Annotated in this window: 32 protein-coding genes and 7 pseudogenes (1 of these 39 only partly in view); 13 read left to right on the top strand and 26 right to left on the bottom strand. The window is 65.4% G+C overall.

The genetic code is table 11. The annotated features are described in order from the left end of the window. A pseudogene (locus FHG66_RS01775) lies at positions 1–447 on the bottom strand (IS5 family transposase); the annotation flags it as partial. 277 nt (positions 448–724) lie between these two features. On the opposite strand from FHG66_RS01775, the gene FHG66_RS01770 reads away from it, so the two are divergent. Then, the gene (locus tag FHG66_RS01770; protein WP_139074960.1) at positions 725–1,687 is read left to right on the top strand and encodes an aldo/keto reductase; all 963 of its coding nucleotides are present in this window, start codon (positions 725–727) and stop codon (positions 1,685–1,687) included. Positions 1,688–2,153: 466 nt separating this feature from the next. Here the strand turns inward: FHG66_RS01770 and FHG66_RS01765 are convergent, their stop codons facing one another. The 10 genes and pseudogenes from FHG66_RS01765 to FHG66_RS01745 all read right to left on the bottom strand — a co-directional run bounded on the left by FHG66_RS01765 (position 2,154) and on the right by FHG66_RS01745 (position 8,123). Beyond that, a complete protein-coding gene (locus tag FHG66_RS01765; RefSeq protein WP_176556080.1) occupies positions 2,154–2,783 on the bottom strand; it encodes a VanZ family protein in 630 nt (209 codons plus the stop codon). 803 nt (positions 2,784–3,586) lie between these two features. Beyond that, positions 3,587–3,760, bottom strand: a pseudogene (locus FHG66_RS22115) (FGGY-family carbohydrate kinase); the annotation flags it as partial. 42 nt (positions 3,761–3,802) lie between these two features. Continuing rightward, complete coding sequence (locus FHG66_RS22110) at positions 3,803–4,051, bottom strand: hypothetical protein (protein ID WP_246082417.1); 249 nt, start codon at positions 4,049–4,051, stop codon at positions 3,803–3,805. Between the two features lie 79 nt (positions 4,052–4,130). Continuing rightward, positions 4,131–4,772, bottom strand: coding sequence for an FGGY family carbohydrate kinase (locus tag FHG66_RS22105; RefSeq protein ID WP_246082416.1), 642 nt, complete (start codon positions 4,770–4,772; stop codon positions 4,131–4,133). Beyond that, positions 4,765–5,271, bottom strand: coding sequence for a zinc-binding metallopeptidase family protein (locus FHG66_RS22585; protein ID WP_218013771.1), 507 nt, complete (start codon positions 5,269–5,271; stop codon positions 4,765–4,767). Before FHG66_RS22585 ends, FHG66_RS22105 begins: the two co-directional genes overlap by 8 nt. A 61-nt stretch (positions 5,272–5,332) precedes the next feature. After that, positions 5,333–5,569, bottom strand: a pseudogene (locus tag FHG66_RS22820) (M42 family peptidase); the annotation flags it as partial. Positions 5,570–5,646: 77 nt separating this feature from the next. Then, positions 5,647–5,847 carry a hypothetical protein gene (locus FHG66_RS21835; protein ID WP_218013770.1) on the bottom strand — a complete coding sequence of 67 codons (201 nt, stop codon included), beginning with the start codon at positions 5,845–5,847 and terminating at the stop codon, positions 5,647–5,649. Continuing rightward, a complete protein-coding gene (locus FHG66_RS22740; protein WP_342777471.1) occupies positions 5,844–6,209 on the bottom strand; it encodes a BtpA/SgcQ family protein in 366 nt (121 codons plus the stop codon). The genes FHG66_RS21835 and FHG66_RS22740 overlap by 4 nt, the downstream gene beginning before the upstream one ends. 80 nt (positions 6,210–6,289) lie before the next feature. After that, positions 6,290–6,421 (bottom strand): annotated as a pseudogene (locus FHG66_RS22735) (SgcQ protein); the annotation flags it as partial. A 646-nt stretch (positions 6,422–7,067) separates the two neighbouring features. Further along, positions 7,068–8,123 carry a DUF3616 domain-containing protein gene (locus tag FHG66_RS01745; RefSeq protein ID WP_139074958.1) on the bottom strand — a complete coding sequence of 352 codons (1,056 nt, stop codon included), beginning with the start codon at positions 8,121–8,123 and terminating at the stop codon, positions 7,068–7,070. 139 nt (positions 8,124–8,262) lie between these two features. Here FHG66_RS01745 and FHG66_RS22095 point away from each other — a divergent pair. After that, positions 8,263–8,484: pseudogene (locus FHG66_RS22095) on the top strand (IS6 family transposase); the annotation flags it as partial. A gap of 127 nt (positions 8,485–8,611) precedes the next feature. On the opposite strand, the gene FHG66_RS01735 reads toward FHG66_RS22095, so the two are convergent. From FHG66_RS01735 to FHG66_RS01715, 5 genes are read right to left on the bottom strand one after another with little or no spacing between them, the layout of a single operon-like run. Beyond that, positions 8,612–9,433, bottom strand: a complete 822-nt coding sequence (locus FHG66_RS01735; RefSeq protein ID WP_246082415.1) for a 3-methyl-2-oxobutanoate hydroxymethyltransferase — start codon at positions 9,431–9,433, stop codon at positions 8,612–8,614. Positions 9,434–9,460: 27 nt separating this feature from the next. Next, the gene (locus tag FHG66_RS01730; RefSeq protein ID WP_139074956.1) at positions 9,461–10,606 is read right to left on the bottom strand and encodes a fatty acid desaturase family protein; all 1,146 of its coding nucleotides are present in this window, start codon (positions 10,604–10,606) and stop codon (positions 9,461–9,463) included. After that, a complete protein-coding gene (locus FHG66_RS01725; protein WP_139074955.1) occupies positions 10,603–11,814 on the bottom strand; it encodes an aldose 1-epimerase family protein in 1,212 nt (403 codons plus the stop codon). Before FHG66_RS01725 ends, FHG66_RS01730 begins: the two co-directional genes overlap by 4 nt. Positions 11,815–11,868: 54 nt before the next feature. Then, positions 11,869–12,780 carry a sugar phosphate isomerase/epimerase family protein gene (locus FHG66_RS01720; RefSeq protein ID WP_139074954.1) on the bottom strand — a complete coding sequence of 304 codons (912 nt, stop codon included), beginning with the start codon at positions 12,778–12,780 and terminating at the stop codon, positions 11,869–11,871. Positions 12,781–12,805: 25 nt separating this feature from the next. Further along, positions 12,806–13,897 carry a Gfo/Idh/MocA family protein gene (locus FHG66_RS01715; protein ID WP_139074953.1) on the bottom strand — a complete coding sequence of 364 codons (1,092 nt, stop codon included), beginning with the start codon at positions 13,895–13,897 and terminating at the stop codon, positions 12,806–12,808. A gap of 505 nt (positions 13,898–14,402) precedes the next feature. Here FHG66_RS01715 and FHG66_RS01710 point away from each other — a divergent pair. Next, positions 14,403–15,437, top strand: a complete 1,035-nt coding sequence (locus tag FHG66_RS01710; protein WP_139074952.1) for a LacI family DNA-binding transcriptional regulator — start codon at positions 14,403–14,405, stop codon at positions 15,435–15,437. 70 nt (positions 15,438–15,507) lie between these two features. Continuing rightward, complete coding sequence (locus tag FHG66_RS01705) at positions 15,508–15,822, top strand: MocE family 2Fe-2S type ferredoxin (RefSeq protein WP_139074951.1); 315 nt, start codon at positions 15,508–15,510, stop codon at positions 15,820–15,822. Positions 15,823–16,120: 298 nt separating this feature from the next. Here the strand turns inward: FHG66_RS01705 and FHG66_RS01700 are convergent, their stop codons facing one another. The 3 genes from FHG66_RS01700 to FHG66_RS01690 form a co-directional block, all read right to left on the bottom strand. Beyond that, complete coding sequence (locus FHG66_RS01700) at positions 16,121–16,888, bottom strand: ATP-binding cassette domain-containing protein (RefSeq protein WP_139074950.1); 768 nt, start codon at positions 16,886–16,888, stop codon at positions 16,121–16,123. Between the two features lie 2 nt (positions 16,889–16,890). Continuing rightward, on the bottom strand, positions 16,891–17,934 hold the full coding sequence (locus tag FHG66_RS01695) for an ABC transporter permease (protein ID WP_139074949.1): 1,044 nt from the start codon (positions 17,932–17,934) through the stop codon (positions 16,891–16,893). 63 nt (positions 17,935–17,997) lie between these two features. After that, positions 17,998–18,945 carry a substrate-binding domain-containing protein gene (locus FHG66_RS01690; RefSeq protein ID WP_139074948.1) on the bottom strand — a complete coding sequence of 316 codons (948 nt, stop codon included), beginning with the start codon at positions 18,943–18,945 and terminating at the stop codon, positions 17,998–18,000. 254 nt (positions 18,946–19,199) lie between these two features. Here FHG66_RS01690 and FHG66_RS01685 point away from each other — a divergent pair, with 254 nt between their 5' ends. The 4 genes and pseudogenes from FHG66_RS01685 to FHG66_RS22815 all read left to right on the top strand — a co-directional run. Beyond that, complete coding sequence (locus FHG66_RS01685; RefSeq protein WP_281282895.1) at positions 19,200–19,718, top strand: DDE-type integrase/transposase/recombinase; 519 nt, start codon at positions 19,200–19,202, stop codon at positions 19,716–19,718. A gap of 292 nt (positions 19,719–20,010) precedes the next feature. Then, positions 20,011–20,757: a DUF1194 domain-containing protein gene (locus FHG66_RS01680; protein ID WP_139074947.1), complete on the top strand. Its 747-nt coding sequence runs from the start codon at positions 20,011–20,013 to the stop codon at positions 20,755–20,757. 1,028 nt (positions 20,758–21,785) lie between these two features. After that, positions 21,786–24,254: a glycoside hydrolase family 2 protein gene (locus FHG66_RS01675; RefSeq protein ID WP_139074946.1), complete on the top strand. Its 2,469-nt coding sequence runs from the start codon at positions 21,786–21,788 to the stop codon at positions 24,252–24,254. 210 nt (positions 24,255–24,464) lie between these two features. Then, positions 24,465–25,114 (top strand): annotated as a pseudogene (locus FHG66_RS22815) (IS6 family transposase); the annotation flags it as partial. A 190-nt stretch (positions 25,115–25,304) separates the two neighbouring features. On the opposite strand, the gene FHG66_RS01665 reads toward FHG66_RS22815, so the two are convergent. After that, positions 25,305–26,291, bottom strand: a complete 987-nt coding sequence (locus FHG66_RS01665) for an SDR family oxidoreductase (protein ID WP_139074945.1) — start codon at positions 26,289–26,291, stop codon at positions 25,305–25,307. 222 nt (positions 26,292–26,513) lie between these two features. On the opposite strand from FHG66_RS01665, the gene FHG66_RS21440 reads away from it, so the two are divergent. Then, positions 26,514–26,678 (top strand): hypothetical protein, encoded by a 165-nt coding sequence (locus tag FHG66_RS21440; RefSeq protein WP_176556079.1) that lies wholly within the window; start codon positions 26,514–26,516, stop codon positions 26,676–26,678. A 161-nt stretch (positions 26,679–26,839) separates the two neighbouring features. Here FHG66_RS21440 and FHG66_RS01660 read toward each other — a convergent pair whose 3' ends face one another. Beyond that, positions 26,840–27,640: an SDR family oxidoreductase gene (locus FHG66_RS01660; RefSeq protein WP_218013768.1), complete on the bottom strand. Its 801-nt coding sequence runs from the start codon at positions 27,638–27,640 to the stop codon at positions 26,840–26,842. An 87-nt stretch (positions 27,641–27,727) separates the two neighbouring features. On the opposite strand from FHG66_RS01660, the pseudogene FHG66_RS22810 reads away from it, so the two are divergent. The 3 genes and pseudogenes from FHG66_RS22810 to FHG66_RS01650 form a co-directional block, all read left to right on the top strand. Then, a pseudogene (locus FHG66_RS22810) lies at positions 27,728–28,010 on the top strand (IS6 family transposase); the annotation flags it as partial. Between the two features lie 469 nt (positions 28,011–28,479). Further along, the gene (locus tag FHG66_RS01655) at positions 28,480–29,778 is read left to right on the top strand and encodes a serine hydrolase domain-containing protein (protein WP_139074943.1); all 1,299 of its coding nucleotides are present in this window, start codon (positions 28,480–28,482) and stop codon (positions 29,776–29,778) included. Positions 29,779–30,520: 742 nt separating this feature from the next. Next, complete coding sequence (locus FHG66_RS01650; RefSeq protein WP_176556078.1) at positions 30,521–32,596, top strand: TonB-dependent siderophore receptor; 2,076 nt, start codon at positions 30,521–30,523, stop codon at positions 32,594–32,596. A 179-nt stretch (positions 32,597–32,775) separates the two neighbouring features. On the opposite strand, the gene FHG66_RS01645 is transcribed toward FHG66_RS01650, so the two are convergent. The 5 genes from FHG66_RS01645 to FHG66_RS01625 all read right to left on the bottom strand — a co-directional run bounded on the left by FHG66_RS01645 (position 32,776) and on the right by FHG66_RS01625 (position 39,977). After that, entirely contained in the window at positions 32,776–35,544 is a 2,769-nt protein-coding gene (locus FHG66_RS01645; protein WP_139074941.1) for a glycoside hydrolase family 2 protein, read from the bottom strand. A 176-nt stretch (positions 35,545–35,720) separates the two neighbouring features. Next, a complete protein-coding gene (locus FHG66_RS01640; RefSeq protein WP_139074940.1) occupies positions 35,721–37,046 on the bottom strand; it encodes an extracellular solute-binding protein in 1,326 nt (441 codons plus the stop codon). 59 nt (positions 37,047–37,105) lie between these two features. Continuing rightward, positions 37,106–37,948 (bottom strand): carbohydrate ABC transporter permease, encoded by an 843-nt coding sequence (locus tag FHG66_RS01635; protein WP_139074939.1) that lies wholly within the window; start codon positions 37,946–37,948, stop codon positions 37,106–37,108. Beyond that, complete coding sequence (locus FHG66_RS01630; protein WP_139074938.1) at positions 37,945–38,883, bottom strand: carbohydrate ABC transporter permease; 939 nt, start codon at positions 38,881–38,883, stop codon at positions 37,945–37,947. Before FHG66_RS01630 ends, FHG66_RS01635 begins: the two co-directional genes overlap by 4 nt. Beyond that, a complete protein-coding gene (locus tag FHG66_RS01625; RefSeq protein WP_139074937.1) occupies positions 38,880–39,977 on the bottom strand; it encodes an ABC transporter ATP-binding protein in 1,098 nt (365 codons plus the stop codon). Before FHG66_RS01625 ends, FHG66_RS01630 begins: the two co-directional genes overlap by 4 nt. Positions 39,978–40,115: 138 nt before the next feature. On the opposite strand from FHG66_RS01625, the gene FHG66_RS01620 reads away from it, so the two are divergent. Then, positions 40,116–40,771: the 5' portion of a LacI family DNA-binding transcriptional regulator gene (locus tag FHG66_RS01620; RefSeq protein WP_218013767.1), read on the top strand. 391 nt of this gene lie beyond the right edge of the window; only the first 656 of its 1,047 coding nucleotides appear in the window; its start codon is at positions 40,116–40,118; the stop codon falls past the right edge of the window.

Genomic DNA, 40,771 nt, shown 5'->3' with positions numbered 1-40,771 from the left:
GCCGCCCGCGTCCGTCGCTGACCATGTGCTGCTTGGAGTTCAGGCCGCCCTTGGTGCGCCCGATGGCCCGCGGCCGCGCCTCCCTTTTCGGAGACTGGCCGCCGTGCGGTGCGCCTTCAGGTGCCCTCGCCGGCGGTCCTCGGACCAGTGGCGCACCACCGGCTCGATGTCCATCATCAGGGTCTCGCCGTCCCGGCCAAGCTGGGCCAAGTCGCGGAAGACCCGGGCAAACACGCCCAGCCGCGACCAGCGCACGAAGCGGTTGTAGAGCGTCTTGTGCGGCCCATAGCCGGCCGGCGCATCCTGCCAGCGCAGGCCAGTGCGCAGGATGTGAAGAAGCCCACTCAAGACCCGCCGATCATCGACACGCGGCTTGCCTCGAGCCTTGGGAAAGTGCGGCCGAAGCCGCTCCACCTGCTTACCCGTCAACCAGAACTGTCCGCTAATCCCACCCTCCGAAGTCGGGCCGCATGAATCAGCTAAGCCGCTGAAAGACGAGAGCTGCTACAGGTCCTGACCTTAGTCGCAAAGCTCATTGGCTTTGGAGGTCCTGACCCTAGCCCCCGACACTCCGATGTCCTTGGTGCAATACAGACAGGGATAAGCGCCGGTTCCTCTGTACGTATTCAGGTCTGGCAATCGAGTGCTGGACTTGACCGGCGCACTCAGCCACGGCCATCACGGCCGCAGGACTGTTTTTCTAGCATTCACCAAGGAACTCCCGATGAACCTCCGCCCACTTGGACAGACTGGCTTGCGGGTCACTGAGATCTGCTTTGGCACCTCTGGATTGGGCAACATGCCCCAGACTTACGGCTATGAGGTGGGAGAGGAGCGAGCCCGTGCCACGATCCGGGCGATCTTCGACGGTCCTGCCAATTTTCTCGACACGGCCAACAACTATGGGTCGGGCCGCAGCGAGGAGCGTGTCGGGGCCGTGATCCGAGAACGCGGCGGGCTGCCCGACGGGTTTGTGCTGTCCACCAAGCTCGACCGCGACGAAGAGACGGGGCGCTTCGATGCCGCTCGCGCGCGCCGGTCGCTTGAGGAAAGCCTAGGACGCCTCGGCCTCGACCGGGTGCAAGTGCTTCACCTCCATGATCCCGAGCACGCCCACGACATCGGCGAGATCACCGGACATGGTGGGGCGCTGGACGAGCTCTTTCGTATGAAGGAAGAGGGCCTGGCCCAAGCTGTCGGTCTTGCCATGGGTAAGACCGACATTATGCTGCCACTGCTGCGGGACTGGCCTTTTGACGTTCTCATCAGTCACAACCGCTACACGCTCCTGAACCGGTCGGCGGACGAGATGTTCGACTATGCTTTCGACAAGGGTATCGCGATCCTCAACGCTGCGCCTTATGCGAGCGGCGTACTGGCCAAGGGCAGCGACGTGATGCCCCGGATCGCCTACACCGTGGCTAGCGAGACCCAACTCGAGCCCGTTCGCCGGATCGAAGCCACCTGCGCCCGCTACGGCGTTCCGGTAGGCGCGGCGGCGCTACAGTTCTCGATGCGGGACCCAAGGATCGCCTCAACGATTGTCGGGGTCACCAAGCCCGAACGTGTGGCCGAGACGCTCGGCTGGGCCTCGGTCGAGATCCCGGCGGAGCTGTGGCAGGAGATCGAAACATTCCCGTTCTCGACCGAGGACCCGGAGGCTAACCGGAACTACAAGCTGGGCTAATACTCAGGTGCCGATGTGCTACCTGGGCCAGAAGAGTTAGACGAGCCCTGCTTTGGCGGATGCTGCTTGCGTCGCTGAGGCCATGATCTCGGCTCGGGCCTGTCAGACGAACTTGGTTGGAGCGGGGCAGGAGGTCTGCCTAGGGTGCTTGAATGACCCAGCGCAGCCCGGTCCCGCTACGTCTCCGCGAGCCGCGAAAGCATTCATTTGGCGCTGATGCTCTATCTGCGGTTCGCTCGATTGGTCCAAGAGGTCGAGGACCTCCTCCTTGAGAGGGGCATTGCAATTCCAGTCGCAGAGAACTGTCAACAGTTCAGGACCAGATTGGTCGGCTGGTCCCTTGGCGCCCACCTTGGCTTTGAGCTGAGCGACGCTGGTTGCATGTCGAAGCGGATGGGGGCAGGGCGGAGGGGGATGCCCTCTGGTGAATGGTTTGACACGGCTCGGCAGGAGGCAGGCCAGAGACCTACATTGGTCGCAGCCACCGCCTTGCAACAGCGAACCCGAGCGTCACGCCCAAGGTGTTCAGGACGAGGTCATCCATATCGAACTTGCGGTAAGCGCAAGGATAGTGCCCCCAGGCTGCCGTAAGCTGGGTCAGCTCGATTAGAAGGCTAAGGAAAAAGCCCAGGACCACCGTGTCACGCCAGCGCAGACGCTGGCTGGGCAGAAATGCCCCAATGGGGATGCAAACGAGGTAGTTCATGACAGCCGAAAAGGTCCAAGTGTCGAACAGGAATGCGCCTAGGGTTCGGCTCTGACGCCAAATCTCGACTTCGCCGCTCCCCAGGGAAAGGAGGTGAAGAGGGATCCAGTCAGGATGAGCCAAATACTCTCGCCACTCCGTGACGACCTGTTGGGCCGTGTAGAAGGGCACCCAGTTAGGCTGAGCGCCCAGGAGGGGGCACTGGATTGTCAACAGCGAAGGGTCGGGAAGGGGCAGCTGGGTGAGTGCCAGGAAGAATAGTGTGGCGAAGAGCACAGGCAGGAGGCGCGTGGTCGCGCGTAGGCCGCCAGCATAGCCCAGGGCAGCCAGCACGAGTGTTCCGAGGACCGCCGACAAGGCGACTAGGCCAAGCAAATGAGGTAAGGGCATGGGGTACATGCCGCACCTGTGAAAGGGAACGATGGTCTAGTCCAGCCCTGCCGAAGATCGCACCCCGGGCCCGGTCAGCTTACTTGCCTGGGAGGGCCGTCCACCCGAACAACCGCCCGGGTCCTGATCGGGTCGGAACCCAGCACGCCCGCGACCGGGCCCAGCGCTGTAAACCTTACTGTCGCGAGCAGATCACCAAGGCGGACACAGCCGGCCGCAGCAGGGGAGAGGTTGTACCCTAAGAGCAGAAAGCCCGACGAAGCTCGTAATCAGAGGAAGTATGCATAGTCGCGTCCGGAGGCGCTCGGCCAGTTTGTTTCCGGTAACTCCTATTGGGTACGTGCCAAAAAACCCTGATCCTGTCTCTTGTGCCCGAACGAAAGCAGGGCAGAGCGGTTGAGGCGGCGCCTCGGTCTATGTTCTCTGACACTGCAGCGAGGAGGGGTGGTGCCAGTTCCGATCTCGGCCTACCGCCCTGGAAATGACCAACGCCAAGCACTGCGGCGGGTCGTGGCGCAGGTGGAGCGGCTGGGGAAGGAACGGCCGGACCTCTTTGTCTGACGGTCAGGCCGGTAACTCGTGCATAAGGTCCTTGGTCTGCTCGTAGAGACGTCGGAAGAGGGGATAGCTCTTCGCGTAGGCGGGGACGTCGCGAGGTTCGACGGTCCCTCCGGCGGGTTCCAAATGTCGATGTCCTCAGCCTGCGCCACGCCAAGGGCGAGGGCGGCGAGAAAACCATTCTCATAGGCGGCCCCAAGCGTGACGCAGCGAGGCTCCTGTGGCAGGCCGGTCATGTCGGACGTAGCTTGGAGCCAAGGCGACATCTTGGTACCGCCGCCCACGGCTATGACACGGGTCGGAGCCGCCCCGGCCTCTACGATCTGGCGAGTTGCGGCGGAGATGCTTTCAAGGGCGGGGCGGAAAGGGTTCCCGCGCGTGTGGGTGAGGTTCAGGCCAAAGAACACGCCCCGCGCCATAGGGTCATGGATCGGGGTCCGCTCGCCCGACAAGTAGGGCATTCAGAGAAGGCCGCGCGCGCCGGGTGGTAAGGTCTCGGCCTCTCGGGCAAGGCTCTCGAAGGCAGTGTCGCGATGGAGGCCCGGGGCCACGACCTCGCGGAACCGCTGGGTCAGAGTGCCAGAGATTGCGAGGCCGGCCATGGCAGCATGCTGACCCGGAAAGAGCCAAGGGGCGGTCCAGGGTCGCGGGTCGGTGACGCGGCCTGAGGTGATCTCGATGACGAAGACGGTGGAGCCATACATCAGCATCAGATCGCCCGGGCGGGGGACGCCGACCGAGACCGCCTCAGCGGCCGTGTCGATGGTTCCGGTCGTGGCGGGGAGGCCTTCAGGCAGGCCAGTGGCATGGGCGGCCTCGGCAGTGACGTAGCCGGCGATCTCGGCGGACCAGATCGGGCAGTTGAGGCGGTTCGCGGATACCTAGGAGGTCTGCGGCCCAGGCTTGGCGCGCCATGTCGTAAAGGGGCGCCCAGCTCGCGGCGGTGTAGTGGTCCATCGCGAAGGCACCCGTCAGGCGTTCGAGGATGAAGCTCGTCGAGGTGTGCAGCCGCGCCGTGCAGGACCAAACCCCGGGCTCGTTGCGCTGGAGCCAAAGGATCTTGGGGCCTACGGCCTGGGAGGTGAGGGCGGCACCGGCGAGGGCGAGGATGTATTCCCTGCCGAGCCGCTCATTCAGCTCGGCAATCTCGGCGGTGGCGCGGGTGTCCACGCCGTAGAGGATGCCGGTGCGGAGGGGCGAGCCGGACTCGTCCACGGGCAGGCAGCACGGGCCGATGGCACTGATGGCGAGGGCCTCGACCTGGGCGCCCGGCACCTTGGCAAGGAGAGCGCGGCAGAGGTGGGTGACGGCGTCCCGCCAGTCCTCTTCCGGTCGATGCTCGGCAAGGCCGGGACGCGGCCGTTGTCGACGAGGACTCCCTTCGACTCGAAGGTGCCGATGTCGACGCCCATGGTGATCGCCATCAACCACGCTCCAGCTTCAGGTCCGGTCCGATTCGGTCCAGCGCCGCCACAAGAAGGCGGGAGAGGGACTTGAGGTCGCGGCGGTCGCAAACCTCCAGCGCCGAGTGGGAGTGTCGCATGGGGAAGCCGAGGTCGATGGAGGCGGCGTCCTCGCCGACCATCTGGACCGAGGAGAGGTCCGTGGGGACGCCCACTTGGGCGAAGCGCTGGAGCTGCATCCCCTCGGCCTCGGCGGTGTCCTCGATCAGGCTGACGAGGGCAGGGTGTGGGGTCACGCCGTTCAGGGTGCCGCGCCCATGGAAGGAGTAAAGGCTCGTGCCAGGCCCGCTGCCCACGGCCATCTCGTCCCGGTCGGCCATGTCGGGCGTGTCGGTGGCGAGCATGAGGTCGAACTGGATTGCGGCGTCGGGCTTGAGGGTCTGGGCTGCGACGACGGCGCCGCGCAGGTTGAACTCCTCCTGGACGGACCAGACGAGGTGAACCGTTGGGACGCCCTGCCGGTTCATCAGCGCGGGCCACGTCGAGGAGGACGGCGCAGCCGGCGCGATCGTCCACGGCGGTGCCGGCGAAGCGGTCGTTCGCGAGGGGCGGGACACGGGGATGGTAGACGACCGGGGTGCCGATGCGGGTGCCGGCGGCCTCGACGGCGGTGCGGGATGCGTGGCCGGTGTCGATGCAGATCTCGGAGGCGGTGGGGACCCTGTACCTCTCGCCCGGCTGGGTCGCGTGGTGAGCCTTGGTCATGATGACGCCGGGAACGGGATCGCGGCCGGGCGGGCAGAGGAGGACGGCCCCCGCGAGCATCGCCTTCTCGGCCACGCCGCCCATGCGCTCCACCCGGACAAGTCCATCGGCTCGACCTTGCGCACGAAGAAGCCGAGCTAATCCATGTAGGCAGAAACCATGACGGAAGAACGGTCAGGCTCGCCCGGAAGGGTCAGGATCAGGTTGGCCAGGCGGTCCGTGCGTGAGGACAGTCCAAGGTCCGAGAGACGGTCGCGAAGCCAACCTGCGACGGTCTCATCGTGGGTCGAGAGGGCGGGGAGGAGGCAGCGCGCCGAGAAGTCGTCGCGGAGGCTCATCGGGCGGCCTTGACGCTCTCCGGGTCCACTGCGTTCCAGGTGTGACCATCGACCTTGAGCGCGGAACCCACCATGCAGCCGTCCGCGATGCGCAGAACCTCGTCCACGGTGTCGTGCTCAAGGCCGGTGTTGGCGAGGACAGCCGTGGACGGTAGCACCCGCTTGACGGCTTCGAGATCCTCCATCCGCGCGGCCTCTCCGGTGATCTGGCCCGAGACGAGGACTGCGTCGGGGATCGAGGAGAGAACGGCGGAGCGGGCGCGGTCGGACGGGGGACGGCCGTCGAGGCTGTCCGCGAACTCGGCCGAGATATTGTAGAGCATGGCGAGGTCGCGACGGGCGAGCCGGTTGCGGTAGCGCATAGGCTCGCCCGCGTCAGGGAGCAAATGCCTATGGCGGAGGCGTAGGTGCCGGTGAAGATTTCGCGCACGAAGGCAGCCCCGGTAGCGGCGGTGAGGGCCACGGTTGCCATTGGATTCCACAGGACATTGACCCCGAACGGAGCCGTGATCTCGGGCCGCAGGCAGCCGACGACATAGGCCATCGTGGCGGTCGAGGCGGTATCCACCTCCATCCCGTAGAGGCGGTCGTTCCCGGTGCTGAACATGACGGCGTCGACGCCGGCGGCCTAGAGCGCCTGGAGGTCGGCGCGGGCGCCGTCGATCAGCCCTTCCACCCCTAGTGCCTCATCGCAGAGCGGTGCTCCGGGCAGCGCGCCTAGGTGAACCATGGCAATGACCGGCTTGGCCTATCTGAACACACGGGGAAAGGCGTCGGTCATTTCTCTTCCTGCCTCCTCTGCAACAACTAACATGTCAGCTTGGCGGAACGGGGGATGCAGCGGGCGACGGTGCCATAAAGACGTGCGAACATGCCAAGACGGGACCCTGTCAGCCAAACTTGGCTTGAGCCGGGCAGGTGGCCAGCTGCACTTCGGGGCATGACCAAGCCAAGCCCGTTCCGTTACTTCAAAACTTACCAGAGGTGATCGGCCTGACCGTGACACTTTGAGTAGGCATTGTCAGACTAAACCAGCGTGGCAGTCAGACGGAGCGATCGGTCGGTGGGTCCCCAGTTGATCCCCTTGGATTTGAGCCAAGCTACGTTGATCTGATGCCCAGACGCCCGCAGGGCAGGGCAGGAGGAGCCGGCCTCTACTGATCAGTCTGACAGAGCCTCCCAGCGCCTAGGCTCGTGCGCACCGCTCCGGCCGTTGCCACTCACCGCAGCGTCCAGACTTCCGCGTCCAAGGAGGGCGGCTCATTGCTGACCCGCTTGGGGTCCGGGCTGTCATGGACTACGAGCCAGTCCGTTCCGTCCCACCTCGTGAGCCCTTCGGGATGGTCCACTTCCCCGCGGTCGGGCAGGTCGCAGGCCAGAGTGACCTCTTCGGGTCCGACGACACCGCGCTCGAGCTGACGGGCAAAGCCGGGCAAGCGCCGGATAGAGGTAGGGCCCCTGCCCGAAAGCACCGGGCCGGTGATGAGGAGAAGATCATCGCCGTCCCACTTCATGTCTCGGATGCCCTCGCCGTTGGTGTCGACGAGGTGCTTGCGCAGCCGTGCCTGGCCATCAATGCGGCTGGCCTTCAGGTGGCCCTTCCTGGTCGGCCGTAGCTCCAACTCCAGGATCACGGCTCGGCGCCCCAGGACGGGGCCGCGGAGCCCCAACCAGACCCGGTCGCCGCGCGTGGCAATCCCCTCCACGTCAAGCCCGTTCTCTTTGGAGGGGATCTCTAGGAACGGCGCGAGATGAGGGTCCTTGGCGAGCCAGCGTCGCAGCTGCCCTCGGCCCCTGAACTTCAGGTGCATCGCCCGTCGCTCGCCATCCTGCGCGACCGGCCAGAGGCCGCCCTCGTGCCGCACGAGAGGGAAGCGGCCCAGGAACTGCCGGTTGGGCTGCCAGTCCACCCTGGCGAGCTTGGCCAAAGGGACGTCGGCCTGTCCGCGCGCGTGCAGCTTCTTGCGCTTGAGCGACTGCGAACCCACCACCCACAACCAGTCGCCCTCGATGGACAGGCCCTCGATGTCCATCTCGCTGTCCGACCCGCCCGGCAGATCAATCAGCTCCCCCAGTCGGATGCGGCGATGGCCGGCAAAGCCTTGGCCATGCCGGAGCAGCCGCTCCAGAGTGGCGCCTTCGTCGCAGGCCAGGAACAGCGTGTCGTCAGCGTGGATGACGCAGGAGGCGTTATGCTGCGGACCCTTGACCCCGGGAGTGGAGGCTTGGCTGTCGAACGTCAGGCGGACCGTCGCACTGGGTTCAAACTCTGCCATACTCGCTCCCGTCTCGGTGACGGCCTGCTAACCACCTGAGAGCACCTCAAGTTCCTGGCCTCCTGCGCAGAGGGCCAAACAGAGCGATGTTCTACGTTTCGTAAGCGGGCTGAGTTCCCCTGTGACCGGCTAGAGCATCACCGGACGCTGGCTCAACAACCGGGCCGAGAACCTCCCCCAACCATTTCGACGGCGTGAGCGCGCAATGTTTCGGTTCCGCAGAATGAAAACGCTGCGGAAGTTCGTCTCAGTTCACTCTTCTGTCCTCAACCACTTCGCGGCCGACCGGGACCTTTCCAGCCGAGACACCTACAAGGCCAGTCGGACCGCCGCACTTGCTCAGTGGCGGGCGCGCTGTGCCGCATCAGACAGAGCACACCCGTCGAAAGCGAGACAAAGTTCGCATCCGTCTGACAGCACCCCCGCGAGGCGGCGCAGGGCGGGAAGGGCCCGGGACCCACGGGGTCGGACGCGCGCCCGAGGCCCTCTCAGCCTGCGGCATCTGCATCTACTGTCCTTTCCTCGAGTCCGTTCATGAAGGCCTCGATCTCGTCGTCGGGCAGGCGGACGATATGCCGGTCCTCGGGATAGGCGCCGCTTTCCACGTCAGCGATGAACTCACGGAAGGCGGCAACGCGCTCGGCTTGCAGGCGGGCGTACTCGGCGCGGAAGTCACGGTACGGCTTGGCGTGACGGGGGACGTGGCCCTCGGTGGTGCCCAGGATGTCGTTGGCGAAGAGGTATTGTGCGTCGCAGCCCGGGCCAGCGCCCATCGACCACAGGAGGATCCCTACGCGCTCGCTGATGGCGGTCGCGACCTCGACTGGCACGACCTCGATCTCCACCGCAAAGGTGCCAGCGCTTTCGTAGGCCCTGACCTCATCAAGGAGGCGCAGCGCCGCCTCGGCCGTCTTGCCCACGGCCTTGAAGCCGCCCGTCCAGGTCGCGCGCGAGGGGACGAGGCCCACGTGGCCCACTACGGGGATGTGCTCCCTGGCGAGGTACTCGACCGTCCGCAGGCTGCCCGAGCAATAGATGGCATCTGCGCCTTTCTGGAGCGCGTCGCCCGACCAGCGAAGATAGTCCTCGGGCGTGCCGGCCTCCAGATGCGTGAGACCGGTCATGGTGAAGATGCTGGGTGCCACCTCGCGGTGGCGAGGATCGGCCGCGATCTCGGGCGGGACCGAGGCGATGTCGATCCCCGCCTGTTCGGCGGCCCCGGCCTCCTCCAGGCTGAAGTAGCGCAACATGGTGAGCTGGCGCCGCCCCTTGAGGGCCCGGAGGTCGGCGACGGTCGGCTTTCTTCGCATCATCTGTCCCATGAGGTCCGAGGGGGGTCAGGCCGGTGCGCGCTCGGGCACTGCGCGGGCGTCATGAAGCTCGACCTTGTAAGGCCGCGCGGTGGGCGGCAACTCGCGCTGGAGGTAGTAGCCGGGCTCGCGGCGCTGGCGCATGACGGCCCCGAACATCTCGCGGTAGGCCGCCCAGATCGAGGGGTTCGGCGTGGGCAGGTCGTGCTTGATGATCTCGTGGAGGCGGGGCAGCGCGTGGTAGGGCACCATGGGGAACATGTGGTGCTCCACGTGGTAGTTCATGTTCCAATAAATCCAGCGGCTGATCGGGTTCATATAGACCGTCCGGCTGTTAAGCCGGTGGTCGAGCACGTCCTCGGCCAGCCCGCCGTGCTGGAGGAGGCCGGTCATCACCATGTGCCAGCAGCCGAAAAGGCGCGGCAGGCCGATCACCATGAAGGGGATGATCGACTTCCACCCCATCCCGCCCAGGAGCATCCCCAGGGCCACGAGCGCGGTGAGACCATAGATCGTCATGTGGACGCGCGCCCAGTAGATGACCTTGGGCCATTCGGTTTCGGGGATGTAGTCCTTCTCCTCGCCAGTGATCTCGCCGCGCGCGTTGCGCCAGATGACCTTGAAGGACTGCCAGGCGTCGACGATGCCCACATAGGCCAGCGCCTTGAGGCTTAAGCGGACGGGGTGCATCCAAGCGATCTCGGCGTCGCGGCCGACGATGATGGTGTCGGTGTGGTGGCGCGCGTGGCTCCAGCGCCAGTTCACCGGGTTCCGCATCACCTGGAAGCTGGCGATGTGATAAACCGCGTCGTTCATCCAGCCCGTGCGAAAGGCCGTGCCGTGTCCGCATTCGTGCCAGCGCGAGTCGCAGGCCGAGCCGTAGAGGACGCCGTAGGCGATCCAGAAGGGGACGCACCAGAGGGTGCCCCAGAAGTAGATGCCCCCCGCGGCGGTCAGGATGTGCAGCACGATCCAGATCGCCGTGTCGCGGATCGCCGGGCCGTCGGTGCGGGTCATCAACTCCTTCATGACCTTGCGCGGCACTTCGGTGTGGTACCACTCGGCCGCCGAAAGTCCCATCTCGACCGCCCGGCGGGAGGCGTCCCCCGTCAGGGCATAATCGGACAGCGGGCGGTGAGAGCGGGGCGGGGTGGGGGACGGAATGCTGGTCATGAGGGAACCTCCTCTGTCGTGAGGTCTTGGGGCGTCGTGGGGCGAAGGGGACGGAAGCGCCCCGAGGGCTCGGGGAAGTTGTGGTCGGGCTGGGCGGCGATGGCGGTGATGCGCGCCTCGGTGGCGGCGATGGCCTGCGCGCCGTCGAGGACGCGGAAGCGGGCCTGATAGTCGCGGGCCTCCTGGGGGCCGAGCCAGATCATCTCGCCCCGCTCGCGCGCGGCGTTGTCGCCCAGGACATGGTGCGTGGAGGGCTCGATCCCAAGGGCATAGCTGCCCGCCTGGAAGTTCTGCCACTGGTAGGCGCAGGGAAGCTGGTCCTTGCGCGTCGCGACCTCGATCCCGAACCCGAGGCGGTCGTTGACCAGGGCCACCGGCACCTCGCCAGCGGGGTCGGCCGCCATCTCGTGCTGCCAGACCTGTTCCACGAAATCGAGAATGGGGGCCGGGGCGGTCCTGTAGCCCACGCCCTGGTCGCGGTAGCGAGCGGCATGGGCGGCCCAGACCACGTCGCGGATCGGCGCGAGGTAGCGGCTGCCCTCCTCCAGCACCGGGTGCCCCACGTTGACGTGGTAGAAGAACATGTGCGGCGTCCTGAGGAAGCCTTCGTTCACCACGCGGTCAGAAAGGCGGATCTCGTCACCCCCCAAGTCGGCTTCGATATGGCGATGAAGGTGCAGGTTCTCGCCGAAGACGGCAGACTGCCTCACGACCCCCTCGGCCCAGAGGATGCAGCGATTACCCTCCCACCGCTCGCCGTAGCCGATGAGCCGCGCGGGGATGGCTGTGACGCGCCCGTGGAGGACATGGCGGATGGTCGTCTTGCCGGGGTAGTTGTAGCTGTCGGCCGGGACCTCCTCGGGCCCGAGGATGTGGTCGAGTCCGCAGGTCACGAGGAACCCCGTGAAGGAGCGCGCGAAGGCCAGCCCCTGCTCGCCCTCGGGGTCGTGCAGGCCGGGGTGGCGCAACCCGGCGGGGGAGTGCCAGCCGATGGACCGGCCCTTGTGCTCGACCTCCACGATGTCCATCGCGCGGTCAAGTGCGACGGTGAAGCGCAAGCCCGTCCCCGTCCGGAACTCCAGCATCCGCACGCCCCGCTCGGCCCCGTCGCCCAGCGTGAACAGCCGCACGCCGCCGTAGGCCGACAGTGACCCGGTATAGGCGGCCAGATCGCGTCGGGACAGGGTGCGGCCGTAAAGGTCAGGCATCGGGATCTCGCAGGTGTTGGGGGCGGGCCGCCCGTGGCAGGCGGCCCGGGATCGTCACAGGCCCTGGACCCGCATCTTGTCCTCAAGGAACTTCTTCGACCGGGGCACGTCGGCCTCGTCGAGATGCTCGATGATGATCGGGATGTTCGGGTGTTTCTCGCTCAGCCGCTTCAGGTAGAGGTCGTAGTTCAGGACCCCCATCCCCGGCGCGTCGAGCGCGATGGCGCCCACGCCCCGGAAGGTGTGCGAGGCTAGCGCGTCGTCGTCGCCGATATCGGCGTGCTTTTCGGTCGTGTCCTGCGCGCGGGCCACGTCCTTGGCGTGCGCAATCTTGATCTTGTCGGCCAGCGTGTCGAAGACCTGGTTCAGGACGCGGTCCATCTGGTCGATGTTGTGGTCCTCGAAGTAGTTCGTGGGGTCCATCAGCAGCCCGAGGCCCGGATGGTCCACCTGCGCGAACATCCGCACCGTTTCTTCGACCGAGCCAACTACATTATTCACGTATGTTTCCAGCAGGAACATCGACCCGTGGTCGTAAGCCTCCTGCGCGAGCTCGGCTATCACCTTGCGGCAGGTCTCGAAGCCTTCCTCGGTCCGGTTCTTAGGGTCCGACATCCATTCGGATTCGGTGTTGTAGGTTCCCGTCTCGGAGATGACGTAGGGCGTGCCGAACAGGCGGGCGTTGCGGATGATCTCTTTCAGCCGCTCGACATTCTGGGTCCGATGGCCTTCGTCCGGGTGGATGATGTTCGTGTAGCCCGAGATGCAGGAAATCGGCAGGTCGTTGTCGCGAAAGGTGTCGCGCACGCGCTTGGCCTTGTCGGGCGTGATTTGCCCGTGGCTCAGGTCGATGTCCTTGAAGTGCAGGTCGAGCTGGACGGTGTTGAAGCCGTGGCTGCGGATGCGCTTCGCCGTCTCTTCCAGGCCGTAGGGGAAGTACCCCGTGAAGATCCCGGTCTGCAGCATGGTGACGTTCCTCCCCTGGTCGGTCTTATCGGATGCTGATCTCGTCGAGCCGCACGGTCCGCCCTTCGGCGATGGAGCGATAGCCGGCCTCGATGAGCGCCATGGTCCGGACGTTGTCCTCCACGGACAGCGCGGGCGGCGTGCCGGTAGCGATGGCGTGCTGAAGCTGCTCCATCACCCCTACGAAGGCGTGCGGGAACCACATCGTGTCCCAGCTGGGCGTGACCCATTCGCCGCCGGTGGCCTTGCGCGAGGCGTAGGTGAGCGTCGAGGCCGCGCCCGTGGGCCAGCCGATGCTGCCCTTGGCGACGCCCTCGATCCCTTCCACGCGCCAGGTGATGTGCTGGTCGTCCTTGTAGCCCTTCTCGCGCGGGCCGGACCACACGTCCTCCAGGCTCAGCGCCAGCGCTCCCGACGGGAAGCGCAGCGTCGAGACAGTGATGCCGTCGCCATGCTCGAACCGGGTCCGCGGGTCCTTGCGGGCGACGGTCGTGATCTCGTCGGGGTCGCCGAACAGGAAGCGCAGCGCGTCGAGGTGATGGACGCTCATGTTGGCGAGGGTCAGGCGGTCGTAGTCCTCGAGGAAGGTCTGCCAGTGCGGGATCGCGTGCATGTCGATCTGGGCGAAGACGACCTCGCCCAGGTCGCCCCGGTCGAGGATCTGCTTCAGCACGCGCATCGACTGGTCGTAGCGCATGTTCTGATTGACGCTCAGGATCTTGCCCGCGGCGGCGGCCTCGTCCCGCAGCGCGATGGCTTCGGCCAGCGTCAGCGCCAGCGGCTTCTGAGCGAGAATGCCCCGAATGTGCGGCTGGCGCAGCGCATGGCGGATCAGTGCGGGTTGCTGGTCGGGCGGATAGGCGATGTCGAGGATCTCGACCTCGGGGTCCTCGATCAGGGCCTCGGGCGTGGGCACGACCTTGGGGATGCCCCAGCGATCCGCGACGCCTTGGGCGCGGGCTTCGGTGCGCGAGGCAATCGCCGCGACCGGGAAGCCCGCTTGCCTGTAGGCAGCGAGGTGGCAGTCAGCCATGATCATGCCCGCGCCGATGCAGCCGATGCGGAACTGCCGGCTGCGGACCTCGGGGTCCGGAGCGAAGTCCGTCGCGCTTCTCATGCCTCTCCTCCTCACGTTACCCGGACGGCGGGCCGGCCTGTCCCGTCGAGGGCCGCGGCGCTGGGCCGTCAATGCCGCAGACGATCCTTGGCCCTGCGCAGCGCCGGGGGCTGGTGGCGAACCATGCCGGCCCGGGCCTGCGTCCGCCCAGCGCGACCCGCAGCTGAGATGCCTCCTCATCTCGGATGATGTTTTCTGATGAGCAAAGGCCGCTGTCAATCATTTCCTGCAAGATCGCCGCTTGGGTGGTCTAGACGCCGCTGTAGATGCTGGGCGGCTAAGCCAATGCAGAACGCCACTGCTATTGCTGACATGGGTAGCCTGATCCCCGGCCGCCGAGCCTTGACATCTCGCCGACATAGTCATCAGATTAGATCAGAAGCCATCATGCAGGACTGCAGCCTTCTTGGGGGCCGGCTAGACAGATGATTGTTTTTTCATGTTGGTAGGCCAGGAGCATTTGTTCCCACACCCTGCCCTGAGGCTTTGTTAGGTCGTTTTCGCTATGGCTCCGCTTCGTCCCACCTTGTCGGATCTCGTGCGGGAGACTGGGCTGTCTTCGGCCACCGTTGATCGAGTCATCAACAATCGGCAGGGCGTCCATCCCCGAACACGCGACCTCGTCCTCACCACGGCGAAGCGCCTGGGCTACCTGTCGGAGGTCGAAGCGCCCACTGTGGCGGAGAGCCAGCTAGGCCGTCTTCGCTTCAGCTTCCTGCTGCCTGCAGGCAATAATGCTTTCATCGCCGCGCTAAGACGACAGATCGAGGCGCAGGCCGCCGCACGCCCCGAGTTGGACGTCCGGATCGAGACGATCGAGGGTTTCAACCCCAGTAGCCTCGCCCGCCACCTCGATCAGGTACCAGCCGGACTCGACGGGCTCGGGCTTGTAGCACTGGATCATCCACTTGTCCGCGAAGGGTTGCGTCGTCTGGCGCAGCGCGGGGTCAAGGTGGCGACCCTGGTTTCGGATGTCCTGACTGTGCCGCGGGTCGCCTACATCGGCGTCGACAACCGACAGGCGGGGCGGCTGGCGGGCTACATCCTGGGCCGTTTCCTAGTGGGCCGCGACGCCCCCAAGGTGGCATTCTTCGCGGGCTCACGGTTCTACCGCGGCCACGAGGAACGCGAAATGGGCTTCCGATCCGTGCTGGCCGAGGATTTTCCTGGAGTCCAGGTCGTGGCGCAATGCGAAAGCATGGATGATCCCGACCGGGCGCATGCCGAAACGCAGGCTCTTCTGAACGTCCATCCCGACCTTGCGGCCATTTATAACGCCGGTGCTGGCAACCCCGGCATCGCCCGGGCTCTTGGCGAGCGTGACCTCTCGCGTCGCGTGGTGCTGATCGGGCACGAGGCGACTGAGGGAAACAAGCGGCTTCTGCTCGAAGGGGTGCTGGATGCCGTTATCGACCAGAACCCCCGGGTCGAGGCGCGCGAGGCGCTCAACGCACTGACCATGGCCGCCCGGCAGGAGTCATACGCAGTCGTGGCCCCCCGCCTTCAAGTCGTCTTCCGTGAAAACCTGCCCGAGGACTGACCAACGCACCGGACGCTGTGCCGAGTCGGTGGCGCAGCGCTTTTCTTCACGCCAAACAAAGGAGCATACGATGACCCAATGGATCGACGCCGTCGCGGTGGACGAGATCGACGAAGAGGACGTGATGCGCTGGGATCACGGGGGCAAGACCTATGCGCTCTACCACAGCCCGGATGGCGAGTTCTTCTGCACGGACGGTCTGTGCACTCACGAGAACGTCCATCTCGCGGGCGGCCTCGTCATGGACTACGTGATCGAGTGCCCCAAGCACAACGGGCAGTTCGACTATCGCACCGGGCAGGCCAAGCGTGCGCCCGTCTGCGTGAACCTGCGGACCTATCCGGCCCGCGCCGAGGGCGGGCGCGTGCTCGTGCAGGTGGACTGAGGTCCTGCCGACCTAAAGTGCTGCTTCCCGCGAACCGTTCGTCCCGACCCAGGCGATTCCGACCTTCCCCGTTCACGTCGCTGCCAGCTCTGTATGTTTGAGCGAGCATCATTTCTCCAGGAAGGCGCACACAAGGAAATACCGCCGAGTGTCGCCTCCAAACGCGCTGTCCAGGGCGGCATAGCCGTAAAGCTAATCGGCGCGACCTCGCAGTTCTCATCCTGAACAGCGTGTTCATTGAGAAGACCCGACCATTGGTCGAAAGCGGAGCGAACTGCGCGGGCCAAGGCTGTGCGAGTTATGCTGCGACAGGCTCGCCAGTGATGATGTCCTCGACTTCCTGGATAGAGGACGTCCGGGGCGAGAGATCATCCGATACGATGGTGCCTCGGCGCATGACCACAATTCGGTCTACCACTTGGAAGACATGATGAATATTGTGAGCAATGAAGACGCAACTGTGGCCGGTGTCCCTCGCTTCGCGCACGAAGCGGAGGACCCCCTGCGTCTCGGCCACGCCGAGATTGTTGGTCGGCTCGTCGAGGATGATGAGGTCGCTCTCGAAGTACATGGCGCGGGCGATTGCCACAGCCTGACGCTCTCCCCCGGACAGCGAACCGATCGGAGTCGTGGGCGGAATGTTCTTGGAGATGCCCACTCGGCGCAAGAGCTCGGCCGCGACCCCGTTCATTCGATCGAGGTCCAGGCGATCGAGAAAGCGTGGGCCCTTGCGCAGTTCGCGCCCCAAAAACAGGTTGCGTGCGATGGAGAGCTGCGGGACCAGCGCTGAGTCTTGATAGATCGTCTCGATGCCATTGGCGATAGCGTCGAGGGTTGAGCGCATCCGTACAGGGCGGCCCTTGATGACGATCTCGCCGCTCGTATAGGGGACGGCGCCGGAGAGTACCTTGATCAGGGTGGATTTGCCGGCACCATTATCGCCCAAGAGCCCCACGATCTCTCCACGTCGGATGGACAAGTTAACGCCCCGGAGCGCGTGAACGCCGCCGTAGGACTTCTCAATGTTCCGCATGTCTACGAGGATGTCGCCGTTGGCTCCGGCCATGGTCAGGTCCCCGGGTTGTGCCGGCGCTCAAGGCCGGAATGGAGCGCCATCATCCCCAGGATGATAGCGCCGATGAAGATGTTGTAGGCGAGGCCCGGGACCCCGATCATGACGATCCCGTTGCGCATCAGACGGAGGATCAGAACGCCTAGGACCGTGCCAACGATGGTGCCGCGCCCGCCGGTCAGCACGGTGCCCCCGATGACTACCATCGCGATGACCTCGAGCTCGTAGCCCGTCCCCGAGTTCGGATTTGCGGCCGAGACACGGATTGATGAGATGGCTCCCGCGAAGGCGGCCAACAAGGCCGAGAGCATGAACAGGATGATCTTGACGCGACCGGTCTTGACGCCGCGGTTACGCGCCGCGCCAGGATTGCCGCCTGTGGCCTGGATCCAGTTACCGAAGCGCGTTCCGGTCAGAAGGTAGTGAAAGGCAACGGCGATGATGGCGAACCAGATCAGGCTCATGTAGATGCGAAGGCCGCCGGCGCAGCCTACGCCTTCGCCCCCCATGCAAATCTCGCCCACGAGAACCTGCGCGAGCCATTGCTCGCCGGCGTTCCAAGTGCGCTGGGGGAAGCCATCTGTGAGCCAGAGCGCCGTGCCACGCACGACGAGGAGCATCCCCAGTGTGACCAGGAACGAGGGGATGGCGAGACGCGTGACGAAGAGCCCGCTGATCAGGCCGATGCCCAGCGCAAGCAGAAGCGCCACCAAGAAAGCCAGCCCAAGCGGCATAGTTCCGGTGTTGACCAGCGTCCACATCACGACCGGGGCGAAGCCAAAGACCGAACCCACGGACAGGTCGAACTCGCCCGCCGTCATGAGGAGGGTCATGGCGAGCGCAATAAAGCCCAGCTCGACCGTGAAGGTCAGGGCGTTGCCGATGTTGGTCAGCGACAGGAAAGCGGGGTTGATCGAGGTGAAGACGACGATCATCCCCACCAATAGCACCAGCGGCCCGAACTCAGGCTTGGAGACGAACGCACGGAGCGCGCCTGGCCGGGGTGGATGAGCCGGCAGCGCAGAGGTTGAGTTGGCCATGGTCGACACCGGGGAAAAGGGAGGAAAGGCCCGTGCCCGAGGGGGCGCAGGCCGGAGCCGCCGTCACTGGCCGCCCATGATTCCGTGGTAAAGCTGCGCCGTCTCGGCCTCGTAGAGCGCGCCGGTAAGGACGTCGAAGCCGATCGGAATGCCCGAGGACTCCATGAGGAGGGACGACAGGCACATGTAAGAGGTAGCCTGCGGGTCCTGCCACATGGCAGCGTTGACGTAGCCGTCCATCACCGCCTGCGTGGTGTCGAGACTGTTGCCCCAGCCTACGACCGGGATCTCGCCAGCCGGGATCCCCGCTTGGTCGAAGACCCGCTGGACCGAGCCGGTCACCAAGTCCCCGAGGCCGATTATGGCCGAGATGCGCTCCCGGTTCGCCGTCAGATAGTCGGTCATACGAGTGATGATCTCGGCTTGGTCGAGCGTGGCGTCGGTCACCTCCCAGGTGATGCCCAGGGGCTCGAAGACCTCGGCGATGCCCCGCTCTTCCTCCACGCCATAGGATGCGCCAGGAACCTCGACAGGCATCCAGACGAAGTCGCCCTCCTGCACAAGTTGATTGTCCACGAGGTACTGCGCCCACTGCCGGCCGATCGATAGCAGGTCGCCACCTACATAGGCGTTCCAGTCCGGTGCCTCGTCGGACGTGTTGAAGTTGACGATCGGGATGTCTGCGGCGCGCGCTTCGGCAACTACATCAACCAGCGAGCCCGGGTCGGGGCTCGTCGAGCAGATGCCGTCGGCGCCTGCGGCGATGGCCGCACGTACGGCCTCCTGATGAGAGGGTACATCGCCCGAATGGAAGGAGGTGTTCACTGAATGGCCGGTATCCGTAGCCCACTGCTCCGCGCCCTGCAGAAAGTAGGTCCAGACGGGGTCGGCTGGCGCCCCATGCGAGATCCAGTAGAAGGTCCTGGCACCTTCCTCCTGCGCAAGTGCGCCCGTTGCTCCAGATACAAGGGCCAACATCGCCCCCGCTCCCAAGAAAATCCGTCTCAGCATGGTGGTTCTCCTCCTCTGGTGGACCCTTGGGCTCTAACGGCCCCTACGGGAACGGCCCCGAATGCCAGGTGCTGCAGTCGGCCCTTTTCGAGCGATCTGGCAGAACCGCGCGGCAGTTTGGCTTCGGAAACCTAGATCACGATACTCTTCCGAGGGCTTCGCGAAAGCGACAAAATTCGTCGTCCACCATCCCCACAAGCAGTGTCAGAGGAAAATTGTGGAGCCGGGCGGGGGGTCCCACTGCCCTCTCCAGCATGACCCAGCGCAGCCCGTTTCGGTGCCTCAAGACCTCGCCCGAGGTGATCCGCTTGGCGGCGATGCTGGATCTGCGCTTTCCGTTGTCGCTCAGGAACGTGGAGGATCTGCTGCATGAGCGCGGGATTGAGGTCAGCCACGAAACCGTGCGGTTCTGGTGGCAGCGGTTTGGCCCGATGTTCGCAGTCGAGATCCGGCGCAGGCGGGTGAGCGGAATGCGCACCTCTAGCTGGCGCTGGCACCTCGACGAGGTAATCGTGAAGATCAACGGCTTACAGCACCACCTCTGGCGCGCGGTGGACCACGAGGGCGAGGTGCTGGAAGCGTTTGTCTTTACGGCACTGGACAGGAAGGCGGCCCTGATCTGCCTTAAGAAAATGATGGAACGGCACGGGCGTCCAGCAGAGGTGGGTTGCAGCGGTTTACAGGGAAACTGCGAGCAACGAGGAAGTGCGCGGCCAAAGGTGTTGCTCGGACGATTAGGCTTGAACGGAGCCTCATGTCGTTCATCCGCTTAGGCGAAGTTTCGAGGATTTATTGCTGATCCAGTCAGCAAAGGTCCGCCCCGTAGAGAGCTTACAGTTCCCATCCAACAGAGTGCACGAGTCACATCGGGCTGTCGTCATGGCGTAAGGATCAAGGACGGCACCGTTCGGAGCACTGACGGAGGCTCGCACCTCCTTCCTCACCACTCGGACCCTACGAAAACCCACCAACTATCTGGTCCTGCCAGGCTCGGGCCCGTTTGCTTATACTGCTGCCTACGGGGCTCCTCGTGCTACAACTGGGAGCACTCACCGAAGGTCGGGTATGGCTGCGGTTGCACCTTGGAGCTTAGTGACCCTGCTGGGGCTGACCTTTCCGGTCATGGCGCAGGATTGCCGGCTCGCCCTTGTGCTGGCTCTGGACGTGTCATCTTCGGTGGATGCAGTCGAGGACCGGCTCCAGCGGGACGGCTTGGCTCGGGCCCTCTTGGCACCGGAGGTCATCCGGGCCTTTCTCACTGGTGAGCCGGTCGCGCTTTTTGCGTTCGAGTGGTCGAGCCCGTCCTATCAGATGGATCTCACCCCAGGCTGGCAGATCATCGACACCGAGGAGGACCTCGTCCGTGTCGCAGCCGCTCTTGGCATAGGGGAGGAGGTCGGGGAGAGCCGCCAGAAGCCGGCCGGGACCACGGGCCTTGGCACCGCACTCGTCTATGCTGCGGGAGTCCTGAGCAGCGGTCCGCCTTGTGCGGCGCAGACGGTGGACATCTCAGGAGACGGAGAGAACAACGAGGGCGTCAGACCAGAGGTTCTTTACCGCACCCCCTTGTTCGACGATGTCACGGTGAATGCGCTCATCGTCGACAGGCTGCGGATCAAGCACATCCCGCCTGAAGAGATCGATCTTGTGGCTTGGTTCGACGCTCATGTCCTGCATGGCCCCGGCGCTTTCTGGATCGTGGCGGAAGATTACGAGGACTACGAGCGGGCGATGAAGGTGAAGCTGCTGCGCGAGTTGGGCATGCCTATCGTCGGAGAGGGCTCCGCGACTGGGCTGCAGTCGCCGAGCTGAGATAGTGAAATGGGGCTCCTGTTCCTAGCTGCCCGAGAGCCTTCATCGGCGCGACCTTAAAAGTGTGGAGCCTTCACCCGCACTCCGCCTGCCAAGCCCGAGGCGCTCGCGTCCACAGAGCCGACAGGCACCCCTCTGCGGCGCCGTCCACGACTGCTTTGGCAGCTTGGCACGCTGTGGCGCTCCTTGGCTTGAGCGCAGGCATTTCATGCCTCGAGCAGGCCCAACGCAGCTCATTCAACGTTGATCGGAGCAACTCGGGAAGACTTCCAGGTGTAGCCGCGCTTGACACGGGTCGGCGGTGACGAGTGGGTTGGTAGCCGGGCAGGCCGCTAGTATGGCAGCCTGCTCCCGCCACTTCCACTCGGAACCTGAACCTTCCAAGGTTCGGCTGGCAAGGCGCCAAGACTCCGACAGACTGGCCTCTTGGGCTGCGGGAACTCGTGGAGACAGCGGGCCAATCAGTAATCGGGGTGAGGATCCCTGCCGCGCGCCTCGGGAAGATGCGACTTACGCCGCTCGACCTGCTTACCCGTCAGACGGAACTGTTCACTCATCCCGCCCGCCAAAGTCGGGCAGTATGAATCAGCTGACCGAGTACGATACCAAAGCGGTTCCAGAGCCTGACCCTTGGTGGCGTCGGCTGGCATTGTCAGAGGAAATCGACCTGCTGGGCATCCGCAGCGCTCGCCCGGCCGGTTTCCACTCGTCGTCTTGGCTTCGAGCCATGAAACGCTGGTCCTGTGACCAGACAAGAACGGGGCGGGGCGGTAGGGGTCGATCCAGGCGGTTCTCTTGGACAGTGCCGGTCGCATTGGTCCGACTCCGACCATGGGGCCTGAGGCGACTGCATCCGGCAACGTGTCCGTCCTCGGCACATGGCAGCATATCCTCGACTTTGGTATGTCGAGCCGTCGCGCGATGGCTTTGAATCCACGCCACCAAATCAGTTCTTGTGGTCACCGGCGCCATCCGGGCATGACAGCGCCGTATCGAGCGATAGTAGCACCTCCAGTACGGATGCTTGCATGCCCCTCACCAGCCATGCTCTCCCAACGGAATGGGTCCTGCGCGGTACGGGGCCGTCCCTGCCTCCCGGTCTGCCAGACTCCATCCCGGCCGAGGTTCCGGGTGTCGTCCATATGGACCTGCTGGCGGCTGGGCTCCTGCCCGATCCGTTCCTCGACAGCAACGAGATCGCACAGGACTGGGTTGGTCGGCAGGACTGGACCTATCGGACGACGTTCGACTGGGCGGGCCACGATCCCCGCGTGGATCTCGTGTTTGAAGGGCTCGACACCTTTGCCACGGTCACGCTGAACGGGCACAGTCTCGGCGAGACGCGCAACATGAACCGGATCTACCGGCTCGACATCACGCCTCATCTGCGCGAGGGGGCAAACCGGCTCGAGGTCGCGTTTCGCTCGGCCTGGGCCGAGGGCAAGGACCTCGCGAAGCAGGTCGCGCCGCGACCCGCCAACTACCCGGGCCCGGCGAACCTCACGCGCAAGATGGCCTGCAACTTCGGCTGGGACTGGGGGCCGACCGTCGTCACCGCAGGCATCTGGAAGCCTGTCCGGCTTGAGAGCTGGTCCGTCGCGCGTCTCAGCGAGGTCCGCCCGACCGTCAGCCTTGCTGGAGGGCAGGGGACGGTAGAGATCGATGTCGTCGTCGAACTCCTCGACCCGGACGTCCCCCTTACGGTCGAGGCCGGGGTGGCCGGAGTGACTGCCCGGGCCGTGGTCGATCCCGCGACTGGCCGGGCGCGCCTCGTTCTCTTGGTCGCAGACCCCCAGCTCTGGTGGCCGCACGGTCTCGGCGACCAACCCCTCTATGGTCTGTCCGTGCGCCTCACTTCCTCTCAGGTGCAGCTTGATCAGTGGACCCGCCGCGTCGGCTTCCGCTCCATTCGCCTGGATACCTCGCCCGACGTCCATGGTTCCGCCTTTGCCCTCGTGGTGAACGAGGTCCCGGTTTGGGTTCGCGGCGCCAACTGGATCCCAGACGATATCTTTCTGCCCAGAGTCTCGCCTGAGCGCTACCGCACCCGCGTCGCGCAGGCCAAGGCGGCCAACATCAACCTTCTTCGCGTCTGGGGCGGTGGCATCTACGAGACGGACGCCTTTTACGACGCCTGCGACGAGGCGGGCATCCTCGTCTGGCAGGACTTCCTCTTTGCCTGCGCAGCCTATCCGGAGGAGGGTGAACTCCCTGCCGAGATCGAGGCCGAGGCCCGGGACAACATCGTCCGCCTCATGCCTCATGCCTCGCTCGCGATCTGGAACGGCAACAACGAAAACATCTGGGGCTGGTTCGACTGGGGCTGGAGGGAACCGCTCGGCGATCTCAGCTGGGGCTTGGGCTACTACCTCGACCTCCTGCCGCGTCTCGTGGCCGAACTGGACCCCGCCCGCGCCTACTGGGCTGGCAGCCCTTATTCAGGCTCCATGGACATCCACCCCAACGATCCGGACCACGGCTGCACCCATGTCTGGGACGTCTGGAACGAGAAAGGTTACGAGCATTACGGCGACAGCGTTCCGCGCCTCGTGTCCGAGTTCGGCTGGCAGGCCCCGCCGACCTGGGCCACACTGTCCGCCTCCGTGCGCGGCCCCCTGTCGCCGGATTCCTCGGGCGTGCTGCACCACCAGAAGGCGACCAACGGCAACGACAAGCTCCTGCGGGGGCTCGACGGGCACTTGCCGCGACCATCCTCGATGGACGACTGGCACTTTGTCACCCAGCTCAATCAGGCACGCGCCATCGCCTTGGCCGTCGAGCACTGGCGCTCCCACCGCCCCCGCTGCATGGGCGCGATTGTCTGGCAACTTAACGACTGTTGGCCGGTCACGTCCTGGTCCGCCATCGACAGCCGGGGGCAGCGAAAACCGCTTTGGTACGCGCTGCGTCGGATCTTCGCGCCCCACCTCCTGACCATCCAGCCGCGCGGGGATGGCTTGGCCGCCGTGGCGATCAACGACGCCCCAATGTTCTGGCGCGTGCCCGTCCACCTGCGTCGCCTGAGCTTCGACGGCACTGTGCTGGCCGAGCATCGTCACTGGCGACTGTGCGTGGACCGTTTCACGGCCGAGGAGTTGCCCATCCCGCCCGAGATCGCGACGCCCGGCGACTCTGCGCGCGAACTGATCGTCGCCACGATGGGGGACTGCACGGCAACCCATTACTTTGCGGAGGACGTGCACCTCGCGCTCCCGCCGCCCGACTTCTCCGTCACGCTCCACCGACACCAGGCCGGCTGCCTCGTGGAGATCGAGGCGCGCACCCTGCTCAAGGATCTGTGTTTCTTCGCCGACCGGCTCGACCCGGAGGCGGAGGCCGACGAAATGCTCATCACGCTTCTCCCTGGTGAGCGCCGCACCATCGACGTGCGGAGCGATCGGCAGTTCGACCTGATCGCGCTCACGGGGCCCCCGGTCCTGCGCTGCGCCAACGACCTCTTTGGTCTGGAAACGAGACGGCCGATCTCTGAAAGCTAGAAGGCCAGTTCGCAGTGCCTATCCTGACGGGCGGTGTCAGGCGGACCAGCGTCAAGTGGGGGCATCCGCCGAGGCAGATTGCGACCGTAGAACGGGAGCTCTCAATCGAGCAGTGTCAGAAGAACTTGTCTTGAACAGGGCAGGAACCTCGCATGCCTATCCGGCACGACCCAGCGCAACTCGTTTCGCTGCTTCAAGACCTAGTCAGAGGTGGTCCGCCAAGCGGTCATGCTCTATTCGCTTCCAGCTTCCGCTTCCATTGGGCAAGTTCGACGACCTTCTGCATCAGCGCAGCATCGAGGTAAGCCACGAGACGGTGCAGTTCTGGTGGTTGAGATGCGGCCATGTGTTCGCGACTAAGAACCGAAAGAAGCGCGCGAGTGGGCTGCGCTCCTTCCGCTGGCGCTGGCACTTGGACGAGGTGTTCGTGAAGGTGAACGGGGTCCAGCACTATCTCTGGCGAGCGGTGGAGACGAAGGCGAGGTGCTGGGTGCGTTCGTGCCCAAGACGCGGGACAAGAAGGCTGCCCTGACGTTCTGCGCAAGACGATGAAGCGGAATGGGCGACTTGAGGAACTCCTGACGGATGGGCATCGCTTTCATGGAGCCGTTCTCAAGGAGATCGGCGCCGCGGGCGGCAACTCACTAGTCGTTGGGAGAGCAACCGGGTTGAGAACTCCCATCAGCTCTTCCGATGGCTAGAAGAGAGTGATGCAGCGCTTCCGGCGTCTACACGGTCTCCGGACGTTTGCCGCCGTCCACTCCTCGGTTTGCAACCAACTCAGTTCAGGTCGGAGCCTCCCCAGCCGCCCTGCTTGCAAGCAGGGCCGCACCGGCGCTCGTGCCGAGTGGCGGCAACTGCATTGTCAAAGCAAACCGGCGTGTCGAGGTCCAAGAGCGCTTGGTCGACCTGCCTCTTGTCACTCATCTTGGCTTTGACCCGAGAAACTCTGATCCCGTGTCCGGACGACAGCGGGTCAGGACGACAAGGGCCGCCGCAAGTCTGTTTCCTCTGACAGTACCCTCTCCAGACCTGACAGCGGTGACGAGCCTAGGCCCGGCGACGGCGCGCGAGGCTCAGGGCCAGAGCGCCGAGGCCCAGGGCAGCGGCGCCGAGCACGACGGTGTTGGCACGTCCTGCCTCCACCGTGCCGGGGCGGTCGAGCCAGCCGCCGCTCGCGTGCGTTCCGTCGGGGATGGGGTGCCGGAGCGCCCCCTCCCGCAGGGGTGCCCGGGAAGCGCGGTCCATAGCGCGCCGGGCCACGAAGCCGATGGCGGCCTCGGTCGGTAGAGGTGCCACGCCGTAGCCGAAGCGTGCCCAGCCCGCGGGGAAACCCACCGCCACCTCGGCTCGGGGGTGGAGGGCGACGCCGACAATGGCCTCGGCCACGCGCTCGGGTGCGTAAAGGTAGGGGCCGGGATCGACGTTGCGGCCGGACAGGTTGGCGCCGTGCTGGATGCCGGGGGTGTCGATCATGGATGGAAAGACACCGCAGACATGGATGCGGGGGTGCTCCGCCAGTTCCTGGCGGAGGCTGGCGGCAAGGCCGCGCAGGCCGAACTTGGACGCCGTGTAGGCCGCGGCAAAGGGCATGGGCGCCCAGGCGCCCATGGATACGTTGTTGACCAGGACGCCCGCACCCTGCCGCCGGAACACCGGGATCACGGCATGGGCGCCGTAGAGCGCACCCATGAGGTTCACCTCGATGACCTGCCGGTGGAGGTCGAGCGGCACCGCGTCAAAGCGGCCGACCGCACCCACGCCGGCGTTGTTCACCCACACATCGATACGCCCCCACCTGTCCTGGGCGGCGCGTGCCAGCGCCCGGACGGCTTCGGGGTCGGTGACATCGGTAGGCGCCACGACGGCGTCGCCGCCCAGGGCGCGGCACTCACGCGCGGCCTCTTCCAGCACGTCGCCGCGCCGGGCGGCAAGGGTGAGGCGCGCGCCTCTTTGGGCAAAAGCTCGGGCGGTGGCGCGGCCGATGCCGGAGGAGGCGCCGGTGATCACGACAGAGGCATGGGACAGGTCGGTCATGGCGGCTCCTCTCAGCGCGACGTCGGGTCGGCAGCTAGGCCGCGAGCGCGGCGGGCCAAGAGGGCAGGGACGCCTCGCCTGGGGGAAGGTGAAGACGCGGAGGTGTGTCGGAGCGATGCAGGTTCAGTCGGGCTGAGGCTCTGCCCCGCCTGGCGGCAACGGCCCAGCGCCGTCCGTTCCGGCATCTCCGCATCAGCCCCCAAGAGCACGCGGCTGACCTTGATGCTCTACGTTCGCTTTCCGCTCCCCATGCGGAACGTGGAGGACCTTCTCCGCAGGAGCGGGATCGAGGTGAGCCACGGGACGGTGCGGATCTGGTGGTTGCGCTTCGCGCCGATGCTCGCGGCCGAGATGCGCAAGAAGGGGGTGGGCAGCACGAAGTCTTGACGCTGGCGCTGGCATTTGGACGAGGTGTGCGTGCAGGTGAGTGGTGTCCGGCACACCGTCTGGGGCGCTGGAGGCCGTTGTTCCCAGGCGAAAGGACAGGGAGGTGCGCCGATGCAACCGCCAAATGGTGCCTTCAGTTGCCATGAGCACGATGCGGGCCGTCATAGTGACGCTGTGATCCCGCCATCCACGTAAAGAACGTGCCCGTTCACGAAGCTTGCGGCGTCTGAAGCCAGAAAGATGCAGGCCCCAACCAGTTCTTCGACACGGCCCCAGCGGCCTGCGGGGGTCCTCCTCTCGAGCCATGCGGAGAAGTCGGGATCGGCCACCAAGGCGGCATTGAGCGGAGTATCGAAGTAGCCTGGCGCAATCGCGTTGCAGTTCAGGCCATGCTTCGCCCAATCGGTGGCCATTCCCATGGTTAGATTGCCGACCGCGCCTTTGGTTGCGGTGTAGGGTGCGATCCCTGGCCGGGCGAGGGCAGTCTGGACGGACGCGATGTTGATGATCTTGCCACGACCGCGCGCAATCATGTGGCGTGCAACGGCCTGACCGACATGAAATACGCTCGCGATATTGGTCTGCAACAGCCGTTCGAAAGCGTCGGCCGGGAACTCTTCGAGGGGCGCCCGGTGCTGCATTCCGGCATTGTTGACCAAGATGTCGATCGGTCCGGTCGCGCGCTCAAAGCTGTCCACGGCCTGCCGGACTTCCGTGTGATCGGTGGCGTCGAAAAGGAGCGAGGCTGCTCCGGGGATCTGCGCCGCTGCCGCAGATAGCCGCGCAGGATCGCGTCCGTTCAGGACCACCGAAGCGCCAGCTTCCGCCAGCCCTCGCGCCAGTGCAAAACCGATACCCTGTGACGACCCGGTTACCAAGGCTCTGCGCCCCGTCAGATCGAAGAGTTGAACTGGCACAGCATTCCTCCCTACGCAGATGACGTCGACAAGCTGTCGGACCATGAATGCGTCGCAGCGAGCCGAATGTCTTCTAATAGTGTCAAAAGGCCTTGGCTTGAGTGGGGCAGGGGACCCGCTACTCTCCGCGGCATAAGTCAACGCAGACCGCTTCGGTGTTTCAAAACAATATCTGAGGTGATCCGACTGCCGGTACTGCTGTACGTGCGGTTCCCGCCGTCGCTCCGGAACGACAAGGACCTGCTGCATGAGCGCGGCAGAGACGTCAGCCCTGAGACGGTCCGGTCCTGGCTACAAAGGTTCGGGCCGATCGTCGCGGCCGAGACCCGCAAGAGGCGATTGAGTTGGATGCGTTCCTCCCGCTGGCACTTGGACGGGGGTGTTCGTAAGGATGAACGGGGTCCAGCACACCCTCTGATGGGCGGTGGGCGACGAAGGCGGAGTGCCGGAAGCGCTTGTCTCCAGGTACGGAACAAACGGTCCCGGGCAGGCCCAGCGCGGCTGGGCTTCTTTGGCCGGCCCCCACTGAATGGCTCGTGCAGATTGGTGTAGCACGGGTCCTGACGCCACCGGGGCCTGGGCCGATATGAACAAGGGCGTAGGCGTGGCGGTCGAGAGGCTCCGGTAGGAACTGGCGGCGGCCAGGACTCCCCGGACCGGCCAGTCCCATTGGATCAGGGCCGCAACATCTTTCATGACGCGGAGGCGGTGGTCTCGATCGCCGAGAGGACTACCCGGATCGGCCTTGGCTATCGAAGAGGCTCCGGGTCAGGGTGAACACGGTCAGATTGTGCGTTTACGGCGGGCATACAATCCTACAGCTTCATCCTTGCCGGCCTGCGTCAGGGCGACGGCACACCAGAAACGTCAAAGGAGGATGAACCATGCCGTTCATCACCATCCCGAAGCACCTACTCGCAGCGACCGCGCTCTCGGCTCTCCTGGCACCGGCCGCTCAGGCCGATCACTGGGCCGAGGCGTCGCCGGACCAACTTGGCCTGTCCGCAGAGCGGCTCGAACGACTGACAGCGGTGATGCAGGCCTATGTCGATGAGGGTGTCCTGCCCGGCATGGTGATCCTCGTCGCCAAGGATGGTCGGATCGCCTACAGCCGGGCCTTCGGTCATCAGGACGTCGGATCGCAGACGCCCATGACGACGGACACGATCTTCCGCATCGCGTCCCAGACCAAGGCCATCACTTCGGCGGGCGTTCTGCTCCTCCAAGAGGAGGGCAAGCTGCTCGTCGACGATCCGGTGGGCAAGTACATGCCGGAATGGATGGAAACGACGGTCGCAGTCGAGGACGAGGAGGGCGGCTACTACGAGATACCGGCCAAGCGGCCGATCACGATCCGCGATCTGCTGACCCACACCTCGGGCATTCCCTACGGCGCCTGGATCAACGGAGTGACCGACGAGGCTTGGCAGGAGGCCGGCATCACCGGCTGGTACTTCGCCAGCGACGATGAGCCCATCCGCGAGATCGTCAGACGGATGGCCGACCTGCCGATGATCGCCCAGCCCGGCACCGAGTACATCTACGGCAGCAACACCGACATCCTGGGCGCGTTGATCGAGGTCGTGTCGGGCCAGCCGCTCGACGCGTTTTTCCAGGACCGTTTCTTCGACCCGATCGGAATGACCGATACTCACTTCTTCCTGCCCGAAGCCAAGGCCAACCGGCTCGCCACGGTTTATGAGATGACCGAGGAGGGCCTGACGCCCGCTCCTGATGTCGGCGCGATGTGGGACCAAGGCGATTATGTCGTGGGCGACGGACCGAACGTCACCTTCTCGGGCGGCGCGGGGCTGGTATCGACGGCGCACGACTATGCGGCCTTTCTTGAGATGCTGCGGCAAGGCGGCGTTGCGCCAGGCGGCGAACGCATCCTGGCGCCCATGACGGTGACGCTGATGACGACCGACCACCTCGGCGGCATCGAGTTCGAACCGGGCGCGGGGTTCGGCTATGGCTTCGAGGTGGTGCTCGACCCGGGAACGCTCGGGGTCCCGGTCAACGAGGGCGAGTTCCGCTGGGGTGGTGCATATCACTCGACCTATTGGGTCGATCCGGAAGAGGAGATGGTGGTGACCTACTTCACCCAACTCGGCGAAGAGACGATGGATGTCGATGACCATGGCAAGCTGCGTGCCCTGATCTACCAGGCGATCGTGGAGTAGCCTTCTACCGCCGACCGAGCCTCGTTGCTGCCGGCAGGAGCACCGAGGGAGCGCGTGGGAGGACAACATGACCGTGTCCAGCCACGCGCTCAGCAGAAGGGGCCTTGAAGTCCTAGTCCAAGGCAGAGGCCTTGGAGGTCGTAGCGGGCCAGTGACCCAGACGATGCGCATGGGGTTGAGGTGGTACGCGCTGCTCAGGCGTAGGACTTCCTCCACAACCTCGTCGGAGATCGTGCTGGGACGGTAGTGTGACACCGACCGTTTGCTTAGCAAGCCGGCCTCACCCTTGGCTGTGTAGGCTTGCCGTCACCGGTAGAGGCTGGCCGCGCTGATGCCGTCCCCCTGACGTCTCAGGACAGCTTTGCGTACTGCAGTATGCGCACCTTGCGGCGGATCTCCCGCTGGTCTTTGCTCATGGAATCCGCCTTCCCTCTGTCACCGGAGACGTCTCTCTGATGCGGGCAGTCCCGCATGCAAGGTGCGGTTCGTGTACCCGAGAGCCTGTCACGGCAGGCTTGCCACAGTAATTGCCTGGCGGGGCCGAGCCGGGGATCAATCCAGTTTGACCATCATCCGGCCGGGCCTTAGGCAGGGCCGGACAGCAAGATCTCCGCGAGTTCGGTCGCGATGGTCCAGCCAACTCCTCCACATTTTGACTCTGGACTGGTGCATGATGCCTGTTTTCCATCGAACTTCGCTCGTCCCTGCTTTCCCCACGCCGCGTCCAGCCATGAGCGCAGCCATGCTGCGGACGTTGCTCTGCACGGCCTGCGCCATCCTGCCGATCCCGCTCCTGGCGCAGGAAGCGGAGAACCCCCTCGATCTTGGAACTGTGCGGTTCGAGCTTGAGGGCGCGATCGGGCCGGACGGAACCGTGGTGGCCACCCGGACGGCCACCGCGAGCCGGACCGATACGCCGGTCATCGACGTGCCCGCCGCCGTGTCGGTCGTCACCGAGGCCGAGCTCGAACGCCGCGACGTCGAGGACACGACGGACGCTCTGTCCTACACCTCCAGCGTCAGCACCGATGAATATGGCAGCGACGACCGGTACGACTACGTGCGCATTCGCGGATTCTATCAGGCGGGGCTGGGCACCTATCGGGACGGCCTGCCTTCTGGAACCACGAACTTCACTGGCGGCAAGCTGGAGCCCTTCGGTTTGCAGCGGATCGAGGTGCTGAAAGGCTCGACCTCGACGCTGTTCGGGCTCAACACGCCGGGCGGGCTCGTCAACGCGATCACCAAGCGACCGCAGGACCAGCCCTTTGGCGAGTCCACCGTGGCCGTGGGCCCCGAGCATCTGGAGTTCGGCCTCGACGTCGGCCGGCCTCTCGACGCGGCGGGCGAGTGGACCTATCGGCTCACGGCCCTGTCGCAGGATGGCGATAACGGGGCGGAGTACACGGAGGATGACCGCGTGTATGTCGCCCCGGCGTTGACCTGGAAGCCGAGCAACGCGACCGAGATCACCCTGCTCGCCGATTACAGCAAGCGTGACGGGAACCCCGGCCATGCCATCCCTGTCGGCTCTGATATCGATTTCGATACCTTCCTGGGCGAACCCGGGTTCAATGCCATGGACCGGGAAGAGGTCAACCTGGGCTGGGACGCCTCGCACCGCTTCAGCGAGAGCCTGACCTTCCGCCAGACGGCGCGCTACACGACGCTCGACCTCACCTACGAGTCCATCTACGGCGCTGGGCCGACCGCCGCCACGCCCCGCTCGGCCTATGCCGTCTATGGCGAGCTCGAGCGCTTTGCGATCAACAACCAGCTCCAGTACGACGCCACCCTGGGCCGCGTGCGGTCGCGGACCCTGGTCGGCCTGGACTACGTCAACGAGGACGTGTCCGAAACCTTCAACATCGGAACCGCCACCGGCATCGATCCAGAGAACCCCGTCTTCTGCGGCCGCTCCTGCGTGACCATCACCTATGCGGCGGACCAGGTGATGAACAAGGAAAACACCGGCGTCTTCCTGCAGGAGGAGTTGACCGTTGCGGACCGCTGGATTCTGACGCTGGGCAGCCGCTATGACATGGTGACCACCGAGACAGGCCCGCCCGGCGCGACGACGGACTTCGAGGACGAGGCCTTCACCTCGCGTGCGGGCCTGACCTACAAGGCCACGCCGGACCTCTCGCTCTATGGCAACTACTCCGAGTCCTTCCAGCCCACCGGCTCCTATGACCGCGGCCTTCTCGCGACGGGCGTGGAGCCGCAGGAAGGGACGCAGTACGAGGTCGGCGCCAAGTATCGCCCCCTGGGTGGCAACGCGCTGCTTACGGCCTCTCTCTTCGACCTCGCCCAGACCAACCTCGTCACGCAGGTCGCGCCCGCGGTCTACGAGCAGGTCGGCGAGACGCGGGTTCGGGGAGCCGAGGTCGAAGGCAAGTGGGCGATGGGGCAGGGGCTCAGCCTGACGGCCGCCTATGCCTACTGGGATGCCGAGATCGTGGAGAACGGCACGGCCGGGAACGAGGGCAATCGCCCCATGCTCGTGCCCGAGCACACTGCCTCGCTTTGGGCCGACTACACGGTGCCGGGCGAAGGCGCGCGGGGCGATCTGACGGTCGGAGGCGGACTGCGCTACACGGGCCCGAGCTTCTCTGACAATGCCAACACCATTGAAATCGAAGGTATAGCCGTCGTCGATGCGGCGGTGAGCTATCAGGTCACTCAGGATGTGGCGCTGGCCCTGAACGTGTCGAACCTCTTTGACCAGCGTGAGATCGCGTCGGTCGATACCTTCACGAACAACGCCTACTACAATGACGGTCGAGAGGTCCGGGCCCGCCTGACATACAGCTGGTAGGCCGTCGGCGGGAATCGATCACTAAGGTCCCGGCGGGTCGCCAGTCGAGGGCGACCCGATGCGTGCGGCCCCGACGGGCGAGCCAACAAGCGACGGCTCGGGCGCCCGTTATCAGGTTCTCAAACATTTCCGGCTCCCTGCCGCTCGATGCGAATGATCGAGCGGCAGGGCTGTTGCCTTCAGGGCCGCAAGGCCAGGTCGATGAGACCGTCCCAAAGCGCTGTCGCGGTTGGATCCGCGTCGAAAGGGTCGCGCATGAGGCGGAAAGTCGAGATGACGAGCTTGCCACGCCCGAGCCGCTTTTCGATGACGAAGGCGGCCGGGCGGTGAACCCACCCCACGACCGTCCCGGCATGGACCCGGCCCCGGAACTCCCAGGACCGCTGGTGGGTGAGGACCTGGTGCGGGATGACGCGGGCGAAGCCAAGGTCGAGGAGCGGGCCGCCGGGGAGGTGACCGAACACGCCGTCGCGCCGGAGCCAGGGGAAATTGCCTACCCAGTCGCCCCGCCAGATCGTGTTGTGGCGGTTCTGGAGCGCATAGCCGGGAAAGCTGAAGTATGCCTCGGACCGGGTGCCGCCGGGCGCGTCCTCGATCTGGATGGTCATGGGCCCATCGCGCGGTGAGGTGTCGTCGCGCAGCCGCCGCTGACCTTGATCGACGATCTGGAGGTAATGCGCCCCGGCGTGGATGGCCTCGATGCGAGGGCCGTCGAGCATGTCCGTCACGAAGAGTTCGGCGTCCTCGGCCTCGACCTCCTTGTGACCGAGGACGAGGAGCCGTTCGCCGACCAGCGGGCGGTCGGTGCGGAAGCGGACCTGGCGGGCGGGGCCCGACCGTTCGGAGTGGAGGGACAACGCCTCGCGGTTCTCGGCGATCATGCGGCCATCAGGTGCAAGAACCCGGAATTCGATGGCTGCCATCTCAGGGGCACTGACCCGTGGTGCCCGGAGCGTGAGGCTCGCGCCGGTGACCTCCATCGCCCCAGTCTGAGGCAGGGCCACCGTGCCGCTATCGTCGTTCAGGCGCCACTCGAGATGAACACCGTCGGGCAGGCTTTCGCCACCGGTGGCCACCTTGAGATCGAGGTGGATGTCCTGCCCGGCGCGCGCGGCGTGGTGGCGCAGGCCCGGGGCGATCACCACGTCGGTGTTCACGTGGGTCAGGGCCTTGGCGAAGACGCGGGGGTTCCGGGCCATGTCGAGGAGCCCGTTGCCTTCCCAGTGAACATCGGTGAACTCGGTCACCACGTAGCCCGCGATCGGCGCGTGCGAGCGGATGTCCTCGATCTCGAACTTCAGGTTCATGAACTGGTGCCATTGCACCTTCTCGATGAACTGTGTGAAGCTGCCGAACACCTGGTCGAGGCCCAACTCCTCGAAACGCATCTCGATGCCGAGAGGCAGGGCCACGCCCACGGCCCAGGTCGCGCCGTAGGCCGTCCACCAGGGGTCGCGGCCGTCGGCCTCCTTGAGCAGCGCAGGATCGGGCAGGCCCCAAACGCCGAACTCGGACACGACGAGCGGCTCCTGCTTCGTCCACTGAGCCTCGGGCTGGTGGGAGAACGTCCAGTCGGCCGCGCCAGCGAACTCGCGGGACAGGGCCTCCCACTCCTCACGACGGTCCAGCGCCGTCCGATAGTAGTGGAAGTCGTTGATGTCCGTCTTCACGTGGTAGTTCGGGAAGCAGGCGGAGTTGTCCACAACCAGGCGCAGAGGGTCCTCGGCCTTGAGCCAGTCGAACATCTCCACGAGCCAGGTCCGCTGCTCCGCTACCTCGCGCAGGCGGGTGCCCCAGTCCTCGTTGATGAGGGTCCAGATCACGATGGAGGGGTGGTTGCGGTCGCGGGCCAGGATGCCTTCCATCGTCGCCTGCAGGCGGGGGGCCGACTGGGGCGTGAAGGTCTCGATGTTCGGGATCTCGGTCCAGATCAGGATGCCGAGACGGTCGGCCACCTCGTAGTAGCGGGGGTCGGGAACCTTGATGTGGCAACGCAGGAGGTTGAGACCCATGGCCTTGGCCTTGCGGACCTGATCCTCAAGCAGTTCCAGGGACGGCGGCGTGCCGAAGCCGTCGGGATAGTAGTCCTGGTCCAGCGCGCCGCGCATGTAGAAGGGCTGGTCGTTGAGGTAGAAGATGCCGTTGCGCGACTCGAAGCGGCGGAAGCCGAAGCGTTCCTCACAGGAGTCCATGGCCTCGTCGCCGGCGCGCAACGTGGCGCGGAAGGTGTAAAGGGCGGGGCTGTCGGGGGACCAGGGCACGATGGCCGGAAGTGTCATGGCGTGGGACAGTCGGTCGGCGTCGAGATGCAGCGTCTCGCTGTGGAGCGCCTGCCCGGCGGGGTCGATCACCTCGATGGCGACCATCCCCTGGAACGGCCGCGACAGGGCCAGCTGCAGCTCGAGACGGCCCTCTGGCCAGTGGGGGTCGAGCCGGAGCGAGCGGATATGAGTGGCGTGGCGCGCGACGACGCGGACCGACTGCCAGATGCCGCCCTGCGGGCCATACCAGCTCTGCTTGCCATGGGGGATCTCGGCGAAGTTCAGTCCCGGCTCCAGGTCGCGGGCGTCGGGGAGGACGGCATCCACCTCGAGGAGATTGTCATTCTCAAGAAGGTCGGTGGGGATCACCAGATCGAAGGGAAGGTAGCCGCCCTCATGGCGGCCGATCTCGCGGCCGTTGACGCGTACTGTGGCCAACTCGCTCACGGCGCCGAAGTGCAAGGCGACCTCCCGATCGCGCCAGCCGTCCGGCAACGGGAACCGTCGGCGGTAGCTGGCGCGGCCAAAGCTCCAATGAAGGCCGGGCAGGATCTGCCAGGGCGCCGGGACAGGGACCTCGCGCCAGGCTGCGTCGGACTCGTGCCGAAACTCCCACATGCCGTCGAGAGAAAGGTCCGACCGGAGGGCGGTCGCGGCTGACAGGGGGATGGAGGCAGTGACGTTCATCGGCAGTCCTCGGGAGGGTAGAGCGCTGGCTTAGTTAGTCGTCGCCCCAAAGCGGGGCAGGCGGATCGTCGCACCATGACGCGGTGTCTTGGGAAGTGGCGCGACACCCCGAGAGGCTCACGCAAATGGTGTCGGCCCCGGGGCGCAGAAGACCCCGGGGCCGGTGAGGCGAGGCGTCAGCCTCCCCGGTTGGCGCGGCGCAGGATGCGCTCGACCTGCGACTGGGCCCCGTCCAAGGCGGCCTGAGGCTCGGCTCCGGCCAGCCACATCGAGTTGAACTCGGACATGATGGCGTTGTAGATCGCGCGCTGGTTCTGGGTGGTGGGAACGGCGTGGGCGATCTGCGACGTGTTCGCGATTGCGGTCCGGTGCGGCAGCGCTGCGAATTCGGGGCTGTCGAGAACCGACTGGCGCACGGACAGGTGGCCGGTCCGTGACCATTCGAAGTTGTTGTCGTTGAGGAACGTCAGGAAGGCCACGGCGGCGTCGAGCTCCTCCTGCGGACGGCTCTCGTCCGCCGGGATCACCCACATGTGGCTGTCGGCCCAGACCGCATCCTCGCCCATCAGGGCAGGGACGTTGGTCGCCACGTAGGACTTCAGGGGCACGCTGCCGCTTTCGGCTTGGGCGTTGTAAGCGTCCACGACCCAGGTGCCGTTGATGATGATGCCGGCTTGGCCGTTCAGGAAAGCCTGCTCGGCGCCCGCGTAGTCGAGGCCGGTGTCGGCCAGCCCTTCGTCGTAGATCTGCTTGACGAACGTGGCTGCAGCCAGCGCCTCGGGCCCGGTGAGGTTGGCGGAGGTGCCGTCGTCCGAGAGCGTGGTCGCGCCCTGCTGCCACACGAGCGACTGGAAGAAGCGCACCATCATGCCTTCGGCCGACTGCGACTCGGTGGCGATGAAGTTCTGGCCGGTGGCTTCCTCGAACTGCTTGCCCATCGTGATGAACTCTTCGGCCGAGGTGGGCAGGCGCGGGGTGCCATCCTCGTTCACGAAGCCCGCCTGGCTCATCAGGTCCATGTTGATGTGGAACAGCAGCGCATGGAGATCGAAGGGCAGGGCATAGACCTCGTCGTTCGCGCTGGCGTTCTGGAGCGCGGCGGGAACGAAGTCGGCGGTGTCGATGCCAGCCTGCTCGAACAGCGGCCCCAGCGGGGTGAGCAGGTTGCGGCTCACGAAGTCGGGCATCACCGAGGAGTGCATGACCGCCACGTCCGGGATGTTGCCTGTCTGGTAGGTGGCGGTGAGCAGGTCGTAGTAGGCGCCCCAGTCGGCGGTCTGCACCGTGACGGTATGGCCGCCTTCGTTGGTCGCGTTGAACTCGTTCACGAGCGCGGTGATGATCCCGCATTCGCCGTTGGCCTGGGATGCGTCGTTGACGCTGCCGTACTCGTTCTGGCAATCGCCGAAGAAGCGCATGAGCTGGATATCGGCCGCCTGCGCGCCCCCGGCCGTTAGGGCGGTAGTCAGGGCGAGGCCCGCGAGGGCCTTCTGGTGATGCATCTTATCCTCCGTGTCGATGCGGTTCAATGGGGCCCTGCCTTGCCGGCGGGGAGGGTTGATCACTTGCCGGCGCTCATTGCGACGCCCGCCACGATGAAACGCTGGAAGATCAGGAACAGAAGCACGATGGGCAGGGAGGCGAACACCGCCGACGCCATCACCGAACCCAACCCCTCGGACATCGCAAAGTTGCCTTGAATCGAGGCCAGACCCACCGTGACGGTGTACATGTCAGCGTCCGTGGCCGAAACGAGCGGCCACAGGAAGTCGTTCCAGGCGTGGATGAAGGTGAACAAGCCCAGCGTCGTCAGCGCCGGAACCGACAACGGCAGCATGATCCTGAAGAAGATCGTGAAGCGCGACGCATGATCGAGTTCTGCGGCCTCCTCCAGTTCGCGCGGGACGGCGCGGAAGAACTGCATCATCAGGAACACGCCAATGGGAACCGCGACGCGCGGCATCACAAGGGCCGCATGCGTGTTGTGGATGCCCCAGTCCGCGAACATCTGGTGCAGAGGCAGGAAGACCGCCTGCTCGGGGATCATCAGACCGGCGATCATCAGGGCAAAGATCGTGCGCTTGAACGGGAACTGCAGGCGGGCGAAGGCATAGCCCGCCAGAGAGGACACGGTCAGCACGAGCAGCGTCATGCCGATGGCGACGATCAGGCTGTTGACGAGCCAGCGCGGCACGGTCGCGAGCTGGATGAGGTTCGTGTAGTTCTCGATGGTGAAGGGGTAGGGGATGAAGCCCCAGGTGGAGCGCATGAGCTCCGCATTGGGCTTGAGCGACATGGTCACCACCCAAATGACCGGCAGAAGCCAGAGGGCCGCAACGATGATCGTGATGGCCAGGAGGAGGCGGTCGCCCCAAAGGGCCCAGCCCGTGCGCGCGGCGGTCATTGGTCGTCCCCTTGGCGGCCCAGCCAGAGCTGGAGCATGGAGAAGATCATCATCAGCACGAAGAGCACCATCGCCATGGCCGCGCCGTAGCCCACCAGCCAATCGCGGAACGATGTTTCGTAGATGTACTGGACGAGGGTGCGTGTGGAGTTGGCGGGACCGCCCTGAGTCATCAGGAAGGGCTGGCCAAAGATTTGGAGCTGCGCCACGATCTGGAGCACCACGACGAGAACCACCGTATGGCGGATCGAGGGCAGGGTGATCCGCCAGAACACCGACCAGCGCGAGGCGTGGTCGAGCTCGGCCGCCTCGTAGAGTTCCTTCGGGATTGAGCCGAGCGAGGCTAGAAACAGCGCCATGGGGAGCCCTACGCCCCACCAGAGCGTGGTTACGACGATTGCAGGCATGGCCCAGGTCGGACTGCCCAGGAAGTTGAAGGGAGTGCCCCCGAAGAACTGAACCACGGGTGCGATCAAGCCGCGGTCGGGGGACAGGACCATCGCCCACACCAGCGTCACCACGGTGACCGAGAAGACCGAGGACAGGAAGAAGATCGAACGGCAGACTGCCCGGATGCGCCCGGGCCCCTGCACCGCGAGCGCCAGAAGAAGCGCGACCAGCGTCATCGACGGCACGGTCATGGCCGCAAACTTCAGCGTGTTGCCGGCTGCGCGCCAGAAGACCGGGTCGGACCAAAGATCCTGGTAGTTCAAAGTCCCGATCCAGCCATAGTCGCCGCCCATCAGATCCCAGTCACGGAAGCTGATCCAGATTCCCAGGAACAGCGGGTAGACCAGAAGAACGAGGTAGACCACGAGGAAGGGCGCGAGGAACAAGAGCGCGGTCAGCCAATCGCGGCGCTTGGCGGGGCTTTGGGGCACCTTGGTCCGAGGCTCGGCGACAGGGAGGACGCGGGTCTGGGTGGCGGCCGTCATTGGTGGTCCCCCTCAGGCAGGGTGATCGAGAGCTCCCGCGCGTCGAAGACATGACGAATGCCAGGGCCAAGGGCGAAGCGGACATCCGCACCCACGGCCGGCGGGCGGCGGTCGCGGAGTTCAGCCACCATGGTCGTACCATCGGCCAGGGTGGCGTAGACGAGCTGCACGGCACCCAGCTGCTCCACGACTTCCACCCGGCCCGGCAGGGGGCCGTCCAGGGCGATCTGGAGCATCTCGGGCCGAAGGCCCAGGGTCACGGCGTCGCCGGGGTTCGCCGTCCCGGGGCGGACCAAGGCGGACAGGCGGGTGCCGCCTGCGAGCTCGACCAAGATCTCGTTGCCTTGGGACGCAGCGACACGGCCCTTGATGAAGTTAATCTTGGGGGCGCCAAGGAAGCCCGCGACGAACATGTTGGCGGGGCGTTCGTAGAGGTCCAGGGGGGCGCCCACCTGCTCGATGACCCCGGCGCGCAGGACGACGATGCGATCGGCCATGGTCATGGCCTCGGTCTGATCGTGGGTCACGTAGATCATCGTCGCGTCCAGGCGATGATGGAGGCGGGCAATTTCGGTCCGCATCTGGACGCGCAGGTTGGCGTCGAGGTTCGACAGCGGCTCGTCGAAAAGGAAGACCTTGGGCTCACGCACGATGGCCCGGCCGATGGCGACGCGCTGGCGCTGGCCGCCCGACATGGCGCGGGGCTTGCGATCGAGATAGCGGTCGAGCTGGAGGATCTCGGCGGCCTTCGCGATGCGGCTGTCGATCTCGGGTCGGGGGGTGCCGATGTTGCGCAGGCCGAAGGCCATGTTGTCGCGCACGCTCATGTGCGGGTAGAGCGCATAGTTCTGGAACACCATCGCCACGCCCCGGTCACGGGCAGCGGTATCGTTGACGCGCTCTCCACCGATGAGCACGTCGCCGCGCGTCACCTCCTCGAGGCCCGCGATCATGCGCATCAGCGTGGACTTGCCGCATCCGGATGGGCCCACGAAGACCACGAACTCGCCTTGGCCTACGTCGAGCGACACGTCGTGGATGACGTCCACGTTGCCGTACGACTTGGACACCCCACGTAAGGCAACCTCGGCCATCACGTCTCCTCCTCGGGTCGGGCAATGATCAGTTATATTTTTGAGCGTTTATTATTGATGTTGAACAGCATGTCAAGGAGTGTATGATCCGAGCGATCAACAAGCGAAAAGCCAAGTGCCGTGCCGAAGAAGCCCACCATGACCGACATTGCCCGGGCGTGTGGTGTTTCCCAGGCGACCGTGTCCCTGGTCCTGAACAACGCGCCTGGAACCCGCATCTCGGCCGCCACCCGCGAGGCGGTCCTGGCCAAGGCCGAGGAGATCAACTACCGCCGCGTGAACCCCGATCGCGGGCGTCGGCCCCTGATAGCCATGCTGATCAACGAAGCGTCCTCGTCGCAGCATGTCGGGGGGCTGATCGACGGGGTGGCCGGGGCCGCGGCCGAGTTGGGTCTCATGGCCTTGATGCTGCCGACCGGCGAGGATGAGGCCGTCGAGGCAGCGGCGATCGATCTGCTGGCGAGGCTCCCGGTCGTCGGGGTCATCTACGCGCGCCTCATCACACAGGCGGTCAAACCACCCCCCAGCCTCGCCGCCTGGCCAACGATCCTGCTCAACTGCCATACGTCGGATGCATTGTTTCCGAGTGTTGTTCCCGGCGACTTGGCCGCAGGCATCACGGCCACGCTGGCGCTGCTGGATGCCGGTCACCAACGGGTGGGCTTCATCGGAGGGGATCAGATTGTGGAAGCTGCTCGCGAGCGGCTCAAGGGCTATCGCCGGGCGCTCGCCATGCGCGACGTACCCTATGATCCCGCCCTCGTGGTGAAGGGGGGCTGGACGATCAGCGGCGG

It is taken from the genome of Rubellimicrobium rubrum, assembly GCF_006152115.1.
GTDB lineage: Bacteria > Pseudomonadota > Alphaproteobacteria > Rhodobacterales > Rhodobacteraceae > Rubellimicrobium > Rubellimicrobium rubrum.
The sequence above is the reverse complement of the archived record's forward strand: the minus strand, read 5'-3'. Positions and strand labels throughout refer to the sequence as shown.

Bases quoted from the DNA above. Each gene is read 5' to 3' on its own strand.
- FHG66_RS01770 (WP_139074960.1), top strand. From the start codon at position 725: ATGAACCTCCGCCCACTTGGACAGACTGGCTTGCGGGTCACTGAGATC.
- FHG66_RS01765 (WP_176556080.1), bottom strand. From the start codon at position 2,783: ATGCCCTTACCTCATTTGCTTGGCCTAGTCGCCTTGTCGGCGGTCCTC.
- FHG66_RS22110 (WP_246082417.1), bottom strand. From the start codon at position 4,051: ATGCTGATGTATGGCTCCACCGTCTTCGTCATCGAGATCACCTCAGGC.
- FHG66_RS22585 (WP_218013771.1), bottom strand. From the start codon at position 5,271: ATGAACCGGCAGGGCGTCCCAACGGTTCACCTCGTCTGGTCCGTCCAG.
- FHG66_RS21835 (WP_218013770.1), bottom strand. From the start codon at position 5,847: ATGAGCCTCCGCGACGACTTCTCGGCGCGCTGCCTCCTCCCCGCCCTC.
- FHG66_RS22740 (WP_342777471.1), bottom strand. From the start codon at position 6,209: ATGCGCTACCGCAACCGGCTCGCCCGTCGCGACCTCGCCATGCTCTAC.
- FHG66_RS01745 (WP_139074958.1), bottom strand. From the start codon at position 8,123: ATGGCAGAGTTTGAACCCAGTGCGACGGTCCGCCTGACGTTCGACAGC.
- FHG66_RS01735 (WP_246082415.1), bottom strand. From the start codon at position 9,433: ATGCGAAGAAAGCCGACCGTCGCCGACCTCCGGGCCCTCAAGGGGCGG.
- FHG66_RS01730 (WP_139074956.1), bottom strand. From the start codon at position 10,606: ATGACCAGCATTCCGTCCCCCACCCCGCCCCGCTCTCACCGCCCGCTG.
- FHG66_RS01725 (WP_139074955.1), bottom strand. From the start codon at position 11,814: ATGCCTGACCTTTACGGCCGCACCCTGTCCCGACGCGATCTGGCCGCC.
- FHG66_RS01720 (WP_139074954.1), bottom strand. From the start codon at position 12,780: ATGCTGCAGACCGGGATCTTCACGGGGTACTTCCCCTACGGCCTGGAA.
- FHG66_RS01715 (WP_139074953.1), bottom strand. From the start codon at position 13,897: ATGAGAAGCGCGACGGACTTCGCTCCGGACCCCGAGGTCCGCAGCCGG.
- FHG66_RS01710 (WP_139074952.1), top strand. From the start codon at position 14,403: ATGGCTCCGCTTCGTCCCACCTTGTCGGATCTCGTGCGGGAGACTGGG.
- FHG66_RS01705 (WP_139074951.1), top strand. From the start codon at position 15,508: ATGACCCAATGGATCGACGCCGTCGCGGTGGACGAGATCGACGAAGAG.
- FHG66_RS01700 (WP_139074950.1), bottom strand. From the start codon at position 16,888: ATGGCCGGAGCCAACGGCGACATCCTCGTAGACATGCGGAACATTGAG.
- FHG66_RS01695 (WP_139074949.1), bottom strand. From the start codon at position 17,934: ATGGCCAACTCAACCTCTGCGCTGCCGGCTCATCCACCCCGGCCAGGC.
- FHG66_RS01690 (WP_139074948.1), bottom strand. From the start codon at position 18,945: ATGCTGAGACGGATTTTCTTGGGAGCGGGGGCGATGTTGGCCCTTGTA.
- FHG66_RS01685 (WP_281282895.1), top strand. From the start codon at position 19,200: ATGACCCAGCGCAGCCCGTTTCGGTGCCTCAAGACCTCGCCCGAGGTG.
- FHG66_RS01680 (WP_139074947.1), top strand. From the start codon at position 20,011: ATGGCTGCGGTTGCACCTTGGAGCTTAGTGACCCTGCTGGGGCTGACC.
- FHG66_RS01675 (WP_139074946.1), top strand. From the start codon at position 21,786: ATGCCCCTCACCAGCCATGCTCTCCCAACGGAATGGGTCCTGCGCGGT.
- FHG66_RS01665 (WP_139074945.1), bottom strand. From the start codon at position 26,291: ATGACCGACCTGTCCCATGCCTCTGTCGTGATCACCGGCGCCTCCTCC.
- FHG66_RS21440 (WP_176556079.1), top strand. From the start codon at position 26,514: ATGCTCTACGTTCGCTTTCCGCTCCCCATGCGGAACGTGGAGGACCTT.
- FHG66_RS01660 (WP_218013768.1), bottom strand. From the start codon at position 27,640: ATGGTCCGACAGCTTGTCGACGTCATCTGCGTAGGGAGGAATGCTGTG.
- FHG66_RS01655 (WP_139074943.1), top strand. From the start codon at position 28,480: ATGCCGTTCATCACCATCCCGAAGCACCTACTCGCAGCGACCGCGCTC.
- FHG66_RS01650 (WP_176556078.1), top strand. From the start codon at position 30,521: ATGCTGCGGACGTTGCTCTGCACGGCCTGCGCCATCCTGCCGATCCCG.
- FHG66_RS01645 (WP_139074941.1), bottom strand. From the start codon at position 35,544: ATGAACGTCACTGCCTCCATCCCCCTGTCAGCCGCGACCGCCCTCCGG.
- FHG66_RS01640 (WP_139074940.1), bottom strand. From the start codon at position 37,046: ATGCATCACCAGAAGGCCCTCGCGGGCCTCGCCCTGACTACCGCCCTA.
- FHG66_RS01635 (WP_139074939.1), bottom strand. From the start codon at position 37,948: ATGACCGCCGCGCGCACGGGCTGGGCCCTTTGGGGCGACCGCCTCCTC.
- FHG66_RS01630 (WP_139074938.1), bottom strand. From the start codon at position 38,883: ATGACGGCCGCCACCCAGACCCGCGTCCTCCCTGTCGCCGAGCCTCGG.
- FHG66_RS01625 (WP_139074937.1), bottom strand. From the start codon at position 39,977: ATGGCCGAGGTTGCCTTACGTGGGGTGTCCAAGTCGTACGGCAACGTG.